The 57,500-nt window shown below is 63.4% G+C and carries 50 protein-coding genes (2 of these 50 running past the window's edge); 26 read left to right on the top strand and 24 right to left on the bottom strand.

Translation table 11 applies throughout. From position 1 onward, the window contains the following. The 9 genes from paoA to EV664_RS00675 all read right to left on the bottom strand — a co-directional run. Positions 1–408: the 5' portion of an aldehyde dehydrogenase iron-sulfur subunit PaoA gene (paoA, locus tag EV664_RS00715; RefSeq protein ID WP_133493782.1), read on the bottom strand. 225 nt of this gene lie to the left of the window's left edge; the window shows 408 of its 633 coding nt (coding positions 1–408); the start codon lies at positions 406–408; the stop codon falls past the left edge of the window. Between the two features lie 118 nt (positions 409–526). Beyond that, positions 527–2,986, bottom strand: a complete 2,460-nt coding sequence (gene treY / locus EV664_RS00710; RefSeq protein ID WP_133493781.1) for a malto-oligosyltrehalose synthase — start codon at positions 2,984–2,986, stop codon at positions 527–529. Next, positions 2,983–4,986, bottom strand: coding sequence for a 4-alpha-glucanotransferase (gene malQ, locus EV664_RS00705; RefSeq protein WP_229668018.1), 2,004 nt, complete (start codon positions 4,984–4,986; stop codon positions 2,983–2,985). Before malQ ends, treY begins: the two co-directional genes overlap by 4 nt. Beyond that, positions 4,971–6,680 (bottom strand): malto-oligosyltrehalose trehalohydrolase, encoded by a 1,710-nt coding sequence (gene treZ / locus EV664_RS00700; RefSeq protein ID WP_133493780.1) that lies wholly within the window; start codon positions 6,678–6,680, stop codon positions 4,971–4,973. Before treZ ends, malQ begins: the two co-directional genes overlap by 16 nt. Then, positions 6,677–8,776, bottom strand: coding sequence for a glycogen debranching protein GlgX (gene glgX / locus EV664_RS00695; RefSeq protein WP_133493779.1), 2,100 nt, complete (start codon positions 8,774–8,776; stop codon positions 6,677–6,679). Before glgX ends, treZ begins: the two co-directional genes overlap by 4 nt. Then, positions 8,773–10,971, bottom strand: coding sequence for a 1,4-alpha-glucan branching protein GlgB (gene glgB / locus EV664_RS00690; RefSeq protein WP_170178722.1), 2,199 nt, complete (start codon positions 10,969–10,971; stop codon positions 8,773–8,775). The genes glgX and glgB overlap by 4 nt, the downstream gene beginning before the upstream one ends. Continuing rightward, positions 10,968–14,189, bottom strand: coding sequence for a maltose alpha-D-glucosyltransferase (gene treS, locus EV664_RS00685; protein ID WP_211338438.1), 3,222 nt, complete (start codon positions 14,187–14,189; stop codon positions 10,968–10,970). Before treS ends, glgB begins: the two co-directional genes overlap by 4 nt. Then, positions 14,186–17,251, bottom strand: a complete 3,066-nt coding sequence (locus EV664_RS00680) for an alpha-1,4-glucan--maltose-1-phosphate maltosyltransferase (protein ID WP_211338437.1) — start codon at positions 17,249–17,251, stop codon at positions 14,186–14,188. Before EV664_RS00680 ends, treS begins: the two co-directional genes overlap by 4 nt. 64 nt (positions 17,252–17,315) lie before the next feature. Continuing rightward, entirely contained in the window at positions 17,316–17,765 is a 450-nt protein-coding gene (locus EV664_RS00675) for a DUF2934 domain-containing protein (RefSeq protein WP_211338436.1), read from the bottom strand. Positions 17,766–17,780: 15 nt separating this feature from the next. On the opposite strand from EV664_RS00675, the gene EV664_RS00670 reads away from it, so the two are divergent. Continuing rightward, positions 17,781–18,305, top strand: coding sequence for a gamma carbonic anhydrase family protein (locus tag EV664_RS00670; RefSeq protein WP_133493778.1), 525 nt, complete (start codon positions 17,781–17,783; stop codon positions 18,303–18,305). A 129-nt stretch (positions 18,306–18,434) separates the two neighbouring features. After that, positions 18,435–19,394, top strand: a complete 960-nt coding sequence (locus EV664_RS00665) for an NAD(P)H-dependent flavin oxidoreductase (RefSeq protein ID WP_133493777.1) — start codon at positions 18,435–18,437, stop codon at positions 19,392–19,394. Positions 19,395–19,433: 39 nt separating this feature from the next. Here the strand turns inward: EV664_RS00665 and EV664_RS00660 are convergent, their stop codons facing one another. Then, positions 19,434–19,907, bottom strand: a complete 474-nt coding sequence (locus EV664_RS00660; protein WP_133493776.1) for a DUF1465 family protein — start codon at positions 19,905–19,907, stop codon at positions 19,434–19,436. A gap of 102 nt (positions 19,908–20,009) precedes the next feature. Continuing rightward, complete coding sequence (locus EV664_RS00655) at positions 20,010–20,207, bottom strand: YdcH family protein (protein ID WP_133493775.1); 198 nt, start codon at positions 20,205–20,207, stop codon at positions 20,010–20,012. Between the two features lie 134 nt (positions 20,208–20,341). Between EV664_RS00655 and EV664_RS00650 the strand changes: the two genes are divergently transcribed. Then, positions 20,342–20,497 (top strand): YdcH family protein, encoded by a 156-nt coding sequence (locus EV664_RS00650; RefSeq protein WP_133494185.1) that lies wholly within the window; start codon positions 20,342–20,344, stop codon positions 20,495–20,497. Positions 20,498–20,536: 39 nt separating this feature from the next. Here EV664_RS00650 and EV664_RS00645 read toward each other — a convergent pair whose 3' ends face one another. Together EV664_RS00645 and dksA are read right to left on the bottom strand one after the other, a co-directional pair. Further along, complete coding sequence (locus EV664_RS00645) at positions 20,537–20,914, bottom strand: PilZ domain-containing protein (RefSeq protein ID WP_133493774.1); 378 nt, start codon at positions 20,912–20,914, stop codon at positions 20,537–20,539. A 79-nt stretch (positions 20,915–20,993) separates the two neighbouring features. Beyond that, the gene (gene dksA, locus EV664_RS00640; RefSeq protein WP_133493773.1) at positions 20,994–21,467 is read right to left on the bottom strand and encodes an RNA polymerase-binding protein DksA; all 474 of its coding nucleotides are present in this window, start codon (positions 21,465–21,467) and stop codon (positions 20,994–20,996) included. A gap of 407 nt (positions 21,468–21,874) precedes the next feature. On the opposite strand from dksA, the gene EV664_RS19370 reads away from it, so the two are divergent. Beyond that, positions 21,875–22,654 carry a hypothetical protein gene (locus tag EV664_RS19370; RefSeq protein WP_133493772.1) on the top strand — a complete coding sequence of 260 codons (780 nt, stop codon included), beginning with the start codon at positions 21,875–21,877 and terminating at the stop codon, positions 22,652–22,654. A 73-nt stretch (positions 22,655–22,727) separates the two neighbouring features. Here the strand turns inward: EV664_RS19370 and EV664_RS00630 are convergent, their stop codons facing one another. Beyond that, positions 22,728–23,168: a host attachment family protein gene (locus tag EV664_RS00630; RefSeq protein ID WP_133493771.1), complete on the bottom strand. Its 441-nt coding sequence runs from the start codon at positions 23,166–23,168 to the stop codon at positions 22,728–22,730. A gap of 95 nt (positions 23,169–23,263) precedes the next feature. On the opposite strand from EV664_RS00630, the gene serS reads away from it, so the two are divergent. From serS to EV664_RS00600, 6 genes are all read left to right on the top strand, one after another. Continuing rightward, complete coding sequence (gene serS, locus EV664_RS00625) at positions 23,264–24,544, top strand: serine--tRNA ligase (protein ID WP_133493770.1); 1,281 nt, start codon at positions 23,264–23,266, stop codon at positions 24,542–24,544. Positions 24,545–24,551: 7 nt separating this feature from the next. Next, complete coding sequence (locus tag EV664_RS00620) at positions 24,552–25,574, top strand: potassium channel family protein (RefSeq protein ID WP_133493769.1); 1,023 nt, start codon at positions 24,552–24,554, stop codon at positions 25,572–25,574. A gap of 31 nt (positions 25,575–25,605) precedes the next feature. Next, entirely contained in the window at positions 25,606–25,959 is a 354-nt protein-coding gene (locus tag EV664_RS00615; protein WP_211338435.1) for a DMT family protein, read from the top strand. Between the two features lie 180 nt (positions 25,960–26,139). Then, positions 26,140–27,477 carry a 30S ribosomal protein S12 methylthiotransferase RimO gene (rimO, locus tag EV664_RS00610; protein WP_133493768.1) on the top strand — a complete coding sequence of 446 codons (1,338 nt, stop codon included), beginning with the start codon at positions 26,140–26,142 and terminating at the stop codon, positions 27,475–27,477. Positions 27,478–27,691: 214 nt separating this feature from the next. Then, entirely contained in the window at positions 27,692–28,159 is a 468-nt protein-coding gene (locus EV664_RS00605; protein WP_133493767.1) for a low molecular weight protein-tyrosine-phosphatase, read from the top strand. A gap of 44 nt (positions 28,160–28,203) precedes the next feature. Next, positions 28,204–29,628 (top strand): serine hydrolase domain-containing protein, encoded by a 1,425-nt coding sequence (locus EV664_RS00600; RefSeq protein ID WP_133493766.1) that lies wholly within the window; start codon positions 28,204–28,206, stop codon positions 29,626–29,628. A gap of 77 nt (positions 29,629–29,705) precedes the next feature. Here the strand turns inward: EV664_RS00600 and EV664_RS00595 are convergent, their stop codons facing one another. Continuing rightward, on the bottom strand, positions 29,706–32,114 hold the full coding sequence (locus EV664_RS00595; RefSeq protein WP_133493765.1) for a membrane-bound PQQ-dependent dehydrogenase, glucose/quinate/shikimate family: 2,409 nt from the start codon (positions 32,112–32,114) through the stop codon (positions 29,706–29,708). Between the two features lie 142 nt (positions 32,115–32,256). Between EV664_RS00595 and EV664_RS00590 the strand changes: the two genes are divergently transcribed. Further along, the gene (locus tag EV664_RS00590) at positions 32,257–33,648 is read left to right on the top strand and encodes a leucyl aminopeptidase family protein (protein WP_133493764.1); all 1,392 of its coding nucleotides are present in this window, start codon (positions 32,257–32,259) and stop codon (positions 33,646–33,648) included. Between the two features lie 50 nt (positions 33,649–33,698). Here EV664_RS00590 and tpiA read toward each other — a convergent pair whose 3' ends face one another. Beyond that, positions 33,699–34,448 carry a triose-phosphate isomerase gene (gene tpiA / locus EV664_RS00585; RefSeq protein ID WP_133493763.1) on the bottom strand — a complete coding sequence of 250 codons (750 nt, stop codon included), beginning with the start codon at positions 34,446–34,448 and terminating at the stop codon, positions 33,699–33,701. A 123-nt stretch (positions 34,449–34,571) separates the two neighbouring features. On the opposite strand from tpiA, the gene EV664_RS00580 reads away from it, so the two are divergent. Next, a complete protein-coding gene (locus tag EV664_RS00580; RefSeq protein ID WP_133493762.1) occupies positions 34,572–36,521 on the top strand; it encodes a peptidylprolyl isomerase in 1,950 nt (649 codons plus the stop codon). 5 nt (positions 36,522–36,526) lie between these two features. Further along, positions 36,527–38,032: an anthranilate synthase component I gene (gene trpE, locus EV664_RS00575; RefSeq protein ID WP_133493761.1), complete on the top strand. Its 1,506-nt coding sequence runs from the start codon at positions 36,527–36,529 to the stop codon at positions 38,030–38,032. A gap of 4 nt (positions 38,033–38,036) precedes the next feature. Here trpE and EV664_RS00570 read toward each other — a convergent pair whose 3' ends face one another. Next, positions 38,037–38,429 carry a hypothetical protein gene (locus tag EV664_RS00570; RefSeq protein WP_133493760.1) on the bottom strand — a complete coding sequence of 131 codons (393 nt, stop codon included), beginning with the start codon at positions 38,427–38,429 and terminating at the stop codon, positions 38,037–38,039. 130 nt (positions 38,430–38,559) lie between these two features. Here EV664_RS00570 and EV664_RS00565 point away from each other — a divergent pair, with 130 nt between their 5' ends. From EV664_RS00565 to lexA, 6 genes are read left to right on the top strand one after another with little or no spacing between them, the layout of a single operon-like run. Next, positions 38,560–39,144: an anthranilate synthase component II gene (locus EV664_RS00565; RefSeq protein ID WP_133493759.1), complete on the top strand. Its 585-nt coding sequence runs from the start codon at positions 38,560–38,562 to the stop codon at positions 39,142–39,144. Then, positions 39,141–40,133, top strand: a complete 993-nt coding sequence (trpD, locus tag EV664_RS00560; protein ID WP_133493758.1) for an anthranilate phosphoribosyltransferase — start codon at positions 39,141–39,143, stop codon at positions 40,131–40,133. The genes EV664_RS00565 and trpD overlap by 4 nt, the downstream gene beginning before the upstream one ends. Further along, complete coding sequence (gene trpC, locus EV664_RS00555) at positions 40,133–40,918, top strand: indole-3-glycerol phosphate synthase TrpC (RefSeq protein WP_133493757.1); 786 nt, start codon at positions 40,133–40,135, stop codon at positions 40,916–40,918. The genes trpD and trpC overlap by 1 nt, the downstream gene beginning before the upstream one ends. A 6-nt stretch (positions 40,919–40,924) precedes the next feature. Continuing rightward, on the top strand, positions 40,925–41,395 hold the full coding sequence (gene moaC, locus EV664_RS00550) for a cyclic pyranopterin monophosphate synthase MoaC (protein WP_133493756.1): 471 nt from the start codon (positions 40,925–40,927) through the stop codon (positions 41,393–41,395). A 43-nt stretch (positions 41,396–41,438) separates the two neighbouring features. After that, the gene (locus EV664_RS00545) at positions 41,439–42,629 is read left to right on the top strand and encodes a molybdopterin molybdotransferase MoeA (protein WP_133493755.1); all 1,191 of its coding nucleotides are present in this window, start codon (positions 41,439–41,441) and stop codon (positions 42,627–42,629) included. A gap of 54 nt (positions 42,630–42,683) precedes the next feature. Continuing rightward, positions 42,684–43,355 carry a transcriptional repressor LexA gene (gene lexA, locus EV664_RS00540; RefSeq protein WP_133493754.1) on the top strand — a complete coding sequence of 224 codons (672 nt, stop codon included), beginning with the start codon at positions 42,684–42,686 and terminating at the stop codon, positions 43,353–43,355. On the opposite strand, the gene EV664_RS00535 is transcribed toward lexA, so the two are convergent. Continuing rightward, positions 43,349–44,647: a ComEC/Rec2 family competence protein gene (locus EV664_RS00535; RefSeq protein ID WP_268237613.1), complete on the bottom strand. Its 1,299-nt coding sequence runs from the start codon at positions 44,645–44,647 to the stop codon at positions 43,349–43,351. The two genes, lexA and EV664_RS00535, sit on opposite strands and share 7 nt — an antisense overlap. Before the next feature lie 8 nt (positions 44,648–44,655). On the opposite strand from EV664_RS00535, the gene EV664_RS00530 reads away from it, so the two are divergent. Both EV664_RS00530 and EV664_RS00525 read left to right on the top strand, forming a co-directional pair. Continuing rightward, complete coding sequence (locus EV664_RS00530) at positions 44,656–46,428, top strand: recombinase family protein (protein WP_133493752.1); 1,773 nt, start codon at positions 44,656–44,658, stop codon at positions 46,426–46,428. A 178-nt stretch (positions 46,429–46,606) separates the two neighbouring features. Then, positions 46,607–47,053: a hypothetical protein gene (locus EV664_RS00525; protein ID WP_133493751.1), complete on the top strand. Its 447-nt coding sequence runs from the start codon at positions 46,607–46,609 to the stop codon at positions 47,051–47,053. Positions 47,054–47,141: 88 nt separating this feature from the next. Here EV664_RS00525 and EV664_RS00520 read toward each other — a convergent pair whose 3' ends face one another. Next, the gene (locus tag EV664_RS00520; RefSeq protein ID WP_133493750.1) at positions 47,142–47,327 is read right to left on the bottom strand and encodes a hypothetical protein; all 186 of its coding nucleotides are present in this window, start codon (positions 47,325–47,327) and stop codon (positions 47,142–47,144) included. Between the two features lie 314 nt (positions 47,328–47,641). Between EV664_RS00520 and EV664_RS19710 the strand changes: the two genes are divergently transcribed. Both EV664_RS19710 and EV664_RS00510 read left to right on the top strand, forming a co-directional pair. Beyond that, entirely contained in the window at positions 47,642–47,851 is a 210-nt protein-coding gene (locus EV664_RS19710) for a DUF6771 family protein (RefSeq protein ID WP_308423505.1), read from the top strand. 326 nt (positions 47,852–48,177) lie between these two features. Next, a complete protein-coding gene (locus tag EV664_RS00510) occupies positions 48,178–48,840 on the top strand; it encodes a hypothetical protein (protein ID WP_133493748.1) in 663 nt (220 codons plus the stop codon). A 37-nt stretch (positions 48,841–48,877) separates the two neighbouring features. On the opposite strand, the gene EV664_RS00505 is transcribed toward EV664_RS00510, so the two are convergent. Continuing rightward, complete coding sequence (locus EV664_RS00505) at positions 48,878–49,882, bottom strand: ComEC/Rec2 family competence protein (RefSeq protein WP_133493747.1); 1,005 nt, start codon at positions 49,880–49,882, stop codon at positions 48,878–48,880. A 28-nt stretch (positions 49,883–49,910) separates the two neighbouring features. Between EV664_RS00505 and gltX the strand changes: the two genes are divergently transcribed. Genes gltX through EV664_RS00490 form a run of 3 tightly spaced genes read left to right on the top strand, consistent with a single transcriptional unit; the run spans position 49,911 to position 52,871 of the window. After that, positions 49,911–51,332 (top strand): glutamate--tRNA ligase, encoded by a 1,422-nt coding sequence (gltX, locus tag EV664_RS00500; RefSeq protein ID WP_133493746.1) that lies wholly within the window; start codon positions 49,911–49,913, stop codon positions 51,330–51,332. A 39-nt stretch (positions 51,333–51,371) separates the two neighbouring features. Next, complete coding sequence (locus EV664_RS00495; protein WP_133493745.1) at positions 51,372–52,655, top strand: citrate synthase; 1,284 nt, start codon at positions 51,372–51,374, stop codon at positions 52,653–52,655. 3 nt (positions 52,656–52,658) lie between these two features. Beyond that, complete coding sequence (locus EV664_RS00490; protein WP_133493744.1) at positions 52,659–52,871, top strand: hypothetical protein; 213 nt, start codon at positions 52,659–52,661, stop codon at positions 52,869–52,871. A gap of 8 nt (positions 52,872–52,879) precedes the next feature. Here the strand turns inward: EV664_RS00490 and EV664_RS00485 are convergent, their stop codons facing one another. The 4 genes in view from EV664_RS00485 to EV664_RS00470 are tightly spaced (at most 34 nt apart) and all read right to left on the bottom strand, a layout consistent with a single transcriptional unit that may run on beyond the window. Further along, the gene (locus EV664_RS00485; protein WP_133493743.1) at positions 52,880–54,286 is read right to left on the bottom strand and encodes a sensor histidine kinase; all 1,407 of its coding nucleotides are present in this window, start codon (positions 54,284–54,286) and stop codon (positions 52,880–52,882) included. Then, entirely contained in the window at positions 54,283–55,395 is a 1,113-nt protein-coding gene (locus tag EV664_RS00480) for a hypothetical protein (protein WP_133493742.1), read from the bottom strand. The genes EV664_RS00485 and EV664_RS00480 overlap by 4 nt, the downstream gene beginning before the upstream one ends. Positions 55,396–55,429: 34 nt before the next feature. Beyond that, positions 55,430–56,605, bottom strand: coding sequence for a hypothetical protein (locus EV664_RS00475; RefSeq protein ID WP_133493741.1), 1,176 nt, complete (start codon positions 56,603–56,605; stop codon positions 55,430–55,432). A gap of 31 nt (positions 56,606–56,636) precedes the next feature. Then, on the bottom strand, positions 56,637–57,500 hold the 3' portion of the coding sequence (locus EV664_RS00470) for an exo-beta-N-acetylmuramidase NamZ family protein (RefSeq protein ID WP_133493740.1). Its footprint extends 333 nt past the window's final position; only the last 864 of its 1,197 coding nucleotides appear in the window; its start codon lies beyond the right edge, outside the window; it ends in the stop codon at positions 56,637–56,639.

Raw genomic sequence — 57,500 nt, 5'->3', positions numbered from 1 at the left:
TTTGACAAACGCCGCCTGCATCGGGTGCAGATCGTCGGGCGTCCCCAATCCCTCGATCGTGGTCACTGTATCGCCCTGATGCATCACGGCGAGGCTGAGGCAGCTATTCACCCGCGTTCCGTTCACCATCACGGTGCAGGCGCCGCACTGGCCATGATCGCACCCCTTTTTGGTGCCGGTCAGCTTCAGATGCTCACGCAGCGTGTCGAGCAGCGTGGTGCGCGTGTCGAGGTTCAGTTCGACCTTCTTCCCATTCACTTCGAACGCTACCGGCATGGTCGGAACCTGACCCGCCTGCTCAGCGGCTGCCCGCGCGCTGGCTACCGGGATCGCGGTGGCAGCGGCGGTTGCCGCGCCCCCTGCCATCACCTCGCGGCGGGAAACGGAGAAATGCTCATTGTCGCTCATCGGATCATTCCTTCCGTTCGCGGGAAAAACGCCATGACCGGCCTCAGTTCGATTATAGACATGGGCACAAGGTACATCAGCGGTTCAGGTAACCGCAAGCGAGCGTTGGAAATCTGGCTCACCTCTCCCGAACCGTAGCGTAAACCGGGCCGGTTTCGAAACACGCATGCGCCTCGCACCGCGCGCCGCCCTGAAATTCGATGCTTGTATCCCCCCACCATCGCGCGCCCGGGACCAGCGCGTCGCCACCGGCAAGTTCAGCGCCGAGATGCAATGCAACGGCGACATCGATCGCGTCACCACCGCCCGGCAGCGTGAAGGCGAGCACATGACCGGCACGCGGGCCGATGACGCTCGCCCGATCCAGTGTGCCGTTCAGGAACGGCTCGGGATGCGCACGCCGCAAACCGAGCAGCCTGCGGATCAGGTGCAGCTTGGCCGCGCCCGGACCCTCGGCGCTTCCGGCCAGCACCTCCCGGCGATGGGCATAATCGACCGGCCGACGATTATCGGGATCGACCATCGTAAGATCGAGCAGCTCCGCCCCCTGATAGCAATCGGGAACACCGGGCAGCAGATAGCGAAGCCCGGTCTGGGCAAGACTCGCCGCCAGCGCGGGCGCGGAAAGGTCCCTCACAAGGCCGGTAAGCCCCGTAAGAAATCGGGGCGAGCGCGCAGGGTCGAGCAATTGCTCGATCAGAGCCGTGCAATGCGCCTCATATTCGCTATCGGGCGCTTCCCAGGAGGAGCGACGCTTGCCTTCACGTAGAGCCTTGATTTGCCAGGCCGATACCCGCTCAGCGAATGCGGCGAGGCCCTTCGCATCGTCTGCCGACAGGTCGGGCGGCAGCGCGGCATAAAGCGCCTGATACAGCATCAGCCGGTCGGCGGGCGCGACATCGCGCGTCGAATCGCCCAGCGTCTGCTCCCAATCGACCACGCATGTCCGCCAGCGCTCGGGAAGTTCGCTCAGCACAGCGAGCCGCGCCCGGCTGTCCTCGCCGCGCTTATGGTCGTGCGTGCCGCCGGTCAGCATGGCATCGGGAAAGGCTTCGGCCCGCGCTTCTAGCCTTTGGAAAAAGCCGTCCGGGGAAAGCCCGAACCGCCCCGCATCCGATCCGACGTCGTTCAGCGAGAGCAACCGGCCATAACGGTAAAAAGCGGTATCCTCGACCGCCTTTGCGGCGATCGGCGCGGACAGTTGCTGGAACCGCCGGACCGCCTCAGCGCGAAGGACAGAATCGCCCGGCCCCGTCCCTGCCAGCCAGTCGAGCAGCGTATCGAGCATCTCTGCTTCGCCCGGCGGAGTGAAACGCGCGGCACGCTCGCGCACCGCCTTGCGTACCGGCGCATCGCCTGGCGGGGCATCAGGACCATAAGTGCGATAGACCGGAAACACCCAGAGCGCGCGTTCGATCGCGCGGCGCAGCATCGCGCGCGTCCATCCGGCACTAGCCTGACCGCTCGCCGCCAGTTCGGCGAACGCCTCGACACAGCCATCCATCTGTGCGGCAAAGCCCCAGCTGAGCATTTCCTGCCGGGCGCGCAGCTCATATGGCTCGAAATCGCCGGTTTCGCCGCTCATCGCTTCCCAAAGCTCAGTGAGCGGTGCTTCACCTGCCGGATCATGGAGCAGCGCGGTCGCATCCGCCATGAAGTCATAGCCGCTGGTGCCGTGAATAGGCCAGTCGCGGGGCAAAGGCTCGCCCGGCGCCAATATCTTCTCCACCACAATATAGGCAGGGTCGCGCGCGCCGCGATGTTGGCGCGCCAATGCATCGAAGCGCGAGCGCAGGCGGCGAAGATAAGCGGCGGGATCGCTCAGCCCGTCGACATGGTCGATCCGCACCCCGTCGATCAGCCCCTCGCCGAACAGGCGGAAATAGAGCGCATGCGTCGCTTCGAACACCGCTTCATCCTCGACCCTGAGGCCCGCAAGATCGTTGATCGTGAAGAAGCGCCGCCAGTTGAGTTCGTCATTCGCGCAACGCCACCAGGCTAACCGGTAATGCTGGCGTCCGATAAGGGGTGAGAGATCGTCCGCGTCGGTAACCGCTTTTGCCGCCTCCTGATCCTCCGGCCGGATCGGTACGCGATGTTCGCCATAGATGCTGAGGAACGCGCCGTCGCCGTCTTGCCCAACGCCGATATGCCCGTCGGCCAGCACCTGAGGCATCGGCGCTCCGAGGATCGGGAGAACCAGCTTCTCGCGCCAGTCTATGTCGAAAAAGCCCGCAAATTCACTTTCCGGGCCACGGCGGAGCACATCGTTCCACCAGCGGTTTTCGCCGCCCGCCACGCCCATATGATTGGGCACGATATCGATGATCAGCCCCATGCCCCGCGCGTGCAGCGCATCGACCAGCGCACGAAGCCCCGCCTCCCCGCCCAGTTCGGGATTGATCCGGGTGGGATCGACCACATCATAGCCGTGAGTCGATCCACTGCGCGCAGTGGTGACCGGCGATGCATAGATATGGCTGATCCCCAGATCGTCGAGATAGGGGATCAGCGCCTGTGCATCGGCAAAAGTGAAATCGCGGTGGAATTGCAGGCGATAGGTCGCGCGCGGAATCATGATCGCCGTTCCTTGTTCAGTCGTTCGATGCGCGCGGCGATGCGCGGTTCGGCGAGCATCGTATCGGTCGCCTCCGGCATGCGGCGGCGCCAGTTGGGATGTTCGTCGGTGGTGCCGGGAAGGTTGGGCTGTTCGACCAGCGCAGCGACATCCTCCAGCGGCACGATGGCAAGGTTGCACGGAGTCGCAGCGACAAACCCGAGCGCCGCATCGGCGATCGGATCGGACGCTTCGGGTGCCGGCTGCGGTCCTTCGGCGACCCCGGCGCGGGTACAGGCGTCCCACAGCCTTTTGCGCTCCCATCTGCGCTGCAGTCGGTCCTTATTCGCCGCTTCGGTCGACTGGCCGGTACGTTCACGCCAGTCGATATCACGCCCCTGCCACCAACCGGCGGCGGTGGGCGTATCATGCGTGCCGGACATCGCCACTGCGTCGGATGCCCATGTTTCGGGCGGCAGGAACGCGCCCTTTGCATCCCGTTCGAACCAGAGCACGCGCATCCCCATCAGTCCGCGCTTCGCCAGTTGCGGGCGCAGCCCCTCCGGCACGGTACCCAGATCCTCACCGATCACGACTGCTTTTGCACGTTGCGATTCCAGCGCGATGATCCGCAGCATATCGTCGAGCGGCATGGTGAGATACGCCCCTTGCGCCGACGACGCGCCGTGCGGAACCACCCAGAGCCGTCTGAGACCCAGCACATGGTCGATGCGGATGCCGCCGGTGTTGCGGATCGCAGCGCGCAAGGTATCGATAAACCCGCGAAAGCCGGTGCGACGAAGCGCATCGGGCGCGAAACTGGTAATCCTCCAGTCCTGACCGGCGGGTCCGAGCGGGTCCGGCGGCGCGCCGATCGACAGGCCGTTCAGCAAATCCTCGCGCCTGCTCCACCCATGGCTGCCGCCCATATCCATGCCGACGGCAAGGTCTGAGATCAGCCCGATCGCCATTCCAGCGTCTGTGGCTGCCCGCTGCGCTGTCTTCAGGCTCGATTCCGCCAGCCATTGGGCGAAGATGTAGAAATCGACATGCCCGCGATGCTCGTCCGAAAATGCCGCCACCGCCGGGCTATCGGGGTCGCGATATCGTTCGGGCCATTCCTGCCAGCCGCGCGCGCCCTGAGCGAAGAAATGGGCGTGCAGCGCGTCGAACAGCGCATGTCGCTCCAGTTCCTTCCCCTGCGCGGCGCGATAGCGTTCGACTGCCTCGCGCACCGTATCGCCTCGCGCGTCGAACGCGCGACGCAACGCCGCCAGCCGCGCCGGGATGGCGCCTGCCCAGTCGATCAGCTCGCCCCCGGCGACCTCCCGCAATTGCGGTTCGATGCTCGCCAGATCGCCGAACAGGATATTGTGAAACATCCGGCTCGACGGCGCATAGGGGCTGAAGCGCGACGGATCGGCGGGGAACAGTGCATGGGTCGGGCTGATCGCCATTGCGTCCGCGCCTTTCGCCCCGAACGCGCGAGCGGCATCCTCCAGCGTGGCGAAATCGCCGAAAGCCCCGGGTGCCTCGCCGCGAAGCGCGGGCACCTGAACCGACGGTCCCCATAATCTGCGTTTCGGCGCGACATCGCTCATCCCGAAACAGCGGTGCGGCGCGATTGCCAGCGTAATTTCGCGCTCAGTCACGCGCAGCCGATGATAGCCGGGAACGTCGATCGGATCGAGCAGCAGGCCCCGGCTGGTCCGCTCGCCCGCGATCGGCACCACGGTACCGTTTTCCAGCTCCAGCGAGAATATACCTCCGGCATCGTCTCCGGGGATCAGGAGCATCTCGTCCTGATCGCCGGTGAGAAAATCGGGTAGCTGCCGTTCCTGAAGCCGCGCGACGCTTTCCCGAAGCGCAGCATCATCCTCCGCCGGATAGCCGAGCGCGGACAGGATGCGGCGAAGCGAGTCATCGCTGACATGCTCCGCCTTGCCCTCGGCATTCTCCCAGTCGATCTGGACGCCGAGCGCGGCGCAGAGCCTGTGCAGCGCCTTCATGTCGAAAGCCATGCGGCAAAGCTCGCCGGCGCACCGCCCTCACCCAGCGCAAAAAGCGGCGCACCGGGCTCCTCCGGAAATGTGACGGCCGCATCACCCAGATTGATCGCAATGGTGAGCATCGCGCCATCGGCCATGCGCCACTGCGCGCAGAGTGCGCCCTCGCCCAATATCCGTGCGGGGGTTCCTTTCGTTCCCTCCAGCCGCGGCACAATCGCATCGTGACGAAGCGCGATCAGCTCGCGATACAACGCCCTCCAGCGCTCAGCATCCGGCCCGGCCTGCGGGCGCGATGCCTCGAACGTGGCGCGATCATTGGGGTCGGGTATCTTCGCCCGATCGCTCGCATCGGCAAATGCCGCGAAGCGCGCGAATTCGCGTCGCCGTCCGTTGCGCACGGCATCGGCAAGTTCGTCATGAAAATCGGTGAAGAACAGGAACGGGGTCTCGCTTCCCATCGCCTCGCCCATGAACAGCATCGGCACCTGCGGGCACAACAGCAGCAAGGCAGTCGCCGCGCGCAGCTTGTCGGGATCGGCAAGGCTGGTCAGCCGCTCGCCCAACGCGCGATTGCCCGTCTGATCGTGATTTTGCAGGAAGGAAACGAAGCGCGTCGTCGGCAGGTCACCGCTCGGTTTCCCGCGCGGCGCACCGTCATGATTATGCGACCCCTCACCCTGATAGATGAACCCTTCGGAAAGGCAGCGCGCGAGCCGCTCGGTCGGGCGGTCGGCGAAATCGGCGTAATAGGCTTCGTCCTCACCGGTCAGCAGGACATGCAGCACATTGTGAAAATCATCATTCCATTGCGCATCATATCCGCCCTCGCGCAGCCGATCGGCATCGTTGCGTTCGTTTTCAAGGATCAGATGAATATGCCGACCGGCACAGCTCTCCCGCAATTCACGCGCCATGGCGTCGAGAAACGCGTCATCGCCGATCGCATGCACTGCATCGAACCGCAGCCCGTCGAAGCGATATTCCTCCAGCCACATGCGCGCATTGTCGATGAAGAAGCGCTTTACGACCTCAGCGCTGAAATCGATCCCCGCGCCCCATGGGGTATGGCGGTCCACATCGAAGAACCCGCTGGCATAGGCCCCCAGATAATTACCGTCAGGCCCGAAATGATTATAGACCACGTCGAGAAACACCATCAGGCCGAGGCCATGCGCCCGGTCGATTAGCGCCTTTAGTTCATTGGGCGTGCCATAGCTTTCGACCGGCGCATAAGGCAGCACCCCGTCATAGCCCCAGTTGCGCGTGCCCGAAAACGCCGCGACCGGCATTAGTTCGACCGCCGTCACCCCTACCGCCGCAATCTCCGACAGCCGGTCAGAGAGTCCGGCATACCCACCCTCCAGCCCGACATGGACTTCCTCGATCACTGCTTCGCGCCATGGCCGCCCGCGCCAGCCTTCACACTGCCACCGATAGCCGGTCGGATCGGTTACAAGGCTCCAGCCATGCACCCCCCGCGACTGCCCGCGCGACGCAGGATCGGGCACAACCATATCGCCCAGATCGAAGCGGTAGCGGGTGCCCGGCCCGGCATCGGCTTCGCCCTCGAACCAGCCGTCCCCGGTTGCGGCCATCGGAATCGGCCGAACGCCGTCGCGGAGCAGCGTGACGGCCTTACGATCAGGCGCCCATAGCCGAAACCGAACCCGGTCCGATGCGATGATCTCCGGCCCCCAGCGGATCATTCCGGATCGCCCTCGGTCGTCCAGCACAACAGCGCTGCGCTATGCGCCTCCAACTCGTAGTCATGCCCCGTTTCAAACCGTTCGGCATCGGGCTTGCTGCTGTCGACCAGCACGGTACGGGGCACATCGGGCGCGGGCGGCAGACGGAATTTGAGCGGCGCTTCCGATCCGTTGAGCAGCAGGGTCAGTGCCTCGACCCGGCCATCCTCCAGCCGGATCGCGCGGCGCATCGACAGCGCGCGCCCTTCAGGATTATGCCAGTCGTCGATCGAAAGCTGTTCGCCGCGCTCGTCGAACCATTCGATATCGTTGACGCCATGGCCGGGCGAATCCTCGCCATATAGAAATGCCGGCGCGCGCAGCATCCGGAATTCCTGCCGCAGCGCGATGACCCGGCGGGTAAAATCGAACATCGCGCGCCCCTCTTCGCTGTCGAGGCGGGACCAGTCGAGCCAGCTGATCTCATTATCCTGGCAATAAGCGTTGTTATTACCGCCCTGTGTGCGGGCGAACTCATCGCCTGCAAGCAACATCGGCGTGCCGAGCGAGGAAAACAGCGTTAACAGCATCGACCGGCGCACCCGTTCGCGCGTCGCCTGTATCTCCGCATCGTCGGTCGGGCCTTCGACACCCCAGTTGCGTGAATAATTCTCGCCATGGCCGTCGCGATTATCCTCGCCATTGGCCTCGTTGTGGCGCTCTTCATAGGCAGTGATGTCAGCGAGCGGATAGCCGTCATGGCTGGCAAGATAATTGACGCTTGCCCAGGGCCGCCGAGCGCGCCGATCGAACAGATCGCCCGACCCCGATAGCCGAGCGGCAAGATCGCCGCGCTGCGCCGGATCACCGCGCCAATAGCGGCGTACCGTGTCGCGATATTTGTCGTTCCATTCGGCGAAACCGGGCGGAAAGCCGCCTAGCGCATAGCCGCCGGGGCCGATGTCCCATGGTTCGGTAATGAGCTTCAGCTGGCCCAGCACCGGGTCCTGCCGCAGCACGTCGAAAAACCCCGCACCGGGATCGAAACCATGCTCGGTGCGGCCGAGCGTCAGGCCCAGATCGAAGCGGAATCCGTCGACGCCGAACGAGGTCGCCCAATAGCGCAGCGAATCCGCCACCATCTGGATCACGCGCGGATGCGACAGGTTCAGCGTGTTGCCCGTGCCGGTATCGTTCACGCAATAGCGAGCGTCCTCCTGCTGCAACCGGTAATAGGTCGCATTGTCGAGCCCGCGCCAGGAGAGGGTCGGACCAAGTTCGCTGCCCTCGCACGTATGGTTGTAGACGACGTCGAGAATGACCTCGATTCCCGCAGCATGGAGTTGCCGCACGGTCATGCGGAAGTCATTAGCCTCGCCATAGCGTTGTTCGGGCGCGAAATAGCCGAGCGTCGAATAGCCCCAATAATTGCGCAGACCCTTTTCCATCAGAAACTGGTCCTGCGCAAAGGCATGGATGGGAAGCAGCTCCACCGCAGTAACGCCCAGCGTCTTCAGATGATGGATGACGCGCGGATGCGACAGGCCGGTAAAGGTTCCGCGCTCGCCCGGCGCGACATCCTGCATCAGCTTGGTGAGGCCTTTGACATGCGCCTCGTAAATCACCGTTTCGGACCAGGGCGTGCGCGGGCGGACATCACCGGACCAGTCGAAATTATCCATGACGACCATGGATTTGGGCATTGAACCGGCGCTGTCGCGGCGGTCGAAGCTCAGATCCTTTCGCGAGGAACGCAGCCGATAGCCGTGAAGCGAATCGGTCCAGCGGATCTGGCCCGACAATGCTTTTGCATAGGGATCGACCAGCAACTTATTGGGATTGAAGCGATGTCCCTCATGCGGGGCATAGCGGCCATGGGCGCGGAATCCATAAAGGAGACCGGGACGCGCATCGGGCAGATAGCCGTGCCATATTTCGTCGGTCCATTCGGGCAGTTCGAAGCGAGCAATCTCCCGCTTTCCTGCGGGGTCGAAGACGCAAAGGTCGATCTTTTCGGCATGCGCGGAAAACACCGCAAAGTTGACACCCAGCCCATCGAAGTTGGCGCCAAGCGGATAGGGAGAGCCCGGCAGGAGCCGATCAGGGAAGCTGGTCAAGCAGATACCTCGTCAAATCGAAGGATGGTGGCGGATAGCGGCGGCAGGGTCACAAAGGCGCTTGCGGGCTGGCCATGCGCGGGGTCGGCCACCGCCTGAACCGCACCGCCATTGCCCATATTGGTGCCGCCATACAGGGCAGCATCGCTGTTAAAGACCTCCCGCCAACTTCCGGCGCGCGGCATGCCGGTGCGATAGCCGGTGCGCGGTTCCGGAGTGAGGTTCATCAGCACGACGACAGGCGCCGCATCCCCATCAGCGAACCGGGCGAAGGTATAGACCGAATTTTCGGCGTCATTGCCGACGATCCATGTAAAGCCGGACGGGTCGCAATCCTTCGCATGCAGCGCAGGCTCATCTGCATAGAGCCGGTTGAGGTCGCGCACGAGCCGCTGGATACCGGCATGCTCCTCACGATCGAGAAGGTCCCAGGGGAGGGTCTCGTCATGGTTCCACTCGCGCTCCTGCCCCAGCTCGCAGCCCATGAAGAGCAGCTTCTTGCCCGGATGCGTCCACATGAAGGAGAGATAGGCGCGCAGATTGGCCCGCTTGCGCCATTCATCCCCGGGCATTTTGGCGAGCAGCGAACCCTTGCCATGCACCACCTCGTCATGGCTGATGGGCAGGACGAATTTTTCGGAATAGGCATAGACGATGCTGAAGCTCAGCTCGTCATGATGCCATTTGCGGTAGATCGGGTCTTCTTCAATGTACTGCAGTGAATCGTGCATCCACCCCATGTTCCATTTGTAGGAAAAGCCCAGGCCGCCATTCGGAACCGGAGCGGTAACGCCCGGCCATGCGGTCGATTCCTCGGCAATCGTCATCGCACCGGGACAGCGTTCAGAAACAACCGCGTTCATATGCTGAAGAAAGGCGACGGATTCGAGATTTTCACGCCCACCATGGACGTTCGGGACCCATTCGTCGGCTTTCCGGCTGTAATCGCGATAGAGCATCGAGGCGACGGCATCGACGCGAAGCCCGTCGACATGGAAGGTTTCGAGCCACCACAGCGCCGAGGCGAGCAGGAAGCCCGAAACTTCGCGCCGACCCAGATTATAGATCAGCGTGTTCCAGTCCTGATGAAACCCCTCGCGCGGATCGGCATGTTCGTAGAGATGCGTGCCGTCGAACTGGGCAAGACCATGCACGTCGGTGGGGAAATGCGCCGGCACCCAGTCGAGGATCACGCCGATCCCGGCACGGTGCGCGGTATCGACGAAGCGCGCGAAATCCTCCGGCGTGCCGAACCGGGCCGATGGCGCGAATTGCGACAGCGGCTGATAGCCCCATGACCCGCCAAAGGGATGCTCCATGATCGGCAGCAATTCGACATGGGTGAAGCCCATCTCGGCGACATAGGGGATCAGCCGGTCGGCCAGTCCCGCCCAGTCGAGCGTGCCCGCCTGTTCGTCCGCAGCCGAAAGCCAGGAACCGGCATGCACCTCATAGACCGAAATCGGCGCATCGTCGCGATGGCGGACCGCACGCTCGGTCATCCAGTCTTCATCGGTCCAGCGGAAATCGGGATCGGCTGCGACAACTGAGGCGGTCGCAGGCGGCGCTTCGGTCTGGCGCGCCATCGGGTCGGCCTTTTGCACAATGCCGCCATCGGCACCCGCGACCTCGAACTTATAGCGCTCGCCGGTGCGGAGCCGGGGCACGAACAATTCCCATACGCCCGCGCCATGGCGAAGCCGCATCGGATGGCGGCGCCCGTCCCAGTTGTTGAAATCGCCGACGACCGAAACGCGGCGGGCATTGGGCGCCCAGACGGCGAACGCTACGCCGTCTACGCCGTCCACCTCACGCCGATTGGCGCCAAGTACCCGGGCAAGATCGAAATGCCGCCCTTCCGAAAAAAGGTGCAGGTCGAGATCGCCGAGCAGCGTGCCGAAGGCATAGGCGTCCTCTACTTCCTGTACCGTCTCACCCGGCCAGACGATGCGCAGGCGATAGTGTTCCGCCTCCCCCAGCGTTCCAACGAACACGCCGTCTGCGACCTGCTCCATGGCTGCGATTTCGGCACCTTCGCGGTCGATCAGCGTGACGCTCTCCGCGCCTGGCTGGAACGTGCGCACGGTGCGGTCTTTCCCCTCGCCATGCGGGCCAAGCAACGCAAAGGGATCGTCGAGCCGTCCTTCGAGCAGCGCGGAGGCTGCTCCGGCAAGCATCGTGTCGTGAAGCGTCATGGCAATTCCTTTCCGATCAGCCGTGCGGCAACCTCGCCAAGCGCGGTCGCAGGCACGCCGATCCAGTCGGGGCGATTGGCGGCTTCGTAGCCGACCTCATACGCCGCCTTTTCAAGGAGGAAGAGGTCGAGCAGCGGATCGGGCTGCGCACCTTCCCCGAAATATCCGGTTGTGAATGCGGAAACGGTACGCAGGCGGAAATCGGTGATCACGCGGCCCGCCTGCTGCTCCCATGGCTCTGCCGAGGCGGGCAGATCGCGTTCGACCACCGCCGCTGCATAATCGAGCGAGCGGAGCACCCCGGCCACATCGCGAAGCGGCATGTCTTTGCCGCGGCGTTCGGCCAGCGGTCGCGCCGGTTCGCCTTCGAAATCGATGAAGATCGCTTCGTTCCCGGCAACGAGGATCTGTCCCAGATGCAGGTCGCCATGGATGCGGGTCCGCTGCCTGCCGACCGCCTGTTCCGCCATTGCTGCCACCTGTTCGGCAACCGCGTTACGGTTCTCCGACAGGAACGTGGCGCGACGTTGCTGCACCTCGTCAAGGCGGGTGGTGGCGGACAGTCGCGACAGCGCGTCGTCGAATTGCGCCAGCACGCGCTCGCCCAGTCGCTGCGCCTCTTCACCATCCATCGCGACCGGTGCGAAGTCGGGATTATCGGTGCCCTGCGCCAGACAGGCGTGCATTTGGGCGAGACGGCGTCCGATATTGCCGGCAAACTCTTCCGCATTCGCGAAGCTCGCTTCAGCATCGCTGGTTGCGCGTTCGAGCGCACCCAGCATCCACTGCCAGCAATCGCCCTGATTGAAGACGAACCGCTGGGCCAGCATCAGCAGCATTTCCTCACCCTGCTCATGCCGGGTGACGGTGCCGAGGATCGGCGGAACATTGGCGAAGCCGCGGTCGGTTAGATAGCGCACCATCTCGACATCGGGATGCACACCGGGCGCGACCTTGCGCAGCAGTTTCAGCACCGCCTTGTGCCCGACGATCATCGTGCTGTTCGACTGTTCGGCGGCGATCCATTCGGCTTCATCGCCCGCTTCGACATCGAACTCGCCCTCGGACGCGAAGCGGAGATCACCGCCGTCGTCGCCGAGCGTCACGCCCTCTCGCATCGCGCCGAATACGGCATCGGCGAACTGAGCAAGCGCGAACCCGTCGGTCAACAGGCCGACATTGCGCCCGCGCCGCACCCGCGCAATGGCGAGGTTCGAGGCGAAACGACCATGTTGCTCGCCCTCCCAAGCGATACCGAAGGGCAGCATATAGCGGGTGGTGCCACCATCGGTCGCCACCGCGACTTCGCCGAGCAGCAGGTCGTGCGCGCCGGGTAGCGGGGTTACACGGTCGACCGTAACGCCGGTGATCGCTTCATCCTTTGCAGCGAACCAACGGCGCTGCGCGATATAGTCGGGCAGGACATCGCCCTCCAGCACGCCGCGATTGGCGCCCAGCGCGATATCGCCAAGGCCGGGGCGCAGGACGAAGGTGAAACGCTCGACCGCTTCGCCCGGTGCGGCGCTCGCCCATTCCGGCGCTTCCGCGCCTTCCGACAGCAGGAACCACGAAAAGCCATAGGGCGGCAGCGTGAGCAGATAGGGAAGCTGACCCACTTTCGGGAACGCGACCTCGCCCGACAATTCGATCGGCGTACGCCCGGCAAATTCGTGCAGCGAAAGCTCGACCGCCTGCGCGGTACGCGACAGGTTCGCGACGCACAGGATCGTCTCACCATCCTGTTCGCGAAGATAGGCGAGCACCTTGCGGTTGGCGGGGCGCAGGAAACGCTGCGTTCCGCGACCGAACGCGCTATGCGCGCCGCGCACGGCCAGCATCCGCTTCAGCCAGTTGAGCAGCGAATGGCGGTCACGCTCCTGCGCCTCCACATTCACCGCCTGATAGCCATAGACCGGGTCCATGATCGGCGGCAGCGCCAGCGTCGGCGGGTCGGCGCGCGAAAAGCCGCCGTTCCGGTCGACCGACCATTGCATCGGCGTTCGCACCCCGTCGCGGTCGCCAAGGAAGACATTGTCGCCCATCCCGATCTCATCGCCATAATAGAGCACCGGCGTTCCGGGCATGGTGAGGAGCAGCGCGTGCATCAGCTCGATCCGGCGGCGGTCACGCTCCATCAGCGGGGCAAGGCGGCGGCGAATGCCCAGATTGATCCGCGCGCGCCGATCCGCGGCATAGGTGTTCCACAGATAATCGCGCTCGGCATCGGTCACCATTTCGAGCGTCAGCTCGTCATGGTTGCGCAGGAAGATCGCCCATTGCGCCTTTTCCGGAATGTCGGGCGTCTGGCGCATGATGTCGGTGATCGGGAAGCGGTCTTCCTGCGCCACCGCCATGTACATGCGCGGCATCAGCGGGAAGTGGAACGCCATGTGGCATTCGTCATCGTCCCCGAAATAGGCCTGCGTATCCTCGGGCCACATATTGGCTTCGGCGAGCAGCATCCGCCCCGGATAATGCGCGTCGAGATCGGCGCGGATTTTCTTCAGAACGTCATGCGTTTCGGGAAGATTTTCGTTCGAGGTGCCGTCGCGCTCGATCAGATAGGGAATGGCATCGAGGCGCAGTCCGTCAATTCCGGCATTGAGCCAGAAATGCATGACCGACAGCACTTCCTTCAGCACCGCCGGATTGTCGAAATTGAGGTCGGGCTGGTGCGAATAAAACCGGTGCCAGTAGAAAGCGCCCGCCTCTTCGTCCCACGACCAGTTCGACTTTTCGGTGTCGAGGAAGATGATGCGGGTGCCCGAATAGAGCTTGTCATGGTCCGACCAGACGTAGAAATCGCGCTCCGGGCTTCCGGGCGGTGCCTTGCGCGCTGCCTGAAACCATGGGTGCTGGTCGGACGTGTGGTTGATGACGAGCTCGGTGATGATGCGGATGCCGCGATCATGCGCAGCGTCGATAAAGGCGCGCACCTCCTCCATCGTGCCGTAATCGGGGCTGACGTCGCGATATTCGGCGATGTCATAGCCGTCGTCGCGGCGCGGGCTGGGATAGAAGGGCAGCAGCCAGATCGCAGTAACGCCAAGGTCAGCGATATAATCGAGCTTCGCCATCAGTCCGGCGAAATCCCCGATCCCGTCATCATTGGAATCGAAAAAGGATTTCACATGAACCTGATAGATCACCGCATCCTTGTACCAGAGCGGGTCGTCGCCGGTGCTGATTGTGGCCTGCATGGTTTCCGGCGCGTTCATGCCCTCTCCTCCGGTGCGATACGCCAGATGCGATAGGGCTCGTCAGGCGCGATAGTGATGTGCTGGGTCTTTCCATGCCAGTTGAAGCGGTGGCCGGCGGCGAGGTCTTCGACCGCGACAGCGTCATGGTCGGCAAGGCCGAACTCCCAGAGCGGGATTTCGAAATCGCATTCCTGCGCATGGTGCGGATCGAGATTGACCATCACCATGATCATCGACGCGCCACCCTCGGCAGGCTTCGCATACCAGAGGATATTGTCGTTATAGGCCGCATAGAAGCGGGTGTTGAGATGCGTCTGGAGTGCCGGATAGGCGCGGCGCAGCCGGTTGAGCAGCGTGATGTCGGCGATGATATTGCCCGGCGCCTGATAGTCGCGCGGGAGGATCTCATATTTCTCGCTGTCGAGATATTCCTCTTTCCCCGGCGCGAGCGGCGCGCTCTCACACAGTTCGAAGCCCGAATAGACGCCGAACAGCCCCGACAGCGTCGCGGCGAGGACGGCGCGGATGCGGAAGCCTGCCCTGCCCGAATGCTGCAAGAAGGTCGGGTTGATGTCGGGCGTGTTGACGAAGAAATGCGGGCGGTAAAATTCGCGAGGGGCCGTGGTCGTCAGCTCAGTGATATATTCGGTGAGGTCGTGTTTGGTGTCGCGCCAGGTGAAATAGGTATAGCTTTGCGAGAAGCCGACCTTGGCAAGGCGATACATCATCGTCGGGCGGGTGAACGCCTCGGCAAGGAAGATGACGTCGGGATGCGCCGCGCGCACCTCTGCGATCATCCATTCCCAGAAGGGGAGCGGCTTGGTGTGCGGATTGTCGACGCGAAACGTCTTTACGCCGTGATCGACCCAGAGCAGCACGACATCGCGCAGCGCGATCCACAGATCGGGCACAGCGTCGGGGCCGTAGAAGTCGACGTTGACGATGTCCTGGTATTTTTTCGGCGGATTTTCGGCATATTTCATGCTGCCGTCCGGACGCCATGCGAACCAGCCGGGATGTTCCTTCAGCCAGGGATGGTCGGGCGCGCACTGGATGGCGAAGTCGAGCGCGATTTCGAGACCATGGTCATGCGCGGCGGCAACCAGCCGGTCGAAATCGTCGAAGCTTCCCAGTTCGGGATGAATTGCGTCATGCCCACCCGCCTCACTACCGATTGCGTAGGGGCTGCCCGGATCGTTCGGGCCCGGCGTCAGCGTATTGTTCGGCCCCTTGCGGTTGGTCTTTCCGATCGGATGGATCGGCGGGAAATAGAGCGTGTCGAATCCCATGTCGCGGATCGCGGGCAGCCGCTCGATGACATCGGCAAAGGTGCCGTGCCGCGCTTTGTCGTCGGTGATCGAGCGGGGGAAGAGTTCATACCAGCTCGAAAAGCGCGCGGCGAGCCGTTCGGCGTCGAGCCGCTGGATCGGCGAGCTATGAAGGTGCGGGCGATCATCGGCGCGATCCATCAGCGCTGCGGTTTCGGGATCGAGGAGCAGCGCCGCCTGCGCCTGTTGCTCCGCACCGTCCAGCTTCGCGAGCAGCGCCGACAGCGAACGGGCAAGCTCGCCCTCTGCCCGCGCCTGCGCTTCGCGGACCAGTTCGACGCCTTCGCGATAATCGACCGGCTGTGCGACATCGGCGTTCAGCTTTTTGCGAAAATCGCGGGTGAAGCCGTGAAACCGGTCGAGCCAGCCGGCCACGCGAAACTCATGCGCGCCCAGGCGTTCGGGCACGAAGCTCGCCCGCCAGCGGTCATTGTCAAGCGCGGTCATGCGGCGCTTGCGCCACTCGGCCTCATCGGCCGCGCGCCAGTGCAGCTCGGCGGCGAGCTGTTCATGGCCGTCGGCATAGACATCGGCTTCGACCTGCACGGTATCGCCGACGACTCGCTTGACCGCGAAGTCGCCGCCCGTGACCGAGGGCGAAAGCTCGTCCACCACCAGCCGCGGCCATTCGCGCGCGCGGCGGGCATCGCCGCCGCTTCGTACGCCAGTGACCGGCCCGGCGGCAGCGACACGCAGCAACAGCGTTTCGCCCGCGCCGAGCACGTCCGGCACGACACCACCGTCCAGCGTCTGAAAATGGCCCGAAGGCGCGCCGCTCGCCTGTAGCAGCGCGGCGGCGGAGGGCAGCACCATATCGCTGTCGGTGTGATTGGCGATGCCGACAAGCACTGAAGCAGCCTGCCGCGCATCGCTCGTCTCGCTGCGGACGAGTACGAGCAGCGGGCCTCCGGGCGCGCTCGCCTGACGCAGTTCACCGCTTATGGTGCCAATCGTATCGAGCGTACCGAACGCCGAGCGGATCGCATCGACGCCCCCCTCCTGCCGCGCCCATCCCGCAGGAACGATGAACCCATCGGTGGCGAGCGGCGCAAGCGCGAGCGCAGCCGTCGATAGCCCGCGCTCGGGCGCGAATTCGGCGATCAGCGGCACATGCCCCCGCAGCGCCTCGACCTCTTCGACCATCCAGCGCGAGTCCATATCCCACCAGCCATAAGAGGCGATCAGCGCATCCAGCCCGGCAGCGCCCAGCGCAGCGGCGCGCGCGCGGTCGCCGACCGCCCCGGCGATCAGCGCGACGTCACTATCGAGCGCGGCGCGCAGGCACTGAAGCAGCGGATCGGCGATCCGCTCGGCCCCGATTAGCCGAAAGCAGCGAACGCCCGCCGCCACGAACTCGCCGAGCCGGTCGATCATCGCATCGCCGAGGCGGTCGGCAGTCTCGCTTGCCCGCAGCCGCGCCATCGCCTGACCGGTCGCAGCCATCGGGCGGCGCGGATCGACCACCGCCCTCGCGCCGCCCGACCGGCGCAGCGTGAAGAGATCGGGATGCGCGTCGACCAGCGGATGATCGATCGGGAAACGCGCCAGATCGATCTCGATCGCGAGCGCCGGAACCTGCGCAGCGATGTCCGGAATATGCTGAAGCGCGGAATCGCTTTCCTCGCCCAATAGCGGGATCACGCCGGTGAGCAGCAGCATCCCGGCACCGGTCTCGGAAAGCGTGGTGCCGATCCGATCAGGATCGACCTGATATAAGGGAGCGGACAAGGTGCGGCGGGCGGGAAAAACCAAGGTCAACTCCGGGATATATTTCGGTGGAACGGGTCCGGCCAGTCAAAGGCGAAGGCGTTTCGGATCACGGATAGGACGGCGCGCTTTTTCGAGCCCGGGTTTTCGGTGCGGCCTTGGGTTTGGCCGCAGGCTTCTTCGCAGTCGCCTTGCCGGTCGCTGCCTTTTTCGGCGCGCTCTTCGGCTCCGATGGTGCTTTCGGCTTTTTTGCCCCCGCTGCTTTGGACGGCTTAGCAGGCATCAGTTCCGCGCGGGCCTTCGCCCAATGCTCCTCAGCACGGCCGGAGGGTTCGCCTTCTTCCTGCCAGATGGCATAGGCGCGGTCTCGGATACGCTGTTCCAACAAGTCGCTCTGAGTCATCGTCTCGTGGCCTTTCCCCTTCCGATCGATGCAATCGGCCTCATCCAGACAATGCGCCGCGCGGCAAAAGGTGCCGTGCCGTTGAAATACAATGCGTTTTATTTGGCAGGTGCAGCTTGCCAGGCTCCCGCCGGCTCGCGAGGATGCAACCGACATCAGGAGAAGACGACCATGCCGCTATACGAACTCGATGGACAGCGCCCCACGCTTGGCAGCGGCGCATGGGTTGCCCCGAGTGCGGACCTGATCGGCGATGTCCGTTTGCGTGAACAGGCAAGTGTGTGGTTCGGTGCCTGTATCCGGGGCGACAATACGCCGATGGTAATCGGCGCACGGACAAATATTCAGGAAGGGGCGATGCTGCATTCGGACGCGGGCGTGCCGCTGACGCTGGGCGAGGATTGCACGATCGGCCATCACGCGATCCTGCACGGCTGCACGCTTCACGACCGGGTGCTGGTCGGCATGGGGGCGATCATCCTCAACCGCGCGGTGATACCCGAAAACTGCATCATCGGCGCAGGCGCACTGGTGACCGAAGGCAAGACCTTCGATCCCGGCAGCCTCATCATCGGCAGCCCGGCGCGCGCGGTACGGACGCTCGACGACAATGCTATCGCGATGCTGAAAATATCAGCGGCGCATTATGTCGAAAAAGCAGCGGTTTGCGCAAAGGGCCTGAAGCGCGTCGATTAGGGCATTCTCCAGTCAGGCCGAATCGCCTGACCGTTCAGCATTAATCCGGAGCGGTCGATCTGGTGCAATCAGATCGCAAACCGTTCCAGGGCGCTGGACAGGGGGATAGGTTTCGGTCAGAAACGCATCATGGCACTTCCAGAGATTTTCCGCTCGCTCCGCCTGCCGGTCATCGCCTCGCCGATGTTTATCGTGTCGGGCCCGGAACTCGTCATCGCTCAGTGCAAGGCGGGGATCGTCGGATCCTTCCCGGCGCTGAACGCGCGGCCGCAAAGCCAGCTCGACGAATGGCTGCACCGGATCACCGAGGAACTGGCGCAGTGGAACCGCGACAATCCCGACCGGCCGGCAGCGCCCTTTGCGGTCAATCAGATCGTCCATCGTTCGAACGACCGGCTCGACGCCGATATGGAGACCTGCGCCAAATGGCAGGTGCCGATCGTCATCACCTCGCTGGGCGCACGCGAGGAAGTCAATCAGGCGGTGCATGGCTGGGGCGGCATCACGCTGCACGATGTCATTAACGACACGTTCGCGCATAAGGCCGTCGAAAAGGGCGCGGACGGCCTGATCCTCGTCGCCGCGGGCGCAGGCGGCCATGCGGGCAAGCTGAACCCCCTCGCCTTTGTACAGGAAGTGCGCAGCTGGTTCGACGGGCCGATCATCCTGTCAGGCGCGATCGGCAATGGCGGCGCGGTGCTGGCGGCGCAGGCCATGGGCGCCGACCTTGCTTATATGGGATCGGTGTTCATCGCCGCCGAAGAAGCCAATGCAGCGCCCGATTACAAACAGGGCATTGTCGACGGCCATGCCGACGACATCGTCTACACCAATTTGTTCACTGGCGTACACGGCAATTATCTGCGCGCCTCGATCGAGCGGGCGGGCCTCGACCCCGACAATCTTCCCGAAAGCGATCCGAGCAAGATGAACTTCGGGTCGGGCGGCAATTCGGACAAAAAGGCCTGGCGGGACATATGGGGCGCGGGTCAGGGGATCGGGCTGGTCGACAAGGTCGCGCCGGTCGCCGATATGGTCGCGCGGCTGCAGCGCGAATATGACGCGGCGAAACAGCGGATCACCGGCTGAACTGTCTGCTTTCGCGATTAGCCGGACCCGTCGACGTGGTCAGAAAGCGCCCGACAGCCGGTCCAGCATCGCCCGGGCCGGGCTGATGTTCGAGGGCGCGGCCTCCGGCGCCGTGGCGAGCGCCGCATCCTGAAGCGCCACGCGGCGGTGCAGGTCAATGCTCGCCTGAACCAGCGCCTGCGCTGCATCGGGCATCCGCGCGACCGCCTCGCCATCGCTGACCGGACCGGGGCCGAGGCGGCGCGACGGGGCAAGCGCATCCTGCTCGGTAAGATCGCCCGCCAGAACCGCCCGACGAGCGAGCAACCAGGCAATGATGTGCATCAGCCGCGTGGTGACCTTCAGCGATTCGCACGAAAAGGAAACGCGGGCCATCGGATCGAGGCCTCTCTGATCCTGCCGTCCTATCTCGTCGAAATAGGCACGCGCTTCATCGGCCAGAAGCATCGCATCGGTATAGAGCGAATTGATCAGATGGTTATCGATACGAACGGTCGGCGCAGGTTCCTTCATAGGTGCCAGTCTGGCAGAACCCGGGTCATTTCGGAACGGAAAAACGGGGTGAATTCAGGACTGTCCCACAGCGGATCACTGGCCGAACCGACACCGCAGGGATCAGGCAATGATATCCGGAACGATTCGATCCTCAATTGCCGCGATATCGTCGCGAAGGCGCAATTTCTGACGTTTCAGCCTGGCGATGCGAAGCTGATCGGGCGAAGCGGAAGAAGCGATCGCCTCAATCGCGGCATCAAGATCACGGTGCTCGATCCGCAGTTGCGCCAGTCGTTCGCGCAATTCGCTGTCTGTCATGCCTGCCCGCCCTTTCCTTGCGCCCCGAACCCGTTTCTGCACGGCCTGTCGCGCCACTCGATTTTCCCGCGCGACTTTTATCCAGGAACGTGATTTACTCCTTCTCCCAACTGGACGAAGGAGGGAATTTCATGATGCACAATCCGCATTTTTCGTCACTCGAGACCAAGCATTCGGTTCTTGATCGTCGAATCTCCGACGAATCGCACCGCCCGATGCCGGATCAGCTTCTGATCGCCGAATTGAAACGCCAGAAATTGCGGGTGAAAGAGGAAATGTCGCGTCTGTAACGGCGCGTTCGCCCAAAGCGGTTTCCCCCGCGCCGCAGATCAAAAGCGGCGCAGGGGCGGCCGGACATAGCTTGGCGTATGCTCGCCGCCGCCCACCGGTTTACGAGCAGCTTTCGGGTCGATGTCATGATCGAATGCAATTCCGATGCGCCCGTCGGTTGCCCATGCCACGCTCCCGCGTACCCAACCGATCCCGCGAACATCGATTTCGACCACCGTGCCGGTATCGAGTTCCACCGGATATTCGGCCATCAATCCGCCCGCTGACAGATTGCGCACGCGAACCTGAACCGGCTCGGAAAGCGCTTCATGACGCATGCTCGCACGGAGCAGCAAACTGTCGCGCACCGAACTGCGCTTCTGCGTGAAATCCTCCTGCGTCAGGTCCGCATAGGGATCGCCCGATATCTTATCCATCTAAACGCCCGAACATGAAATAACGTAGGGACGATAGTATAGCGCGATAATCGTAACCAAAAGCCTTAATGTGCAGCTTTCAGTCTTCACGCGAGACGCGCTCGTTGCGCTCGTGCCGCTCCTGCGCTTCCACCGTCATCGTCGCGATCGGCCGCGCCTCCAGCCGCCCGAGCGAAATCGGTTCGCCGGTCACTTCGCAATAGCCATATTCGCCTTCCTCGATCCGGCGAATCGCCGCATCGATCTTTGCGATCAGCTTGCGCTGGCGATCGCGGGTGCGAAGTTCGATCGACCAGTCGGTCTCGCTCGACGCGCGATCGGTCAGGTCCGACTCGCGCAGCGAATCCGACTGAAGCTGCGACAAGGTGTCCTGTGCTTCGCGATAGATGGCGTCTTTCCACGCCAGCAGCTTGTTGCGGAAATATTCCAGCTGCCGGGGATTCATGAACGGCTCGTCGGCGCTGGGCCGATAGCCGTCATCACCATCCGTCGGCGCGTCTTGTGTTGATGCGGGTTTCGCAGATTTTCCGCGTTCGCCCAAAACCGTTGCCATACAGCTCTCCAATCCGATCCGGGCCCCATTCCCGGGCACCAGCGGATCACTTTTGCCCGCGGCGCATATACTTGGGCCGATGCCCCTTCACAAGCAGCGAATTTCCCTTGAAAGCCGCTGCCATTGCGAACCGGAGATCCGGCACGATCCGCACGTCGGGACGGCGTCGCCGCTCGCCTGCCCGGATGCATGATATCCATTATAGAAAAGAACCGGTGATTTTGTGCGAATGCGGGACGTAAAACGCTGCATCAGCCATATGAACGACGGGGTTTACATTGGCGGAGCGGTGTCAGGATGATAGCATCGTGCACGTTTAACACTTTGTTTTGCAGCATGTGGCAAGGTCGTGTCGATGCGGTCTGCGCAGCGAACCCTCTTGCGTCACGATGTATAAAGATGAGCGGATGTCTATCAAACTGAACATGGCCCGTATGGCGGCCTGCACCTTGGGAGGCGCTGTTATCGGCGGCGGGGCGGTTCATGCGATCGACGCGCCGCAATCCCAGCATATCGCGGTCAAAAAAGTTACCAAGACCCGCGCTCCGGAGGAATATGCCAAGCTGATGCCTGCGGGCAAGCGTCTGTTGCGCAATCCGGGCAAGCTGGTCCAGCGTGCCGGGGTGCCGTGCGACCCGGCGCCCGTACAAATTGCCAGCAACGACGTGGCGCTTCCCCCAACCGGCTATCAGCCCATCGAGGCTCATGATGCGCCCGACATCACGAATGATCGCGATGCGCCCCGCTATCGAAACACCGGCTTTTCGGGCGGGATCGGCAGCGTCGGGGGATATGGCAGTTCGGTGGTCGTCGTGCCTTCGGGAACCTCTGGCGGAAACAACGGCAACGGAGCCGGTGGCGGCAACGGTAGCGGAAGCGGAAGCGGAAGCGGCACGGGGGGCGGCAACGGTAGCGGCGGCGGCGCGGGCGGCGGCAATGGTAGCGGCAGCGGCACAGGTGGCGGCGACGGCAGCGGCGGCGGAAACGGCACCAGCGGGGGCAATGGCGGTGGCGGTGGCGGTGGCGGTGGCGGCACGCCGGGAACACCGGGTGGTGATCCGGGTGGAAATCCCAAACCGGTCCCTGCGCCGCCGACGACGTTATTATTCGGCGCTGCCGCGCTCGTCCTTATCGCGCGTCGACCGTTTCGCAAAAGGTTCATGCGAAAAACCGCTCTGCGCGGCTGAGCCTGACAGAGCAAGACCGCCGCGCGGCACCTGCCGCGCGACGGTCTTCCTTCATGCGGATCGAAACCGCGAATCAGCTGTCGGTCAGAATCTTCTCAATATCTCCGATCGGATGCCCGGTAAGATCCTTGTCGATCTCGCCTGACAGCCGCTGCTCAACCTCCTTGTGATAATGTTTGCGCAACTCGCCCAGCGTCCGGGGCGGTGCGGCGATGATCAGCGATTCGAAATCATTCTGCAGCGCGCGCTTTTTCAGAAGCTCGGCGGTTTCCGCGGCGAAACGGTCTTCCTCCAGCTGGTGAAAATCGGTTTCTTCATACGCGCTGCGCCCCTGACTGACGCTGGAAAAGCTGCGCCCCGGCGCGTCGGTCGACTGTTCGCGATCGGGCGGATTATCCTGAGTCCGTTTGCGCTCCACGACGAGGTTCGGGTGCTCCGTATCGCCCTCATTGCGTAGAAACAGCATCTTGCGCCCATCGGCGATAACCACAAAGGCATCATGGGGAATCCGCATATCGCTTTCTCCTTGGATCGTTTTTGTCTGCACCATCAACGCGCGCATGCCTGCCGGGTTGCGCACCGGCCGCGCCGCCGCCATAGCCTGTCGTCATGCACGACATCCGAACCATCCGCGAAAATCCCGAAGCGTTCGACGCAGCCCTTGCCCGTCGCGGCGCGGAACCGCTTGCCGAAACGCTGATCGCGCTGGACGAAAAGCGCCGCGCGGTCATCACCGAATTGCAGACGGGTCAGGCCCGGCGCAACGAAGCATCGAAAGCCATTGGTGCTGCCAAGGCACAGCGCGATGAGGACAAGGCGCAGGCGCTGATGGCCGAGGTATCGGAGCTGAAGGAGCGGCTGCCCCGGCTGGAGGCGGAGGATCGCGAACTGACCGAGGCGCTGAACGCCCGGCTCGCCGCCATTCCCAATCTGCCGCTCGCCGATGTGCCCGACGGCGCCGATGAGGACGATAATCAGCTTGTCGCGACGCATGGCGAACCCGCCGCGTTCGATTTCGATGCGAAAGAGCATGACGCGATCGGTCCTGCGCTGGGACTGGATTTCGAAACCGGTGCGGCGATTGCGGGCGCGCGCTTCACGCTGATCCGGGGAGCCATGGCACGGCTGCACCGCGCGCTGGGGCAGTTCATGCTCGACACGCTGGCGGACGAGCATGGCTATGAGCAGGTGGTGCCGCCGCTGCTCGTGCGCGACGATGCGGCATTCGGTACCGGCCAGCTTCCCAAATTCGCCGAAGACCTGTTCCGCACGACCGATGACCGCTGGCTGATCCCGACCGCCGAGGTGAGCCTCACCAATATCGTTCGCGACCGGATTTTACCTGCCGAGGCGCTGCCGCTGCGCTTCTGCGCGCTCACCCCCTGTTTCCGCTCCGAAGCAGGCGCAGCGGGGCGAGATACGCGCGGCCTGATCCGCCAGCACCAGTTCGAAAAGGTCGAGATGGTGTCGATCACCGCGCCCGAAACGTCCGAAGACGAGCATGAGCGGATGACCGGTTGCGCCGAGGGCATATTGACGAAGCTCGGCCTGCCCTTCCGCCGGATGAAGCTGTGCACCGGCGATATGGGCTTTTCGGCGGCCCGCACCTATGACCTCGAAGTCTGGTTGCCGGGGCAGGATCGCTATCGCGAGATTTCGAGCTGTTCGACCTGCACCGACTTTCAGGCGCGGCGAATGAACGCCCGCTTCCGCACCGAGGGCGAGAAGCAGACGCGTTTCGTCCATACGCTGAACGGATCGGGGCTGGCGGTCGGCCGGACACTGGTGGCGGTCGTCGAAAATTATCAGCAGGCCGACGGATCGGTCGCGGTGCCCGAAGCGCTGCGCCCCTATCTGGGCGGGCTGGAGCGGCTGACCGCAGGCGGTTAGAGCCATCATGTCGAATGTGCGCACCCCCGCGACGCTGAAGCGCAAATCGTCGATGCCGGTCTGGCTGTCGATCGGCTGGCGGACTTTGGGGGTGCTGTCGCTGCTCGGCCTTGCCGTGGCGGTGCACTGGTTCGATCGCGAGGGGCTGCGCGATTCCTATGACGGGAATGTCAGCTTTCTCGACGTCATCTATTTCACGATGATCTCAATCACCACGACCGGCTATGGTGATATCGCTCCGGTGACCGAGCGGGCGCGGATGTTCGACGCGCTGGTCGTCACCCCGATCCGCGTGTTCGCGGTGCTGCTGTTCCTCGGCAGCGCCTATAATTTCGTCCTCAAGCGCACCTGGGAGAAATGGCGCATGTCGCTGATCCAGCGGAACCTGCAAGATCATGTCGTCGTCGCCGGGTTCGGCACGACGGGAAGCGAGGCGGTCGACGAGCTGATCGCGCGCGGCACCGATCCACGGCAGATCGTGGTGATCGAATGCGATGGCGATGCGGCGGCCCGTGCCGAAGCGCTGGGCTGCAACGTGCTGCAGGGCGATGCGACGCGCGATGCCACGCTGGAGGACGTAAAGCTGTCGCGGGCGAGTGCAATGATCGTGGCGGCGGGGCGCGACGACACCTCGATCCTGATCACGCTGACCGCGCGCCATCTCGCCGAAAAGCTGCCGGTCAGCGTGATCGTGAAGGCCGAGGACAATGAACTTCCCGCCCGGCAGGCAGGCGCGACCACGGTCATCAATCCGGTGAGCTTTGCCGGGCTCCTCCTCGCCAATTCGTCCGGCAGCCGCCATATCGCCAATTATATCACCGACCTCGCCTCGGTGCGCGGCAGCGTCGCGCTGAACGAACGCGCGGTGACGGCGCAGGAAGTGGGCAAGCCGCTTGCCGCGATCGCCACCGGGCTGGGCATGCGCATCTATCGCGACGGCAAGCCCTATGGCTTTACTGATCCCGAATGCGAGGCGCTGCAACCCGGCGACCTGATCGTCGAGGTGGTGCGGCGCACACGACCAGCTTGACGAAGCACCCGCTCCGCCCGAAGCCATTGCCATGAACCTCATTTCGCCGCGCGTCGCACCCATTTTGCTGCTGTGCATTTCCAACGTCTTCATGACGTTCGCATGGTATGGCCATCTGAAGTTCAAGGACCGCCCGCTGATCGCGATTATATTGGTGAGCTGGGGCATCGCCCTGCTCGAATATTGCTTCGCGGTTCCGGCGAACCGGATCGGCAGCTCAGTCTATTCGGCACCGCAGTTAAAGGCGATTCAGGAAGTCATCACGCTGAGCATCTTCGCGATCTTCACGGTGACCTATCTTGGGCAGCGTTTTACGATAAACCATGCGATCGGGTTCGCCCTGATCGCGGGCGGTGCATTCTTCCTGTTCCGCGATTCGCTTTAGGGCAAAGCGCGAACCGGTCACGCGTCGTCATTGCGAGGAGCGAAGCGACGCGGCAATCCAGCGGCGCGCGTGACGCTCTGGATTGCTTCACCCGGCCCTAGGCCGGATTCGCAATGACGGCAGTGGCTATTCGAACGCCACTGGATTTTTGCGAAGAAATCGCTATGTGCCTCGCCACCCATGGCAACCAAACTTCCCGAGGCCCCCAAGGTGGGGATGGTTTCGCTCGGCTGTCCCAAGAATCTGGTCGACAGCGAACGGATCCTGACCAAGCTCCGCTCCGACGGCTATCAGCTGTCGGGCGATTATTCCGGCGCGGACGTCGTTCTCGTCAACACCTGCGGCTTTCTCGATTCCGCGAAAGAGGAGAGCCTTGAGGCGATCGGTGAGGCAATGGCCGAAAATGGCCGCGTTATCGTCACGGGCTGCATGGGCAAAGAGGCGGAGGTTATCCGCACCCGCTTCCCTGACGTGCTCGCGATCACCGGCGCGCATCAATATGAAGAGGTGGTCGGCGCCGTGCATACCGCAGCGCCGATGCCGCCCAGCGCCTATCTGAACCTCGTCCCCGATAGCGGACTGAAGCTTACGCCGCGCCATTACAGCTATCTGAAGATTTCAGAGGGCTGCAATCATCGCTGCGCGTTTTGCATCATTCCGGCACTTCGCGGCGATCTGGTCAGCCGCCGCCCCGATGCGATCCTGCGCGAGGCGGAGAAGCTGGTCGCTGCGGGCACGAAGGAATTGCTGGTCATCAGTCAGGATACCAGCGCGTACGGCATCGATATCCGCAAGGAGCCGCGCCAGTGGAAGGGCAGCGAAGTCGTGCCGCACATGACCGACCTGGCCCGCGAACTGGGCAAGATCGCGCCATGGGTGCGGCTGCACTATGTCTATCCCTACCCCCATGTCGATAGCGTCATCCCGCTGATGGCCGAGGGTCTGGTGCTCCCCTATCTCGACATTCCGTTCCAGCATGCTTCGCGCGATGTGCTGAAGGCGATGAAGCGCCCGGCCAATGATGCGAAGGTTCTCGGACGGCTGAAACAATGGCGCGAGATCTGCCCCGATATTGCGATCCGTTCGACCTTCGTCGTCGGCTTTCCCGGCGAGACCGAGGAGGATTTCCAGTATCTGATGGACTGGCTCGACGAGGCGCAGCTCGACCGGGTCGGTGCGTTCCGGTTCGAACCCGTCGAGGGTGCGGCCGCGAACGACCTTCCCGGTGCCGTGCCGGAGGAGATCAAGGAAGAGCGCTATGCGCGGCTGATGGAAAAGACCGCGGCGATTTCGGCGGCGAAGCTTCAGGCGAAGATCGGCCGCACGCTGGAAGTCATTATCGACGTGGTGGATAGCGAGACCGGCGGCGCTTCCGGGCGCAGTCAGGCGGATGCCCCGGAAATCGACGGCGAAGTGCATCTGCGCGATGCGGGCCATCTGACCGAGGGCGATATCGTTCGCGTCGCGATCGAGGATGCCGATGAACATGATCTGTTCGGAGCGCCGGTGGGATACTAACCCAAACCGTCGGTGCTGAGCCTCAGCCGGAACCGTTGGTGCTGAACTTGTCGAAGCACCGTATTTCCTTCTGCGGCTCTCGAAGAAGAAGTGCAGCACTTCGACAAGCTCAGTGCAAACGGGTGGTGGCTGGCCGAAGCGCTCGATGCAAACAGCCCTTCCTCGTTTAAGCATCGCGCTTTGACCTGCTGACCCGATCCGCTATCGCTTTCCCATGTCCGAAACGCCCGCCATTCTGTTCGTCTGTCTCGGCAATATCTGCCGCTCGCCCATGGCCGAAGGCGCACTTCGCCACCGGGCGAAGGTGGCGGGGCTGGATATCGTCATCGATTCAGCCGGAACCGGCGGCTGGCATGTCGGCGAACCGCCCGATGCGCGCGCGCAGGAAACTGCGCTTCGCCATGGGGTCGATATTTCCGCTTTGCGCGGGCGGCAGGTGTCGGCAGCGGATTTTAGCCGCTTCACTCATATTTTTGCGCTGGACGAGGACAATCTCGAGGGGCTGAGCCGGATCGCGCCGCAGCATCATGAGGCGCATCTCGGCCTGTTGCTCGACATGGTTCCGCGGCTCGAAGGGCGGCCGGTGGCCGATCCTTATTATGGCGGGCCGGAAGGGTTCGAAACCACGTGGGAGCAGGTCGATGCCGCCGCTGCCGCGCTGATCGACCGGCTGGCGCGATAGCCGCCGTCTTGCCATGACCGCGCATGCTTTGCATGATGCGGGGCATGACCGCACATCTCCTCCCCGCCGCGCGCAAAAGTGCGCGTATCGCCGCGACTCTGCTCGCCCTCGCCCCCCTTCCCGCGCTGGCTCAGGCGCTCACCGCCGATCAGCAAACAAAGATCGACAAGATCGTCGCCGATGCGCTGGCATCGAGCAAGGTGCCGTCCGCCTCGATCGCGATCGTGCAGGGCGGCAGGATTGTGTACGCAAAAGCCTATGGCAATCAGGGGCCGGATGTTAAGCGGACGAGCGCCGACACCCGCTATCAGATCGCGTCGGTATCGAAGCAATTCACCGCCGCCGCGATGCTGTTGCTGGAGGATCAGGGCAAGCTCAGCCTTGATGACCATGTCTCCAAATATCTTCCCGGCATTACCGATGGCGACAAGATCACGCTGCGCCAGCTGCTGAGCCACACATCGGGGATTCAGGATTACTGGCCGCAGGATTACAGCCCCGAACAGATGAGCCATGACGTAACGCCGCAGCAGATCGTCGATCAATGGGCGAAAAAGCCGCTCGATTTCGCACCGGGTACGCAGTGGCAATATTCGAATACCGGCTATGTCGTTGCCGGGATGATCATCGAAAAGGTGTCGGGCGAGGACCTGATGACATTCCTGCGCAAGAACATCTTTCAGCCGCTCGACATGCATCCGGTCAATCAGGACGATGCCTATGGGCCGGGCTTTCCGACCGGCTATCACCGCTATGCGCTCGGCCCCGTGCGGCCCGAAGCAGCGCCGGGGCGCGGCTGGCTCTGGGCGGCGGGCGAATTGTCGATGAGCGCCAGCGACCTTGCCCGATGGGACATTGCCCGGATGAACCGTGCGCTGCTTCCCGCCTCCGACTGGGAAGCGCAGGAAACGCCGGTGCGCCTGACCAACGGTGATTCGACGCATTACGGCCTTGGCGTGTCGATCGGTGAGCGCGACGGGCACAAAGTCGTCAGCCATGGCGGCGAGGCGGTCGGGTTCCTGTCGAGCAATACCGTGATCCCGGATGAGAAATTCGCGGTCGTAGCACTCGACAATGCCGATTTCGGCCGCGCGACCGATACGATCACCGGCGAGGTAATGGACCTGCTGCTCCCCGCGAGCGGCGATGCTGCGCTTGAGGCGCATCGGCTCGATCTTGCCAAAAAACTTTACGCTGAGTTGCAGTCGGGCAAGGTCGACCGGTCGATGCTGACCAAGGATGCGGATTATTATTTCACCAAAGAGGCAGTCGGCGATTACGGATCGAGCCTGGGTCCGCTCGGCAAGCCGCAAAGCTTTGAGGCGCTCGGCGGCCCGCGACTTCGCGGCGGCTATGTGAACCGCAATTACCGGATCAGCTATCCCGATCAGAAGCTGCTGCTCGTCACCTATGCCGAGCCGGGCAGCGAGGGGAAGTTCGAACAATATCTGGTGATGCCCGCGGGCTGATCCCCGGCGAAACCGCAATGAAGAAGGCCCGGCGAAGTCGATCCGCCGGGCCTTTTTTTCAAATGGCGCGCTTCCGCTCAGCCGGGAAGCGCATAAGCGACCAGCGCGTCGCTGACCTTCGTCTTCATGAAATGGTGCCCGCCCGCCATGATGACCAGATATTGGCGGCCGTCGATCTGATAGGTCATCGGCGTTGCCTGACCGCCGCCGGGAAGCGTATCTTCCCAAAGTACCTTGCCGGTCTGCATATCGACGGCACGGATCAGGTCGTCCGTGGTCGCGGCAACGAAAGCGATACCGCCTGCCGTCACTACCGTACCGCCGTTGTTCGGCGTGCCGATCGTGATCGGCAGATGCGAGGGGATGCCGAACGGGCCGTTATTGCGCGCTTCGCCCAGCGGATGGTCCCAGATCGTCTTGCCGGTGCGCATATCGATCGCGCGAATGCCGCCATAAGGAGGTTCCTTGCACAGCAGACCCGTCGGCATCTGCCACCCTGCATTGACGTCAATGCCATAGGGGGTGTTGACCTGCGGCCCTGCTTCGCCTGCTCCGCCCTTGCTCGGTCCGGCACCGCGGGGCTTCAGGCCGCGCTCATTCACTTCTTCGCGGGTCAGCAGCTTATCGTAATTGGGCATGTCGTTATAATTGGCGATGATGACGCCGCGCAGCGGATCAACCGCAATCCCGCCCCAGTCGGTGCCGCCATTATAGCCGGGATATTCGATGAAATGCCGGTCGACGGTCGGCGGGGTCAGATAGCCCTTATAGCTCGCCCGTTTGAAATTGATCCGGCACACCATCTGATCGATGGGGGACATGCCCCACATATCGCGCTCGGTAAGCGGCGCTTTGCGCAGCGTATGCCATCCGGACACCGGTTGCAGCTTCGCCCGTTCGGCCGGTTCGACGCCGCCCTGCGGCGCGTGATACTGGGCAACCGGGGTGAGCGGCTTGCCGGTGCGGCGGTCGAGGACGAAGATATCGCCCTGTTTCGAAGGCAGGATGATCGCCGGAACCTTGCCGCCGCCCGACGATCCGACGGGCCAGTCGACCAGCGTCCCCTGCGCGCCGAGATCATAGTCCCACACATCTTTCTTCACCGGCTGGAATTTCCAGCGCGGCTTGCCGGTCTTCACATCGATGGCGACCAGTGCCGAGGAAAATTCGGTCATCGGCTTGGTGCGATAGCTGCTGACATAATCGACGCCCGCATTGCCCATCGGGACATAGACGAGACCAAGCGCATTATCGCCGGAAAAGGTCGTCCAGCTATTGGGCGAGCCGCGCGTCCAGGTCTGGCCCTCGGGCGGATAGCCGGTCCAGTCTGGGTGAGTCATGTCCCACGCCCAGTCGAGCTTGCCCGTGACGGCATCGAAACCCTGAATGACACCCGACGGCGCCTTCGCATTCTGGCCATCGAGCACTTCGTGCCCCGTCACGACCACGCCGTCCACGATGGTCGGCACCGCAGAGATCGCGACCATGCCGGGAACGACCTCGCCCATGCCCTTTTTGATGTCGACCGAGCCGTTCTGCCCGAAATCGGGGCATGGCCGTCCGGTCCGTGTATCGACTGCGATCAGCCGCCCGTCGAGCGTGCCCTCGATCACCCGCTCGGCGCAAAGCGCCCCTGGCTGCGCCGCCGGGTTGCGATAATAAGCAACGCCGCGGCACGCAGCGGTATAGGGAATCCAGTTCTGGCCGACCTTGGGATCATAGGTCCAGATCGTCTTTCCGGTGGCAGCATCGAGCGCCAGCATCTTGTTCGTCGCCGAACACAGGAACAACCGGTCGCCGATCTTCAGCGGGGTCGTCTCAGCACCATATTTATTATCGGCCATATTTTCGGGAAGATCGCCGGTATGCGCCACCCAGACGCGCTTCAGCTTGCCGACATTCGCAGCATTGATCTGAGCGAGCGGCGAATAGCGGCGCGCGGCATTGGTGCCGCCATAAGCGGGCCAGTCGGCACCGACCTGCCCTTCGGAAGGATCGCTCATCCCCTGCCCCGACGGTGCAGGCATCGCGGCCAGCAGACCGTCGGGACCGCTGGTGCCAAGAATGGTAAATTCACCCGCCATGAAGATAAGGATCGCAGCGACGCCGATGCCCGCATAGCGCCAGCGTGCTGCACGCGCGGTCAGCGTCGCCATGGTCAGCACCACCGCAACCGCCAGCACCAGCGGGGCAACGTCGCGCGGGACATGCGCCCACGCATCGCCGCCGACTTCCCAGAAGGACCAGAGGATGGTGAGCGCCACAATGCCGAGATACACCCAGCCGCCGATCATCCGCCCGCGCACCAGCCAGAAACCGGCGAGCAGCATCGCGACACCGGTAAGGAAATAATAGATCGATCCGCCCAGCACCGCCAGCCATGCGCCGCCGAACCCCAGCACCACGCCGATCAGCGCGATGATGAGACCGACAATCCATCCCGCGATACTCGGTGAACCTTTGGCGGTCAGGCGGGAAGCGGTCATGAATGTCTCCGGTCGGTTCCGCTGCAGCGGATAGAACGATGCTTTGCCGCGACGAACGGCGGCGCGACGCCACGGGTTCCCAAGATCATAAATATTATTCTTCGCGTTTGCCGGGTGAACCGACAGCGCCTAGATTGCAGCTATGACCGATTTTGCCTCGCTGCTTCTCCCCGATCGCGGCCAGCCCGCGCACCCCATCCATCTGGTGGACAAGGCGACGTTCGAAAGCTGGCTCGGTATTCAGCCGCAGCGGCACCGCGTCGCGGTCGAGGCACAGAGATTGCGTCCCACCAGCTATGCGAGCGCGATCCTGCCGGGCGAGCGGCCCGGCGACTGGTCGGTGGTGACGGTGGTGGCTAATGTCGATGACCTGTCGCCCTGGTGCCTTGCCCGGCTCGCCGAAACGCTGCCCGAGGGCACCTATCGCGTCGAGGGCAAGGAACCGGGCAAGGCAATGCTCGGCTGGATGACCGGCCAATATCGCTTCGAACGCTATCACGAGGAAGCGGGCAAAGCGGGGCCGCGCGTGCTGCTCACCGGCGAACCGGCGCGGATCGACGCCATGGTGCGGCTTGCCGAAGCCACCGCGCAGGTGCGCGATCTGGTGAACACCCCGGCGGGCGATCACGGCCCCGCCGAGCTTGAGGCGGCGGTGAAGGCGCTGAGCGTCGAACGCGGCGCGACGCTGACCGTTACTTCGGGCGAGAGCCTCTCCAAAGGCTATCCGATGATCCATGCGGTCGGAAAGGCTGCTGCGCCGGGACGCGAACCCCGGCTGATCGAACTCGAATGGGGCGATGCAGCGCATCCGCGAATCGCGATCGTCGGCAAGGGCGTCTGCTTCGACACCGGCGGGCTCGATATCAAGACCGGCTCGTCGATGAAGCTGATGAAAAAGGATATGGGCGGCGCTGCCCATGCGCTGGCGCTCGCCGGGCTGATCATGGCGGAGAAGCTCCCGGTGCGGCTGCACCTGCTGATCCCGGCAGTGGAAAATTCGGTTTCGGGCGAAGCGTTCCGGCCCGGCGACGTGCTCCAGACCCGCAAGGGGCTCACGGTCGAAAACACCAATACCGATGCCGAGGGGCGGCTGATCCTTGGCGATGCGCTCACCAAAGCGGGTGAAGGCGAGCCGGAGCTGATCCTTGATTTCGCAACGCTGACCGGCGCGGCGCGGGTCGCGCTCGGCCCCGATCTGCCCGCGACCTTTGCGAACGATGACCCGCTTGCCGCGGCTTTGCTGAAAGCAGCGGATGAGGAGAGCGATCCGCTGTGGCGGATGCCGCTATGGGACGGTTATGACGAGATGCTGAAATCGGACATCGCCGACATGGTCAACGCCCCCGAGGGCGGCTTTGCCGGCGCAGTCACGGCGGCATTGTTCCTCCGCCGCTTCGTTCCCGACACGGTGCAATGGGCGCATCTGGATGTTTTCGCCTGGCGCCCGAATGCGAAGCCGGGACGGCCCAAGGGCGGCGATGCCTATGGCCTGCGGGCTGCCTTTGCCATGCTGAAACAGCGCTATGGCGGCTGATCGGACGGACCGGCGGCGGGTAGGCCCGCGCCGGTCCGCCGCGACCGCCATTACCCGCGCGCTTTCGCCGCTTCGATAATCGGCACGAATTTTTCGGCGGTCAGGCTCGCCCCGCCGACCAGTGCGCCGTCGACATGGTCGAGCGCGAGGATATCGGCAGCATTGGCGCCGGTGACCGATCCGCCATACAGGATGCGGATACCGTCCGCCTCTTCCCCCACCATCCGGCGCAGCTTGGCACGCGCAATCGCGTGGATCGATGCGATCTCTTCGGGTTGCGGCGTGCGGCCCGTGCCGATCGCCCAGCGCGGTTCATAGGCGAGCGTGAACCAGCTCGCCTGAGCGAGGTCGGGAACCGATTTTTCGATCTGCGCCTGCACCACGCGTTCGGCACGCCCTGCATCGCGCTCGGCTTCGGTTTCGCCGACGCACAGAATGACGTCGAGCCCCGCGCCATGCGCAGCCACTGCCTTGGCCCATGCGTCATGGCTCGTCTCATGCTGATCGGCGCGGCGTTCCGAATGCCCGACGATCGTCAGACGCGCTCCGGCTTCGTACGCCATCGCCGCGGAGATGCAGCCGGTATGCGCGCCCTGTTTCTCCGCATGCACATCCTGCGCGCCGATCGGCATCGCGCCCGCCACCGCTGCGGCCCGCTCGATCAGCGTGAAGGGCACGCACAGCGCAGTGTCGACTCCCGGCGCAGCCTCCGCCGCCTTCGCGATTGCGCCGATTTCGGGCAATTGGGCGTGCAGCCCGTGCATCTTCCAGTTTCCGACGACGAATTTGCGACGTGCCATATATTCTCCCCCTGAACGCCTCATCCCATCCGTAACGTGCCGCGCAGCCGGCACAAGCTTGAAGACGGGCGCACACCGCCCTAAAGCGGCGGACCGAACCGGATTCCTTATCAAAGGCACTTCATGCTCAGTTTTCTTCGCCGCCTGACCCATTCGAAAGTGGGCGTGATCGTCACGATGACGGGCCTTGTGCTGATTGCGCTCGCATTCGGGCTGACCAGCATCGGATCATCGATGACCGGGGGCACCCCCGCGGCGGATACGGCGGCAAAGGTCGGCGGCGAAACAATCAGCGCCAATGAACTGCGCCAGCGCGTTCAGCAGGCGGTCGACGGCGCCCGACAGAACAACCCCGATATCACCATGGCGCAGTTCATCGCGCAGGGCGGCGTGGATCAGGTGCTCAATCAGGTGATCAATTCGGTCGCGCTCGACAAATTCGGGCATGATTCGGGCATGATCGTCTCGCAAAAGGTCGTGGACGGGCAGATTGCCAGCATTCCCGCCTTTCAGGGACTCGACGGTAAGTTCAGTCAGGACCAGTTCGATCAGCTTCTCAAAGCCCGCGGCCTGACCGCCGATCAGGTGCGCAGCGACATTCGCCGCGAGCTGATGGCGCAATGGCTGGTCTCGCCCATCTCCGGCGCGCGCCAGTTCCCCAAACAGATCGCGCTGCCCTATGCCGCGCTGCTGCTCGAAAAGCGCACCGGCACGATCGGCTTCATTCCGGCACGTTCGATTTCCGCCGGCGATGTCCCGACCGGTCAGGAAATCCAGAACTATTACAAGGCCAATATCGCCGATTACACGCTGCCCGAACGCCGGGTGATCCGCTATGCGATTGTCACGCCGGAAAGCGTGGCGGCCAAAGCGCAGCCGACTGACGCCGAGATCGCGCAGGCCTATAAGGCGGAGGCGGCGAAATTTCAGGCAAAGCAGAAGCGGACGATCGAAGCGGTCGTGATCGGCGACGAGAATCAGGCGAAACAGGCTGCCGCGAAGATTAAGGCCGGAAGCTCGGTGACTGAGGTCGCAAAGGCGGCCGGGCTGGAAGCATCGCGCTTCGAAACCGCGAATTCGGCCGATCTTGCCGGGCAAAGCTCGGCCGAATTCGCATCGGCGGCATTCAAGGCGCAATCGGGCAATGTCATCGGCCCGGTCAAGGCACCGCTCGGGTGGTATGTCGGCAAGGTCGAGGGGATTACCCAGGTCGCGGGCAAGACGCTTGCCGAAGCGACGCCCGAACTTACCCAGGAGCTGAAGCAGAAAAAGCTGCAACAGGCGCTTGCCGACCTTCAGGACAAGATCAACAACGGCATTCTTGACGGTTCGACCTTTGACGAGTTGGTGAAGGACAGCGGCACGTTAAGCGCGAAGACGACGCCGCCGGTCGTGTCGAACGGCACTGATCCCGAACACCCGCAGGCGCAGCCCGATCCGGACCTGTCGCAGGTGGTCGCAGCCGGATTCTCCGCCGAACCGGGCGATGCGCCGCAACTGGTGCAGGTGGGTCAGGACGGCGGCTTCGCGCTGGTCGCGCTGGGCAAGGTGGTGCCGAAACAGGCGCGTCCGCTCGCCAGGATCAGCGATCAGGTCCGCGCCGATCTGATCGCGCACCGGGTCTCTGAAAAGGCTCGCAAGCTCGCTGCCGAAGCGGTCGCGAAGATCAAAAAGGGCGCATCGGTCGCCGATGCGATGAAGGGTACCGGCATCGCCGCCCCTGCCCCGCAAAATGTCAGCCTGACGCGCGGCGATATCGCGCAGCAGCGCGGCAATGTACCGCCCGCAGTCATCATGATGTTCTCGATGAGCGAGGGCGATGCGAAGCTGATCGCGGCACCGCAAAATGCCGGCTATTTCGTCGTGAAGCTCGACAAGGTCGAAGCCAGGGATGCTTCGGGTGATAAGGAGCTGGTTGCCGGCACGCAGCAGGGGCTGGGCAGCGTGGTCGGCAATGAGTTGACCGAACAGTTCGCCCGCGCGGTGCGCCGCCAGGTCGGGGTGAAGGAAAATCCTTCGGCCGTGTCGAAGCTTCGCGACGAACTGGGTGGCGGCGCCGCCGCCGCGAACTGATCGCGATGATCGAGGGACGCGAAGCGGCGCTGGCGCAGCTGGCAGCGGGTAAGCCCGCTTTGCTGTGGCAGCGGCAGATCGCCGACACCGAAACCCCGGTGGCGGCGGCGCTTCGCCTGATGGAGCCGGAGCGCGGCGATTTTCTGCTTGAATCGGTCGAGGGCGGATCGGTGCGCGGGCGCCACAGCCTGATCGGCCTTGCCCCCGACCTGATGTTCCGCGCGACCGGTAACCGGGCGGAGATCAACCGGCACTGGATGCACGACCGGACCGCATTCGAACCGTGCGAACAGCCGAGCCTGGCCGCGCTGCGCCGGCTGGTCGCTGATTGCCGCGCCGATGTGCCTGACGGCCTGCCGCGCGCACTTGCCTGTCTGGTCGGCTATTTCGGCTATGAGACGGTCGGTCTGGTCGAAAAGCTGCCCGTGCCCGAACAGGACCCGCTCGGCGTTCCCGATATGATGTTCGTTCGCCCGACGATCCTGCTGGTCTTCGACCGGCTGGCCGACGCGCTGTATATCGTCGCGCCCGCATGGCCCGATAGCGGCGAGGATGCCGGGAGCGTGGTGGCGCGCGCGGTCGACCGGATCGGGGACATTGCTGCACGGCTGGTCAACACGCCGCTGCCGCCCGCGCCGCGCATCGAGCACGGCGAGACCGTGCTGACGCCGCAGCTTCCGGAAGGGCGCTATGGCGAGATGGTTGCGGCGGCGAAGGAATATATCGCGGCAGGCGATATCTTTCAGGTCGTGCTGGCGCAGCGTTTCACCACGCCCTTCCCGCTGCCGCCGTTCGAACTGTATCGCGCGTTGCGGCGGATCAATCCCTCGCCCTTTCTCTATCATCTCGACCTGCCGGGCTTTTCGCTCACCGGATCGAGCCCCGAAATTCTGGTCCGTGCACGCGACGGTGAGGTCACGATCCGACCGATCGCGGGCACCCGCCCGCGCGGCAAAACGGCGGCCGAAGACGAGGCGAACCGCGCCTCGCTGCTCGCCGACCCCAAAGAGCGCGCCGAACATCTGATGCTGCTCGACCTTGGTCGCAACGATACGGGCCGGGTCGCCGAAGCGGGGAGCGTTCGGGTCACTGAAAGCTATACGGTCGAATTCTACAGCCATGTCATGCACATCGTGTCGAACGTCGTCGGCACGTTGCGCAGGGATCGCGATTCGCTCGATGCGCTGTTCGCGGGCTTTCCGGCGGGTACGGTGAGCGGCGCGCCCAAAGTACGCGCGTGCGAGATTATCGCCGAGCTGGAGCCGGAAAAGCGCGGTCCCTATGCGGGCGCGGTCGGATATTTCTCCCCCGACGGGTCAATGGATTCGTGCATCGTGCTGCGCACCGGCATCGTGAAGGACGGCGTGATGCATGTTCAGGCGGGCGCGGGCATCGTCGCCGATTCCGACCCCGCCTATGAACAGCGCGAATGCGAGGCCAAATCCGGCGCGCTGCTCGCCGCCGCGCGTGAGGCGGTGCTACGCGCTTCTCAGGCCGGATACGGGCAGTGAAGGATCAGCGGCCGGCATTATTGTCGGCCTCGATCTCGCGCCGCGCAGCCCACCATTCGCGCAGCATCTGCTGGGTGCAGCCGGTCTGACCGTCGCTGCCGACCGGGGAGCAGCTGTTGGGCGTATTGTGCCGCCCTGCCTCCTCGACCATCTGCGCGCGATTGGCCCAGGACTGATGCGGCACATCGGGCTTTTTGCGCCGCAAATCCTCGGGAATGCGATAGGGCGATTCATCCTCTTTCGAACAGACGATGATTTCATCGTCATCCTTCGGCTTCGGACAGCTTTCGTCGCCATGCAGGGTGATGCTGCGGATCACGCGCGGCGGCTCGCCCGGTTTTTCCTGCGCCGATGCGGCGACCGGCAGGATCAGACCCGCCATCAGTAAAAACGCCATGCGCCGCATCGTTCGTCCTTTCGTTTCTTCCGCCGATATGTGTGACATGATTTCTGAACGCACCATGTCCCGTCTCGCTCCAATGCAGCCGGGACTTGCGCCACAATCCGGCGGCGTTATGGCAAGCGGCATGATCCTGGTCGTCGACAATTATGACAGCTTCACCTGGAACCTCGTCCATTATCTGATGGAACTGGGGGTGGAGGTGCGCGTCGAGCGTAACGATGCACTCACCGCCCGCGATGCGCTGGCAAGCGGAGCGGAGGCGTTCCTGATCTCGCCGGGGCCGTGTACGCCGAATGAAGCGGGGATCAGCCTCGATCTGGTTGCTGCCTGTGTCGAGGCGAAAAGGCCGCTGCTCGGCGTCTGCCTCGGCCATCAGGCGATCGGCCAGCATTTCGGCGGGAAGGTCGTGCGCGGCGGGCTGATGCACGGCAAAACCTGCCCGGTCGACCATGACGGTACCGGCCTGTTCGAAGGACTTCCCAGCCCGTTCACCGCAACGCGGTATCATTCGCTCATCGTCACCGATATTCCTGATGTGCTGCGCGTGAATGCGACCGCTGACGATGCATCGGTCATGGGGTTTCGCCATGCCGATCTTCCCATCCATGGCGTCCAGTTCCACCCGGAAAGCATCGCGACCGAACATGGCCATGCCATGCTCGCCAATTTCCTGAAGGCCGCCGGGATCGAGCCGAAGGCCCCGGCATGAGCGTGTTCGCGATACTGCCCGATCCGGCGAGCCCCTTATCGCATGAAAGCGCGGCCGAGGCGTTCGCCGCGATCCTCGACGGCACCGCGCCCGAGGAAGCGGTGATCGCGTTCCTCACCGCGCTGTCCGAACGCGGCGAAAGCGCGATCGAGATTGCCGAAGCGGCACGCGCGCTACGCGAGCGGATGATCCCGGTCCATGCGCCGGTGGGGGCGATCGATGTGTGCGGCACCGGCGGCGACGGGCATCATACGCTGAACGTATCGACCGCGGTCAGTCTGGTCGTCGCGGCGTGCGGCGTGCCGGTCGCGAAACATGGCAATCGCGCGGCATCGAGCAAATCGGGTGCGGCCGATACGCTGGAGGCGCTGGGCCTCGATCTGGACCGGGCAGCCGCTAATGCAGAGGCGACGCTCAACGATCTCGGCATCGCCTTCCTCTTCGCGGTGAACCATCATCCGGCAATGGGGCGGATCGCCCCCATCCGGCACAAGATCGGGCGGCGCACCATCTTCAATCTGATGGGGCCGCTCGCTAACCCTGCCCGGGTGACGCGCCAGCTGATCGGCATTGCCCGGCCCGATTATGTCCCGGTCTATGCCGATGCGCTCGCCGCGCTGGGGACCGAGGCATCGGCAATCGTCTCGGGCGCCGAAAGCCTCGACGAATTATCGTGCGAGGGCGAGAGCGTGATCGCCAATATCGGTCAGGCGCGCTTGCCCGTGCGAGTGACCCCGGCCGATGCCGGGCTCCCCGCCCATCCGCTCACCGCAATCCGGGGCGGCGATGCGCAGCATAATGCGAAGGCGCTGCGCGCGCTGCTTCGGGGGGAGACAGGGCCGTATCGCGATGCAGTGCTGCTGAACGCATCAGCGGCGCTGATGGTCGCGGGACGAGCCGGAACGCTTGAGGAAGGCGTTGAGGAAGCACGCGAAGTGCTCGATAACGGGCTGGCCAATACGCTGCTCGATTGCTGGATTGCCCATTGATGACGACGATGCTCGACAAGATTCTCGCGGCCAAGCGCGAGGAAGTGACGGCGGCGAAGACGCAGGTCTCGCTCGGCGATCTCGACCGCGCCATTGCGGAGCAAAGCGCGCCCCGCGACTTTCGCGCAGCGTTGGATGCTAAGGCAGCGAACGGCTATGCGCTGATCGCCGAGGTGAAAAAGGCATCGCCCTCCAAGGGGCTGATCCGTCCCGATTTCGATCCCCCCGCCCATGCCCGCGCCTATGCAGCTGGGGGGGCGGCGTGCCTCTCGGTGCTGACCGATGCGCGCTGGTTTCAGGGAAGCGCCGACTATCTGAAGGCCGCGCGGGCGGCATGCGCGCTGCCCGTGCTGCGCAAGGATTTCATGATCGATCCCTGGCAGGTCGCCGAGGCGCGCGCAATGGGTGCCGATGCGATCCTGATCATCGTCGCCGCGCTGGAAGATGCGGAAATGGCGGAGATTGAGGCAGCGGCGATCGATCACGGCATGGACGCGCTGGTCGAAGTGCATGACGCCGCCGAGATGGAGCTCGCGCTGAAGCTGAAATCGCGGCTGATCGGGGTGAATAACCGTAATCTCAAGGACTTCTCGGTCAATTTTCAGCGCACCTATGAGCTGGTCGGCAGCGCGCCCGATGATTGCACCTTCGTTGCCGAAAGCGGGCTGACGACCCGCGCCGATCTCGACGCGATGGCCGAGCACGGCGTTCGCTGCTTCCTGATCGGCGAAGCGCTGATGCGGCAGGACGATGTCGAAGCGGCTACCCGCGCGCTGATCGGATAAAGAGACATGGCCGATCTCACCCATCTGGACGAACGCGGCGCGGCGCATATGGTCGATGTCGGCGGCAAGGCGGTGACGAGCCGCGAAGCGGTCGCGGCCGGGCACATCCGCATGTCGGCCGACGCGCTGAACGCGATTCGTGACGGCTCGGTGGCGAAGGGCGATGTCTTCGCGGTGGCGCGGGTGGCAGGGATTCAGGCGGCGAAAAAGACCAGCGAGCTGATACCCTTATGCCATCCTCTGCCGCTTAGCCGTGTCGCGATCGACCTGACGCTTACCGAGAACGGCGTGGCGGCGACGGCGACGGCAGCGACCGACGGCAAGACGGGGGTCGAGATGGAGGCGCTGACCGCTGCCAGCGTGGCGCTGCTCACCATCTATGACATGGCGAAGGCAGTCGATAAGGGCATGGTTATCGAAGATATTCGCCTGCTATCGAAGCGCGGCGGAAAGTCGGGCGACTGGACCGCTGCGTGACCCGCAGCAGGGAACGCAGCGCGCCGCCGGACGCTGTGACGGCATGACCCGATCACCGCTCCTCCCCCTTTCCGAAGCGCTTCAGCGCCTGCTCGCGCTGGGGCATTCGACTGACCGGGTGGAACTACCCCTGCGTGAGGCAGCCGGGCGCTGGGCAGCGTCGGATATCGGCGCATTGCGTACCCAGCCCGATGCCGATCTGTCCGCGATGGACGGCTATGCCATCCGCTTCGCCGATATGCCCGGCCCCTGGCGCGTGGTCGGCGAAAGCGCGGCGGGGCATCGCCATGATCGGCCGGTGAATGCGGGTGAGGCGGTGCGAATCTTTACCGGCGCGGCACTTCCTGCCGGTACCGACACGGTGCTGGTGCAGGAAGAAGCACGGCGCGAGGGCGAGATGCTGTATCTCGACGGCGAAGGCCCGGCGCATCTGGCCCGCAATGTCCGGCGCCGCGGACTGGATTTTGCGCAAGGCGATATACTCGTTGCGGCTGGCGAGCGGCTGACCCCGGCGCGGCTCGCGCTGGCGGCGGTCGGCGGCCACGGGGCGGTACCCGTGCGGCGGCGCGTGCGCGTCGCCATCGCCGCCACGGGCGACGAGCTGGTCACGGCCGGGCAACCAATCGCACCGGGGCAGTTGCCCGAATCGAACGGGGTGATGCTCACCGCGCTGATCGGCGACCTGCCCTGCCATACGATCGACCTCGGCATCCTGCCCGATGATCGCGCACGGCTCGAAGAAGCGTTTTCCGGCGTCGATGCCGATATCCTCGTCACCACCGGCGGCGCGTCGGTCGGCGATCACGATCTGGTCCGGCCGGCGCTCGAAGCATGCGGCGGCACGATCGATTTCTGGCGGATTGCATTGCGGCCGGGCAAGCCGATGATGGCGGGCAGGATGCGTGATACCGTGCTGCTCGGCCTGCCGGGCAATCCGGTATCGGCGTTTGTAACCGCGACGCTGTTCCTGCGCCCGCTGATCGCGGCGATGAGCGGCGCGCGCGGCGTGATGCATCGCACGATCACCGCGCCGCTGGGCGAAGATCTGCCTGCGAATGGCGAGCGGACCGACTATATGCGCGCCGCGCGGATCGACGGCGGGGTGTTTGCGGCGGCGATTCAGGACTCGTCGATGCTGCGCGCGCTGGCGCGGGCGGACTGCCTGATCGTACGCGAACCGCATGATCCGGCGCGCAAAAAAGGCGACTCGTTGGAAATCCTGCCGATCGCTTGACTTGTTCCGAATAGTTGCCTAGAAGTTCTGCGTCTGTTCCAACCGGAGGGCGCTATGCTGACCCGCAAACAGCACGAGCTGATTTGTTTCATTGCCGACCGTCTGAACGAGACGGGTGTATCGCCTTCGTTCGAAGAGATGAAGGACGCGCTTGAGCTCAAGTCGAAATCGGGCGTGCATCGCTTGATCAGCGCGCTGGAAGAGCGGGGCTTTCTGCGCCGCCTGCCCAATCGCGCCCGCGCGCTGGAAGTGATCAAGACGCCCGAACGTTCCGGGGCTGCGCGCAGTTCGGCTGCGGTGGTTTCGAAAGCAACGCCCAAGGCCAAAGCGCCCGAACCGGCGAATGATGTCGTCGAAATTCCGCTGCACGGCCGGATCGCCGCCGGCGTTCCGATCGAGGCGCTGGAGGGCGCGCAGATGCTTCCCGTGCCCGCCGCGCTGCTGGGTTCGGGCGAACATTATGCGCTGGAAGTCGCGGGCGATTCGATGGTCGATGCCGGAATATTGGACGGCGATTATGCGCTGATCCGCCGCACCGATGTCGCGCGCGACGGCGAGATCGTCGTTGCGTTGATCGAGGATCATGAGGCGACGCTCAAATATTTCCACCGCGAAGGCGCGATGGTGCGGCTCGATCCCGCCAATCGCAGCTATGATCCGCAGCGCTATGCTTCGGATCAGGTGCGTATTCAGGGACGTCTGTCGGGACTTTTGCGCCGCTACTGATCGGCTGCGGCGTTGCTCCGGGTTTCGCTCCGGTCCTGTATGGCCGGGCGATTCTTCGGTCTGGCGTTACTCGCATCGTTTCTGCGTGGTTGCCTGGGCGGCATCACGGTCGGCGGCGCTGCCCAGGGATGTTCGCCGGAACCGAGCCGGGTGGTGCGCAGGCGTGCATGGGAGAGGTTCAGCGCGACGCCGCCGGTCGACCTCAGGGTGCGCGAATCGAGCTTCAGCCAGCGCGGGCGGCACCAGCCGGGCAAGCGGCGGTCGGAAACGACGATGTCCGCCGCCCGGCAAGCAGGCTCCAGCGCCGCGCGTTCGATGAAATAGTCGCTTCGGGTGGCGAGTATCTGCCAGACGCGGTCTGCCGCGCGTTGCTGAAACATACAGCTATCCTTACCGCACCGCGCACCGGGAAGCTCGGCGATCGGGGTCAGCTCGCTTTCCACCCCGGCGCTGGCGGCAAAGGCATCGCGGATATAATCGCCCGACCGTTCGCGCAGCAACGCCATGCCGCCATCGGCCTTGCGTATCGCAAGATGTTTGCCGTCGGCGGAAATCAACATGTCTGGCGACGGCGCTGCCGATGCCCATATAGCGCCCGCCATCAGCGGCCCGACGCCCAGCCACCGCCAGCGCGTCCGCCACAGCGCGATCCACAGACCGCCAAGGATCATCGCTGCGAACGCGCCTTCGGGCATGACCGCCAGCGCCGCGACGGAGCCGGGCGCGTTCGCGGTAGCATGAGCGAGGCTCAGCAACAATCGCAACGCCGTTCCCGTCACCCACCAGAAGGGCGCGCCCAGCCCCGCCAGGTCGAAGAGCAGCGCGAGCGCCTCTGATGGCATGATGACGAAGGTGGTGAGCGGGATAGCGACGATATTCGCGCCTGCCCCGTACAATCCGGTCTTGTGAAAATGGTAGAGCGCGATCGGCATCAGCGCGGTTTCGACCACCAGCCCGGTGAGCAGCAGCGACAGCATTCCCCGCGCCGTCCTTTTCACGGCCCCCTCCTCCTGCCGCGAAAACCAGCGCCGGATTCGCGGATCTTCGTGCAGCGCGACGATCGCCACGACTGCGGCGAAGCTGAGCTGAAAGCTCGGCCCGGCGAGCGATTCGGGGAGGATCAGCAGCACGATCAGCGCTCCCGCCGCGATCAGGCGAAGCGTGATCGCCTCGCGTCCCATCGCCAGCGCGGCAAGCACCAGCAGCGCTGCGATGCACGACCGGATCGTCGGCACCTGCGCCCCGGTCATACTGTTATAGGAGTTAGAGGTTTTTAAGCCCTTCGGGGCGATGAGGGGCGATGACCTTACAAGCTACGATTTACGCACGCTTTTCGAACCAAGAACAGTCACAGGGCAGTTCTAAGACTCGCCAGTTAAAAGTGTGTAGGGAATTCCTTTCGGATCGACCGGAATGGGAGATCTCAGAAGATCGCATATTGATCGACCAAGGGTTGTCCGCATTTAGTGGCGCTAACCGACAGCCCGGTGGCCAACTCTACGAATTTGAACAACAGGCAGAGGCCGGACTGTTCAAAGCCGGTCATGTGCTCGTGGTTGAGCATATCGACCGCATCAGCCGTCAGGGGCACGATGAGGTTCTGCCCCTCGTCAAAAAGCTCACACAGGCCGGTGTCACCGTTGCCGTGGCAAGCGGTCGCCGCATCTATAACGCATATGAGCGCGTAACGCTCGGAGCGGTCATCGAGGCGGTTGTAGCCGCTGAACTCGCGCGGGAAGAAAGCGACAATAAGAGCAAGCGTCTGAAAGCTGCCCAGAACGAACGAGTGGCGGCAGCGCAGAAGAGCGCAGCAGACGGTCAGCACCTCAGTATGACGCGAACCATTCCCGCTTGGATAGACGCTGAGCGGATCAGCAAGTCTTCAGAGCGCCCTCTCTATCGGATGACGCTTAACAAGAAACGAGCATCAGTCCTCCGCGAGATATTTCAGCTTACTATCGACGGTTATGGAACACCGGCGATTGCGAAGAAGCTGAACGAACGCGGCGAACCGGTCTGGAACCATCTGGGACAGCGCAGCAACAATGGCTGGACAGTGGGCTACCTCACGAAGCTCGTGCTCAATCGAGCAGTGATGGGAGAATATCACCCGAAAAATCGACCTCGGGGCGGGAAGGAGACGAGCAAGGAAATAGTGGTCCTGAACCACTTCCCTCAAGCGATAGACCCAATCATGTTCGCGAAGGCTCATGCGGCGCGACAGTCGCGGAAGGGCACGAGTGGTGCGTGGCAGATCACTCATAACAACCTGTTCAGCGGCATCGCGAAATGCGGTGAGTGTGGAGGCAGGATGAAGCAGGAGGTGACGGTCAAAAAGGGCCAACTGCGCCGCCACAAGAACGGTCGCTATCCAGCGGGTCAGACGTTCAGCTACCTCAAATGCCATAACGCTCTGAATCGAGTTTGGGACGAAGAGCGAGATCAGCTTCGTTGCACCAATCGCAACAGTTTTCGATACGAAACGCTCGAAAGAGTGATCCTCGAATCTGCGATGAAGTTCGTTGTGGTCAACGCGGACGTTGCGTCAGACAGCCAACAACAAGCCCTTAAGATCGAAATAGCGGATAAGCAGCGATTCATTGAAGAGAAGCGGAAGCAGGTAGACAACCTCTTTCGGGCCTTCGCACAATCCGGCTCCCAGACTGCTGAGCGCATGGCGCTGGAGATGGAGAAGGAGTTGCTGGACGATCAGGCCGCTTTGCGAGAGTTGGAGAAGGGGCTGACCCAAGGGGCGGATGCCACTTCAATTGAGGAATACGAGGCCCGCTTGAAGGCGCTGCTGGAAAGCATCGAGAGCGATGATGCCGAGGAACGCAATTCGGCCCGCATCAGGGTTAAGCAGGCTCTCGGTCGTTACATTTCGCGCCTGACCTGTCACGACAATCGCATGACGTGTGTGGAATACGGGAACGCCCTGCGTAGCGTGTATGACACTGATGGTAGCCTACTCTACCAGGCCTTTATGAATGAGACGATCTATGGGCCGGACGGTGAACCCGATTGGCACCCGGTCGATGATCTAGAACTCGCTGATGAGCAGGCAGCGGACTAAGAGAGGGAGAGCAGAACCATGTTGGGGTGGTTGAAAGCGTTGTTTAAGTCGGCCCCGGATACGCGCCGTAGATGTCCTGAATGCGGGGGTGTTGAGGTGAAAACCGAGTTCGTCACGATTGTAGACAGCTGCCGCTCCTACTGCGCCAAGGGGCATAGCTGGTAAGCAGGGGGAAGCTATGGAGTTTGAGCCTGAACTCGCAGCGCTGATCGCGAGGCTTTGCGAGACGCCGCTTCTAGATCGGGGGACGGCGCACAAGTTGCACCGCGCCGCGTTTGAAGAAGCCTTTCCGAAGATGTTGCAGGGGCAGACCTTCGGACAGGCGATGGGTGGCCTCTCGATCCTAAATCAACCCGAAGACGCATTTCGTGCTGAATTGAAGTCCATCGACAATGATCTTGGTCGGCAGATTGGCATCGTCAATGATGCGCTCGATCAGTGGTTCACTAAAGGCGAAGCGCCCCCACCATATTACGCTTGGCGCATCGCAGTGATTCTGAGCAAGGCGAAGCGCAAGGACGAAGAAGGCCGCTTCCTAGCGGCATGGTGTAAGCACTTTGGCGCAACCCGTGGTAACAGATACGAGGCATTGGCTGATCGCGCGCGTAAGCTAGGTGTATATTGAACTCTCAGCGCCTGTCTAAGCGTCAGACAGAGCGAAAGCGCCCCTGACACAATCGGGGGCGCTTTGGCGTTGAGCGGGCGTCTCTGGCTTAGCAGCGGGGCAATTGAAAGCGTTCGTTGCCCACATACAGATCGAAGCAATTTCGCTTCCGCTCGCAGTAGATGCGTTCGCCTTCAAAGTCGAAAGCGAAGGCATCATCCTCAAAGTCGGGATGGAAGTCCAACGTGGACTCTACGAAGTTAGCGAGGGCGGAAAGGTAGATCTGGTTAAACATCTGCTATCTCCTTCCCGCATCGTATGCGTTACCAGAACATGGACCCAAAGCGTTTTGAGGCTTCCGGTCCAGCGGCTGGTATCCAGATCGCACAGCCTACCATCACGAGCCATGACGGCATGTTTGAATGGTCAACGAGCGAATCTGAGCGAGCCGCGATGAATGCGGATCAGCTTCTAGAGAGCATCGGCGCGGACCTGACGCCCTACGGAGTGCTCCTGTCCGAGTGAGTGCTCACAAAGAGTGAGCCCCGCCGAAACGGCGGGGCTCACCATGATCGACTCACCGCAAGCCCCCTTGCCTTCGTTCCTTATATGTTCTCATATCGCCATATGGAACGAATCGACCTCAACCACCTATCCGAAGCGATCCTGACTGCCCCCGGTTGGGCGCGCGTTGGCCTAACAGTGGCTGACGAACACATGCGGAAAGAAGCCGCATTGGAGTTGGCGCAGAGCGTCGCGAAAAGCCTGACCGAAGAGCCTCGCTTCCAAGACCGCAACCAGCTGAACCTCCCGATATGACGCATGGCGCACAATCTCAGATGGCGGCGGCTTAGCGATTTCACGAAGCGCCAAGCGAACATCAGGGCCGAGTGTTTCAACTGCCGACGATCTACGACCCTAGCCGCCGATAAGCTCGCAATGTGGTTTCGGCTCCGGTGCTGGAATGACGCAACCGAAGCGGTGAGGCAGCACCTCTATTGCGTGAAGTGCCATCGTCGTCCCGACAACCTGAGACCGAGTAGAGAGCCTCATAACGGGCCGATGATCTTTCCAGACAACGAGAGGGACTGGAAACGGATTCAACGTCGCTTGCGGGGGTAGTTCAACCGGGTCATGGTGTCGGTATGACAGCACTTAATTTCGTTCTTAGTGAAGACGCGGTTTACGTGGTTGCTGACACCCTCGTGACCTTCGAACACAAACCAGCATACTTCACAACCAAGGTGTTCACGGTTCCGCATTGGAACGGCCTAATATGCGGTAGAGGCTCGCACGGACTGATTCTAGATTGGGTGATGCAGGCGTTTGGTAGCACCCTCGCTCTCGATCTGGTTCATACGGACGAGTTCGCGCCACAGATAATGCGAGACCTCTTTGATAATCGACCTAAGGAAGAGCAGGCTAACTGCACGACTTCGATATATCACCTCGGGTTCGACACGGCTCAGGACCGCTTTGTCGGCTTCGCCTACCGATCGAAGGATGACTTCGTAAGCGAGCCGCTTGAATACGGCTTTCATCAAAAACCCGGCATCGGCATTGAAATGGAAATGCGGGAGTTTCCTAAAGACTTCGTAGCCCACATGCGACAACAGCGTGAAGAGCAAGATGCCCTTCCCCCCGAAGAGCGCGCGTTTATCGGCGGCCAAATTCTGAGCTGGATGCTTCAGCGCGTTCAGCAAGAGGACGGTCCGTCCCTCGTTCGAACTACGATACTTCCAGCGTTCGAATGGGACGATTACGGTGAAGCCTACATCGAATGCCTAGACGGACTCGCTGAACGCTAAAGTCGCAGAAAACTGCGAAAAACTCTGGTGTTGACTCCTATAATGCGCTTGTCAGCCAGGTATAGCCGATCGCGACCAGCGCTCCGAACGCTGCGGCGACCAGCGGCAGGCGAACGCGCAGCGCAAGCCCGGGGATCAGCGCCAGCAGCCGCAAGCTCAGCAATATGGTCGCTCCGACGATTGCGGTGACGTGCAGCCCGCTGATCGACAGAAGATGTGCCAGCCCCGACCGGCGCATCGCCTCCGCATCCGAATCGTCAATCGCCCCGCGATCGCCGGTCGCCAGCGTCGCCGCGATCGCCCCCGCCCCGCCCGGCACCCTCGACCGGATATGCTGGGCGATCCGCCGCCGCAAATCGCCCGCCGGAGCGATGCCGGGGCGCATCACTTTCACCGGTCCAAAGGCACGGCCCGTCGCGCCGATCCGCTGAAACCACGCCACACGCGCAAAATCATAGGCACCGGGAAGCGCAGCGGGGGGTGGCGGCATCAGCCATGCCCGCATCCCGATCAGAGCGCCGCGCGAAAGCCCCGGCGGCACGTCCTTTTCCGCCACGTTCACGCGAACGATCGCCGGCATCGGCTGCGGCGCCTGCACCGCGATCCGCACGCGCACCAGCCCCCGCGCGGGAAGCGGCTCGACTGCCCGCACCTCGCCGGTGAGCTGGACGACAGCAGGCCGGGCAAGCACCGGCGCAGCCACTCGCTCGGCACGCAGCCAGATCACGCCGCACCCCAATGCCGCCGCAACGCTGCCGATCGCGACCATCCGCGCAAATCGCCCGCCGCGTGCCGTGGCGACAGCCACCAGTGCGAGCGACAGCATCGCCAGAATGAAGCCGCCCCAGCGCGCCGGATCGGGCAGCCAGAACCATGCAGCTATTCCGAAACCGACCAGCACCGGCACCCATAAGGGCAATTGATCGCGCTCTGCCTCAAGCCAGCGCTCGACAGCGGAGCCAACGCGCCCCATATGGCGCAGCACCGTCATTTGAAGCGGCGTTTGCCCCGTGCTACGGGCGGGCGCGGCTGAACTTGCCATTGTTTTTCCAGCTTGGGAGCTCGTGCGCTTGAGCGCAACATCAGATATTGCGAACGCAAAGCCGGTCGTCACCCGTTTTGCGCCTTCACCCACCGGATTCCTTCACATCGGCGGCGCGCGTACCGCCCTGTTCAACTGGCTGTTCGCGCGGCGACACGGCGGCAAATTCCTGCTTCGGATCGAGGATACCGATCGCGCCCGTTCGACTCAGGCGGCGATCGACGCGATTCTCGACGGCATGCGCTGGCTCGGGCTCGACTGGGACGGCGAAACGGTGTTTCAGGCCGAGCGCGCCGCGCGTCATGCCGAGGTCGCGCATCAGCTGCTCGAATCGGGTCAGGCGTATAAATGCTATGCTTCGGCCGAGGAACTCGCTGCGCTTCGCGAGGAGCAGCGCGCATCGGGCAAACCGCTTCGCTATGACGGGCGCTGGCGCGACCGCGATCCCGGCGATGCGCCGGCGGGTGCTCCCTTCGTCGTCCGGCTCAAAGCCCCGCGCGAAGGCAGCATGACGATCGACGATCATGTTCAGGGCAGCGTGACCGTGCAGAATAGCGAGCTCGACGATTTCGTCCTGCTGCGTTCGGACGGCTCGCCCACCTATATGCTCGCGGTAGTGGTCGACGATCATGATATGGGCGTCACCCATGTCGTGCGCGGCGATGACCATCTGAACAATGCTTTCCGTCAGATCCCGATCATGAAGGCGATGGGCTGGGACATCCCGGAATATGCGCATGTTCCGCTGATCCACGGCCCCGACGGCGCGAAGATGTCGAAGCGGCACGGCGCGCTGGGCGTCGATGCGTATCGCGACGAAATGGGTATTCTCCCCGAAGCCCTTTGCAATTATCTGCTTCGCCTCGGCTGGGGCCATGGCGATGAGGAGATCGTCAGCCGCGAACGCGCGACCGAGCTGTTCGACCTGTCGGGCGTGGGCCGTTCGCCCGCGCGCTTCGACCTCAAAAAACTTCAGAATCTCAACGGCCATTATATTCGGGAGGCGGATGATGTCCGGCTGACGGAACTGGTCGCCCCGCGCATGGGTTTCGTCATGGATGACGAGCAACGCGACCTCATGACCCGTGCCATGCCGGTTCTGAAGACTCGCGCGGCGAATCTCGACGAGATTGCCGATGGCGCGCAATTCCTGTTCCGCACCCGCCCGCTCGACATGGACGAAGCGGCGGCGAAGCTTCTCGAAGGCGATGCGCCCGCATTGCTGGGTAAGGTGCATCAGGCGCTTGACGCGCTCGGAAACTGGGATAGTCAGTCGCTCGAAGCCGCGGTTCGCGGTGTGGCCGATGGGGCCGGTGCGAAGCTGGGCATGGTTGCCCAGCCGCTTCGCGCCGCGCTTGTCGGTCGCAAGACATCTCCGGGCATTTTCGACGTGCTCCTGCTTTTGGGTCGCGAGGAAAGCCTCGGTCGTATCGCCGATCAGGCGGCATGACCGGCCAAGGACAATGACAAAAACGAAAGGATGAACCCGATGACCGACAATGCAAAGTTCCAGGTACCTGGGAAGGACGCGGAATATCCCGTTCTCGACGGCAGCGTCGGTCCCCAGGTGGTCGACATCCGCAAATTCTATGCGGATACCGGCATGTTCACCTATGATCCGGGTTTCACCTCGACCGCGAGCTGCGATTCGGGGCTGACCTATATTGATGGCGGCGAAGGCGTTCTGCTCCATCGTGGCTATCCGATCGGCCAGCTCGCCGAACAGTCGAGCTTCATGGAAGTCGCCTATCTGCTGCTCAACAAAGAGCTGCCGAACAAGGACGAGCTGGACAAATTCATCTGGACGATCACGCGCCACACCATGGTGCATGAACAGCTCGCCACCTTCTTCCGCGGCTTCCGCCGCGACGCGCACCCCATGGCGATCATGTGCGGCGCTGTCGGCGCGATGTCGGCATTCTATCACGACTCGACCGACATCACCGATCCGCAGCAGCGGATGATCGCCAGCCACCGCCTGATCGCGAAAATGCCGACGATCGCGGCAATGGCGTATAAATATTCGATCGGTCAGCCGTTCCTCTATCCCGACAATGACCTGTCCTACACCGGCAATTTCCTGCGCATGACGTTCGGCGTGCCGGCGGAGAAATATGAAGTCGATCCGGTCGTCGAAAAGGCGCTGGACCGTATCTTCATCCTGCATGCCGATCATGAGCAGAATGCATCGACCTCGACCGTGCGGCTTGCCGGGTCTTCGGGCGCGAATCCCTTTGCGTGCATCGCGGCGGGCATCGCCTGCCTGTGGGGTCCGGCGCACGGCGGCGCGAACGAAGCAGCGCTCAACATGCTGCGCGAAATCGGTACGCCGGAACGTATCCCGGAATATATCGCCCGTGCGAAGAACAAGGACGATCCGTTCCGCCTGATGGGCTTTGGCCACCGCGTGTACAAGAATTACGATCCGCGCGCGACGGTGATGCAGCAGACCGTACGCGAAGTGTTCAAGGCGATGAACGTCAAGGACCCGGTATTCGACGTCGCGCTTCAGCTCGAAGAGATCGCGCTCAACGACGATTATTTTGTTGAGAAGAAGCTGTTCCCGAATGTCGATTTCTATTCGGGCGTCGTGCTGTCGGCGATCGGCTTCCCGACCGCAATGTTCACCGCGCTCTTCGCGCTTGCCCGTACCGTGGGCTGGGTCGCGCAGTGGAACGAAATGATCTCCGACCCCGCACAGAAGATCGGTCGTCCGCGTCAGCTCTATACCGGCCCGACGCAGCGCGATTATGTCCCGCTCGACAAGCGCTGATCGATGATCGCCCGCAGGCTGTTGCGGCTTGCGGGCGTCCTCTGCCTCCTGATCGGCCTGTTATGGGTCCTTCAGGGGCTGGGGATACTCGACTGGCCCGCGCAAAGTTTCATGATCGCACAGCGGCAATGGTCGGTGCGCGGTGCCCTGCTGATGATTGCCGGCATCGCCTTGCTGATCGTCAGTCGGAAGATGGGCCGCAGCGACACGGCTTAAATTCGATTTCAGCGACTGGTCGCCTTTGCCTGTTCGTCGGCGTCAACGGATGCAGGCAGCCAGAAAATGAACCGCGCGCCCTCGCCCGGCGCACTATCGACCACGATATCGCCGCCCATCGCCCGGGCAAGTCTGCGGGCAATGTAAAGACCAAGCCCGCTACCGCCGCTTTCGGTCGAGTCGATCCGTTCGAATTTCTCAAAAATCCGCGCCTGATCCGCCTCAGCAATGCCCTTGCCCTGATCCGCGACGATCAGGCAGGCGCGATTCGCGTCGCGGCTGGCGCGCACCCATATCGTGCCTCCTGCAGGCGAATAGCGCACCGCATTGCCGATCAGATTAACGAGGATCTGCAACACCCGCCGAAATTCGCCGATTGCGGGAAGCGATTCCCCTGAATTCGGAGTGTCGATCACGCTATCTCCCTGTTGCGCGCGCAGCTTCAGCAGTCCGGCGGCCCGGCGAGCGATATCGACAAGGTCGAGCGTCTCCGATTCGGTTTCAAAATCATCGCTCTCGATCGTCTGTAAATCGACCAGATCCTCGACCAGCCCCATCAGATGACGACCGGCACTGGCGATGTCGCCCGCATAATCGGCATATTCAGGCGACAGTTCAGCCTCGCCACCCGCACGGATGCTGTCAGCATTGGCGATGATCCGCCCGAGCGGCCCGCGAAGCGCCCGTTCCAGCCGTACGCCAAAGGCAGACCCGACGGAAACGCTCTCCGGCTGCTGCTGGGCATCGTCGTCCGGCAATTCGCATCCACGCGGCTCAATCGTCCAGCCTTCGAAGCCCCCAAACCGGCCCATCGAATCGCGGCGCGCGATCGCCGAAAGACTCACCTCGCGCCCGCTTACCCGCAGCCGGGCGGACTGATCCTGAAAGCCGCATTGTCCGGCAAGCGCGTTCAGAATCGGAAAATCGCCCGCATCATCGAAAAACAGGAAAAGATCGGTGAGTGGTTTTCCGAACATCGAATCGGCGTCGAAGCCGAACCGCGCGCCATCCTCCCGCGCGAGCGCGGTGATGCGAAGCGCAGCATCGGTTTCCCACAACCAGTCAGCGGCATCGACATCGAACCGGTGGTCCGGCGCTTCGTCATGTTCGTCCTGCCATGCCTCGCACAAGTCCCAACCGGCGACTGAAACCTGCCAGGCGTCCCCCTCCGGTTCGACATGGACGTGCAGTTCGACATCGCCCTCTTCATCCGCCGCGATGATCCGACGCGACAATCCGATCCTGAGCCGCCGGGCAAGCCGGACCAGAACGGCAAGTTGCGGCACGGCGAAAGGCCGTCCGATATCGCCACCGGCGCGACGGTTCAGCTGCTCAAGGCGCGGATCGGCATGGAGCAAACACCCCTTGGCATCCACCGTTGCCAGAGCGACCTGCGCCGCGACGCTGGTCGTCATTCGGGCCATTCTTCCTTCATTATGGTCAGCGCAGCCCGATATTGATCGTCGAGCTGGGCAGGGAGGAATAGACTCATTGCCCGTTCGCGGTCCAGACCATTGACGTCATCAATGCGGTCGGCAAGCGCTTCGACTTCGTTGCCGCCCTTTGCCTCACCGACCGCGCTCGCGATCCGCGTCAGCGCATCGCGGGGGAGGCCAAGCGCCCGCAGTGCGATCCAGAATCGTTCGGGACGATCCGCCAGAAGCAGTTCGCGAACGGTTTCATATCCGACGCCCAGCCCATGCGCGAACAGCGCCGTGAACAGCACGATTCGCCGCTCGCCCAGCGCTGCTTCGAGCAGGGGTGCAAGATCGTCCGCGCCGAAATCGATCACCCGGGCAAGCCGCATCGCGGATGCTTCGAGCCGCTCGCCCTCATCATAGGCAGCGAGCGAACGCCGCGCTGCGTCGATCAGTGCCCGGTCGAGCGCCATCATCCTGCGATCCGGGACGATACCCGCCGAACGACGCAGCGCAGCCGCGATCAGCCAGACCAGCGAACGATATTGCTCGCCGCGAAGGTCGCTGCCGCTCAACCGGTCCTTGTCGAGCGAGGCTCGCCGCCTGCCCTCCGATGCCAGCATCGCCACGGCGCACGCCGCCACCGAATGATCGTCCGACCGGGCGAGCCGCGCGGTGAGACCGACATCCTCAGGATGCGTCAGCGCCTGAGGGGGCAGTTTCGCCGCCAGAAGGTCAAGCCGGGTGCAGTCAAGAACGTCCTCCAGCAATCCGCTGTTGCGCAGCGCGCGGCTCCTGCGAAGCCGCCCGGCGAGGTCCGGCGCCTTGTTCATACGTTCCGCCAGCTCCGCATCGCCCCCCGCCGAAAGGGCGCGCACCGCATGGCGGCGAAGATCGGACTGCAATGCGGTGATGATCGCGTCGATCCGGCTGCGAACCGAAAAGCGCGCGCGATCGTCGAGCCGATGCAGGTCATCAAGCATGAGATCAGCAATCCTGTCCGCCGCGCGAGCGCGGTCGCGCAGGTCGGATGCGATCGCGATTGCGATCAGATCGGAGCCCGTATCGGGGTGCTCGTTATTGCTATCATCATGGGTCGCTGACATACGGCGAGCATATGCAACCGCGGTTAAACTTGGATTAAGCGCCCTTGCGCAGGTTTTCCACCGCCGCCGCCAGCGTCGCGAGTGCGTAGCCGAGTACGGCCGCGACGCCCGGAGCGATTGCCCCGAACAGCGCAAAGGGAAAGAACAACAGCAGGTACGAGGCGGCATTGCCGTACCATGCACGCCTGCGCACCGGCATGCGCTGCGCGATTGCCGCCACCGCGATCGCGCCGAGCGCCAGAGCAAGGACCGGCCAGCCCGCCCCTTCCAGAACCGTCACGCCTGCGGCCATGGTCAGGGCAAGCGCAGCAAGCCCGATAATCGCCCCTTCCTGCCAGCGCGCGCGCCGGTCATCGCCGCGCAGCCAGCTGAGCAATGCGCCGGTCGAGAAACAGGCGGTGCTGATAAGCGCAGCGCCCGCACCCCAGCCGGGCAGGCCATAGCCGAACAGACCAAGCGCGAGCAGCCCCGAAACGATCCCCGACAGCAGCACCGACCAGTCGGGAACGCTCTTTCGCACCAGCCAGGGCAGGACGAACCGGGTGACCGGCGTGAAGATATAGCGGTCGGCCCAGCCGATCCGCTGATTGGCGAGCGCCGCCAGCACGGCATTGCTGCGCCCGGCCAGCGCATCGGCGCTGCGCTCAACGCCGTGCCCTGCCCGGATCGCCGACATGGGCAGCGCCAGCGGACGTGCGCCATCTTGAACGCACAGGCGGAGCAGCGTCGATTGAAAATCATATTCGCGCGGCATCGCGGCGAGTTCGGCAAGCCGGTCGGCACCGATCAGCGCCATGCCCGCCCAGCAGCGCTCCGCATCGATCCGCTCGACCGCCGCAGAGACATGGTCGTCCCGGGTGACGAGCAGCGAGTCGGGCACCTGATCCGCCATGGCGAGCACCGCCACATCGGTGCTGACCAGCCCGTCGGCGACGACCAGCACATTGCTCAAAGGATGCGCCTTCGCCGCAGCTTCCTCTGCCGAACGAACGATATCGACCGGGATGTCGCGCTTCGAAATGCGGCTCACCGCGCCCAGCAGCGAGGGCGTGACCCGTCCCACCGCGACGAGGATATGCCCGGCGCCCGCCGCGATCAGCAGGCGTGCCTGATATTCGAGCAGAGTCATTCCGCCGAACGGCAATGTGGCCGCCAGCGTGTCCGAACGGTCCTCCGCGTCCTCGGTGGCGAAAATCAGCCCTGTAAGCATTTTCGGCGCTTACGGCCTCACGGGCCGACGCTCAATAGCGCATATGGGCAAGCCGGATTTCTTTCCACGCCATTTCATCGGCTTTCGCCAGATTGTCGAGATCGCCCGCAGCGCTCAGGGGATCGTCGACCCATTGGCGAAGCGCCGGGCCGCCATTGATGACATCGATCGCGAGCTTGTCGAATTCATATTCATAGGCGAAGTCGCGCCAGAGCGGATAATCGGAGTACAGGTTGCGCACTGCCCGGAACGCCGCCGCCTGCAACCGCCAGGGACGAAAGGTCTGATGGTCATAGCCCGGCCCTTCGGCATGAATGAACACGCCCGAACAAAGCTGCCCGACATGCTTGTGAAAGGTCGGTTGAAACCAGAAATCGCGCAAGGTGCAGCCGGTCAGCCATTCGGGTGCGATTGCGTGCATCTCGGCAATGACGGCGCGGGCATCGATATCGGGGGCGCCGAACGCTTCGAGCGGCCGGGTGGTGCCCCGCCCTTCCGATAAGGTCGTCCCCTCCAGCATCACCGTTCCGGCATAGGCACGCGCCATATTGACGTTCGCTGCATTCGGGCTTGGATTGATCCAGGGCCGGTCAGCCGGCCAGCCGAAGCCCGGCGCGGCCTCGGGTTGCCAGCCCGCCATTTCGACCACGCGATAATCGAGGTTGAGGCCGAAATGATCGATGAACCAATGCCCCATTTCGCCCAATGTGAGCCCGTGCCTCATCGGCATCGGCCCCGCGCCGACGAAACTCTCCCAGCCGGGGAGCAGCGTCAGCCCCTCGACCGGGCGCCCGGCGGGGTTGGGCCGGTCGAGCACCCACACGCTCTTGCCATGCTCTGCCGCCGCTTCGAGCATGTAGAGCAGCGTCGTCACATAGGTGTAGATCCGGCATCC

The organism is Stakelama pacifica, from assembly GCF_004361835.1.
GTDB lineage: Bacteria > Pseudomonadota > Alphaproteobacteria > Sphingomonadales > Sphingomonadaceae > Sphingomonas > Sphingomonas pacifica.
The sequence above is the reverse complement of the archived record's forward strand: the minus strand, read 5'-3'. Positions and strand labels throughout refer to the sequence as shown.

Excerpts from the sequence above, each read along its gene's own strand:
- treY (WP_133493781.1), bottom strand. The coding sequence starts at position 2,986 with ATGATTCCGCGCGCGACCTATCGCCTGCAATTCCACCGCGATTTCACT.
- malQ (WP_229668018.1), bottom strand. The coding sequence starts at position 4,986 with ATGGCTTTCGACATGAAGGCGCTGCACAGGCTCTGCGCCGCGCTCGGC.
- treZ (WP_133493780.1), bottom strand. The coding sequence starts at position 6,680 with ATGATCCGCTGGGGGCCGGAGATCATCGCATCGGACCGGGTTCGGTTT.
- glgB (WP_170178722.1), bottom strand. The coding sequence starts at position 10,971 with ATGACGCTTCACGACACGATGCTTGCCGGAGCAGCCTCCGCGCTGCTC.
- treS (WP_211338438.1), bottom strand. The coding sequence starts at position 14,189 with ATGAACGCGCCGGAAACCATGCAGGCCACAATCAGCACCGGCGACGAC.
- EV664_RS00675 (WP_211338436.1), bottom strand. The coding sequence starts at position 17,765 with ATGTCGGTTGCATCCTCGCGAGCCGGCGGGAGCCTGGCAAGCTGCACC.
- EV664_RS00670 (WP_133493778.1), top strand. The coding sequence starts at position 17,781 with ATGCCGCTATACGAACTCGATGGACAGCGCCCCACGCTTGGCAGCGGC.
- EV664_RS00665 (WP_133493777.1), top strand. The coding sequence starts at position 18,435 with ATGGCACTTCCAGAGATTTTCCGCTCGCTCCGCCTGCCGGTCATCGCC.
- EV664_RS00660 (WP_133493776.1), bottom strand. The coding sequence starts at position 19,907 with ATGAAGGAACCTGCGCCGACCGTTCGTATCGATAACCATCTGATCAAT.
- EV664_RS00655 (WP_133493775.1), bottom strand. The coding sequence starts at position 20,207 with ATGACAGACAGCGAATTGCGCGAACGACTGGCGCAACTGCGGATCGAG.
- EV664_RS00650 (WP_133494185.1), top strand. The coding sequence starts at position 20,342 with ATGCACAATCCGCATTTTTCGTCACTCGAGACCAAGCATTCGGTTCTT.
- EV664_RS00645 (WP_133493774.1), bottom strand. The coding sequence starts at position 20,914 with ATGGATAAGATATCGGGCGATCCCTATGCGGACCTGACGCAGGAGGAT.
- dksA (WP_133493773.1), bottom strand. The coding sequence starts at position 21,467 with ATGGCAACGGTTTTGGGCGAACGCGGAAAATCTGCGAAACCCGCATCA.
- EV664_RS19370 (WP_133493772.1), top strand. The coding sequence starts at position 21,875 with ATGTCTATCAAACTGAACATGGCCCGTATGGCGGCCTGCACCTTGGGA.
- EV664_RS00630 (WP_133493771.1), bottom strand. The coding sequence starts at position 23,168 with ATGCGGATTCCCCATGATGCCTTTGTGGTTATCGCCGATGGGCGCAAG.
- serS (WP_133493770.1), top strand. The coding sequence starts at position 23,264 with ATGCACGACATCCGAACCATCCGCGAAAATCCCGAAGCGTTCGACGCA.
- EV664_RS00620 (WP_133493769.1), top strand. The coding sequence starts at position 24,552 with ATGTCGAATGTGCGCACCCCCGCGACGCTGAAGCGCAAATCGTCGATG.
- EV664_RS00615 (WP_211338435.1), top strand. The coding sequence starts at position 25,606 with ATGAACCTCATTTCGCCGCGCGTCGCACCCATTTTGCTGCTGTGCATT.
- rimO (WP_133493768.1), top strand. The coding sequence starts at position 26,140 with ATGGCAACCAAACTTCCCGAGGCCCCCAAGGTGGGGATGGTTTCGCTC.
- EV664_RS00605 (WP_133493767.1), top strand. The coding sequence starts at position 27,692 with ATGTCCGAAACGCCCGCCATTCTGTTCGTCTGTCTCGGCAATATCTGC.
- EV664_RS00600 (WP_133493766.1), top strand. The coding sequence starts at position 28,204 with ATGACCGCACATCTCCTCCCCGCCGCGCGCAAAAGTGCGCGTATCGCC.
- EV664_RS00595 (WP_133493765.1), bottom strand. The coding sequence starts at position 32,114 with ATGACCGCTTCCCGCCTGACCGCCAAAGGTTCACCGAGTATCGCGGGA.
- EV664_RS00590 (WP_133493764.1), top strand. The coding sequence starts at position 32,257 with ATGACCGATTTTGCCTCGCTGCTTCTCCCCGATCGCGGCCAGCCCGCG.
- tpiA (WP_133493763.1), bottom strand. The coding sequence starts at position 34,448 with ATGGCACGTCGCAAATTCGTCGTCGGAAACTGGAAGATGCACGGGCTG.
- EV664_RS00580 (WP_133493762.1), top strand. The coding sequence starts at position 34,572 with ATGCTCAGTTTTCTTCGCCGCCTGACCCATTCGAAAGTGGGCGTGATC.
- trpE (WP_133493761.1), top strand. The coding sequence starts at position 36,527 with ATGATCGAGGGACGCGAAGCGGCGCTGGCGCAGCTGGCAGCGGGTAAG.
- EV664_RS00570 (WP_133493760.1), bottom strand. The coding sequence starts at position 38,429 with ATGGCGTTTTTACTGATGGCGGGTCTGATCCTGCCGGTCGCCGCATCG.
- EV664_RS00565 (WP_133493759.1), top strand. The coding sequence starts at position 38,560 with ATGATCCTGGTCGTCGACAATTATGACAGCTTCACCTGGAACCTCGTC.
- trpD (WP_133493758.1), top strand. The coding sequence starts at position 39,141 with ATGAGCGTGTTCGCGATACTGCCCGATCCGGCGAGCCCCTTATCGCAT.
- trpC (WP_133493757.1), top strand. The coding sequence starts at position 40,133 with ATGACGACGATGCTCGACAAGATTCTCGCGGCCAAGCGCGAGGAAGTG.
- moaC (WP_133493756.1), top strand. The coding sequence starts at position 40,925 with ATGGCCGATCTCACCCATCTGGACGAACGCGGCGCGGCGCATATGGTC.
- EV664_RS00545 (WP_133493755.1), top strand. The coding sequence starts at position 41,439 with ATGACCCGATCACCGCTCCTCCCCCTTTCCGAAGCGCTTCAGCGCCTG.
- lexA (WP_133493754.1), top strand. The coding sequence starts at position 42,684 with ATGCTGACCCGCAAACAGCACGAGCTGATTTGTTTCATTGCCGACCGT.
- EV664_RS00530 (WP_133493752.1), top strand. The coding sequence starts at position 44,656 with ATGACCTTACAAGCTACGATTTACGCACGCTTTTCGAACCAAGAACAG.
- EV664_RS00525 (WP_133493751.1), top strand. The coding sequence starts at position 46,607 with ATGGAGTTTGAGCCTGAACTCGCAGCGCTGATCGCGAGGCTTTGCGAG.
- EV664_RS00520 (WP_133493750.1), bottom strand. The coding sequence starts at position 47,327 with ATGTTTAACCAGATCTACCTTTCCGCCCTCGCTAACTTCGTAGAGTCC.
- EV664_RS19710 (WP_308423505.1), top strand. The coding sequence starts at position 47,642 with ATGTTCTCATATCGCCATATGGAACGAATCGACCTCAACCACCTATCC.
- EV664_RS00510 (WP_133493748.1), top strand. The coding sequence starts at position 48,178 with ATGACAGCACTTAATTTCGTTCTTAGTGAAGACGCGGTTTACGTGGTT.
- EV664_RS00505 (WP_133493747.1), bottom strand. The coding sequence starts at position 49,882 with ATGGCAAGTTCAGCCGCGCCCGCCCGTAGCACGGGGCAAACGCCGCTT.
- EV664_RS00495 (WP_133493745.1), top strand. The coding sequence starts at position 51,372 with ATGACCGACAATGCAAAGTTCCAGGTACCTGGGAAGGACGCGGAATAT.
- EV664_RS00490 (WP_133493744.1), top strand. The coding sequence starts at position 52,659 with ATGATCGCCCGCAGGCTGTTGCGGCTTGCGGGCGTCCTCTGCCTCCTG.
- EV664_RS00485 (WP_133493743.1), bottom strand. The coding sequence starts at position 54,286 with ATGACGACCAGCGTCGCGGCGCAGGTCGCTCTGGCAACGGTGGATGCC.
- EV664_RS00480 (WP_133493742.1), bottom strand. The coding sequence starts at position 55,395 with ATGTCAGCGACCCATGATGATAGCAATAACGAGCACCCCGATACGGGC.
- EV664_RS00475 (WP_133493741.1), bottom strand. The coding sequence starts at position 56,605 with ATGCTTACAGGGCTGATTTTCGCCACCGAGGACGCGGAGGACCGTTCG.